General features: G+C 57.3%; 53 protein-coding genes and 2 pseudogenes (1 of these 55 only partly in view). 26 read left to right on the top strand and 29 right to left on the bottom strand.

Annotation, left to right across the window (positions count from 1 at the left end; all coding sequences use genetic code 11):
- The 4 genes from MEB48_RS12390 to MEB48_RS12375 form a co-directional block, all read left to right on the top strand.
- Positions 1-102, top strand: the 3' end of a protein-coding gene (locus MEB48_RS12390; RefSeq protein ID WP_237884523.1) for a DNA topoisomerase III. 1848 nt of this gene lie to the left of the window's left edge; only the last 102 of its 1950 coding nucleotides appear in the window; its start codon lies off the left edge, out of view; the stop codon is at positions 100-102.
- A 196-nt stretch (positions 103-298) separates the two neighbouring features.
- Entirely contained in the window at positions 299-835 is a 537-nt protein-coding gene (locus tag MEB48_RS12385; protein ID WP_237884522.1) for a GNAT family N-acetyltransferase, read from the top strand.
- 635 nt (positions 836-1470) lie between these two features.
- Positions 1471-1800, top strand: a complete 330-nt coding sequence (locus MEB48_RS12380; protein ID WP_237884521.1) for a hypothetical protein — start codon at positions 1471-1473, stop codon at positions 1798-1800.
- Between the two features lie 165 nt (positions 1801-1965).
- Positions 1966-2268, top strand: coding sequence for a hypothetical protein (locus tag MEB48_RS12375; protein ID WP_237884520.1), 303 nt, complete (start codon positions 1966-1968; stop codon positions 2266-2268).
- Positions 2269-2471: 203 nt separating this feature from the next.
- Here MEB48_RS12375 and MEB48_RS12370 read toward each other — a convergent pair whose 3' ends face one another.
- The 4 genes from MEB48_RS12370 to glsB form a co-directional block, all read right to left on the bottom strand.
- Complete coding sequence (locus MEB48_RS12370; protein WP_237884519.1) at positions 2472-2822, bottom strand: BON domain-containing protein; 351 nt, start codon at positions 2820-2822, stop codon at positions 2472-2474.
- Positions 2823-3207: 385 nt separating this feature from the next.
- A complete protein-coding gene (locus MEB48_RS12365) occupies positions 3208-4710 on the bottom strand; it encodes an aldehyde dehydrogenase family protein (RefSeq protein ID WP_237884518.1) in 1503 nt (500 codons plus the stop codon).
- A 59-nt stretch (positions 4711-4769) separates the two neighbouring features.
- Positions 4770-5912, bottom strand: a complete 1143-nt coding sequence (locus MEB48_RS12360) for a DUF3616 domain-containing protein (protein WP_237884517.1) — start codon at positions 5910-5912, stop codon at positions 4770-4772.
- Positions 5913-6000: 88 nt separating this feature from the next.
- Positions 6001-6909: a glutaminase B gene (gene glsB, locus MEB48_RS12355; RefSeq protein WP_237884516.1), complete on the bottom strand. Its 909-nt coding sequence runs from the start codon at positions 6907-6909 to the stop codon at positions 6001-6003.
- Positions 6910-7138: 229 nt separating this feature from the next.
- On the opposite strand from glsB, the gene MEB48_RS12350 reads away from it, so the two are divergent.
- The 5 genes from MEB48_RS12350 to MEB48_RS12330 all read left to right on the top strand — a co-directional run bounded on the left by MEB48_RS12350 (position 7139) and on the right by MEB48_RS12330 (position 11187).
- Positions 7139-7768 (top strand): ferric reductase-like transmembrane domain-containing protein, encoded by a 630-nt coding sequence (locus tag MEB48_RS12350; RefSeq protein ID WP_237884515.1) that lies wholly within the window; start codon positions 7139-7141, stop codon positions 7766-7768.
- Positions 7769-7842: 74 nt separating this feature from the next.
- On the top strand, positions 7843-8358 hold the full coding sequence (locus MEB48_RS12345) for an HvfX family Cu-binding RiPP maturation protein (RefSeq protein ID WP_237884514.1): 516 nt from the start codon (positions 7843-7845) through the stop codon (positions 8356-8358).
- A 47-nt stretch (positions 8359-8405) separates the two neighbouring features.
- Positions 8406-9104, top strand: a complete 699-nt coding sequence (locus MEB48_RS12340) for a dienelactone hydrolase family protein (protein ID WP_237884513.1) — start codon at positions 8406-8408, stop codon at positions 9102-9104.
- Between the two features lie 61 nt (positions 9105-9165).
- On the top strand, positions 9166-10353 hold the full coding sequence (locus MEB48_RS12335; protein WP_237884512.1) for an MFS transporter: 1188 nt from the start codon (positions 9166-9168) through the stop codon (positions 10351-10353).
- Positions 10354-10506: 153 nt separating this feature from the next.
- Entirely contained in the window at positions 10507-11187 is a 681-nt protein-coding gene (locus tag MEB48_RS12330; RefSeq protein ID WP_237884511.1) for an SOS response-associated peptidase family protein, read from the top strand.
- Positions 11188-11576: 389 nt separating this feature from the next.
- Here the strand turns inward: MEB48_RS12330 and MEB48_RS12325 are convergent, their stop codons facing one another.
- A complete protein-coding gene (locus tag MEB48_RS12325) occupies positions 11577-11735 on the bottom strand; it encodes a KGG domain-containing protein (RefSeq protein ID WP_237884510.1) in 159 nt (52 codons plus the stop codon).
- A 380-nt stretch (positions 11736-12115) separates the two neighbouring features.
- Here MEB48_RS12325 and MEB48_RS12320 point away from each other — a divergent pair, with 380 nt between their 5' ends.
- Positions 12116-12415, top strand: a complete 300-nt coding sequence (locus tag MEB48_RS12320; RefSeq protein WP_237884509.1) for a hypothetical protein — start codon at positions 12116-12118, stop codon at positions 12413-12415.
- 73 nt (positions 12416-12488) lie between these two features.
- Positions 12489-12638 carry a hypothetical protein gene (locus MEB48_RS12315; protein ID WP_237884508.1) on the top strand — a complete coding sequence of 50 codons (150 nt, stop codon included), beginning with the start codon at positions 12489-12491 and terminating at the stop codon, positions 12636-12638.
- A gap of 435 nt (positions 12639-13073) precedes the next feature.
- On the opposite strand, the gene MEB48_RS12310 is transcribed toward MEB48_RS12315, so the two are convergent.
- The 5 genes and pseudogenes from MEB48_RS12310 to MEB48_RS12290 form a co-directional block, all read right to left on the bottom strand.
- Complete coding sequence (locus MEB48_RS12310) at positions 13074-13487, bottom strand: CBS domain-containing protein (protein ID WP_237884507.1); 414 nt, start codon at positions 13485-13487, stop codon at positions 13074-13076.
- A gap of 263 nt (positions 13488-13750) precedes the next feature.
- Positions 13751-13981, bottom strand: a complete 231-nt coding sequence (locus MEB48_RS12305; RefSeq protein ID WP_237884506.1) for a hypothetical protein — start codon at positions 13979-13981, stop codon at positions 13751-13753.
- Positions 13982-14004: 23 nt separating this feature from the next.
- A pseudogene (locus MEB48_RS12300) lies at positions 14005-14292 on the bottom strand (DUF2252 family protein); the annotation flags it as partial.
- A 272-nt stretch (positions 14293-14564) separates the two neighbouring features.
- Complete coding sequence (locus tag MEB48_RS12295) at positions 14565-16688, bottom strand: TonB-dependent siderophore receptor (RefSeq protein WP_237884505.1); 2124 nt, start codon at positions 16686-16688, stop codon at positions 14565-14567.
- Between the two features lie 131 nt (positions 16689-16819).
- On the bottom strand, positions 16820-17281 hold the full coding sequence (locus MEB48_RS12290; RefSeq protein ID WP_237884504.1) for an Lrp/AsnC family transcriptional regulator: 462 nt from the start codon (positions 17279-17281) through the stop codon (positions 16820-16822).
- A gap of 108 nt (positions 17282-17389) precedes the next feature.
- Between MEB48_RS12290 and MEB48_RS12285 the strand changes: the two genes are divergently transcribed.
- Positions 17390-17983: a LysE family translocator gene (locus MEB48_RS12285; protein ID WP_237884503.1), complete on the top strand. Its 594-nt coding sequence runs from the start codon at positions 17390-17392 to the stop codon at positions 17981-17983.
- Between the two features lie 59 nt (positions 17984-18042).
- Here MEB48_RS12285 and MEB48_RS12280 read toward each other — a convergent pair whose 3' ends face one another.
- The 5 genes from MEB48_RS12280 to MEB48_RS12260 all read right to left on the bottom strand — a co-directional run bounded on the left by MEB48_RS12280 (position 18043) and on the right by MEB48_RS12260 (position 22549).
- A complete protein-coding gene (locus tag MEB48_RS12280) occupies positions 18043-19470 on the bottom strand; it encodes an amidase (protein ID WP_237884502.1) in 1428 nt (475 codons plus the stop codon).
- Positions 19471-19474: 4 nt separating this feature from the next.
- On the bottom strand, positions 19475-20158 hold the full coding sequence (locus MEB48_RS12275) for an amino acid ABC transporter permease (RefSeq protein WP_237884501.1): 684 nt from the start codon (positions 20156-20158) through the stop codon (positions 19475-19477).
- On the bottom strand, positions 20155-20811 hold the full coding sequence (locus MEB48_RS12270; RefSeq protein WP_237884500.1) for an amino acid ABC transporter permease: 657 nt from the start codon (positions 20809-20811) through the stop codon (positions 20155-20157). Before MEB48_RS12270 ends, MEB48_RS12275 begins: the two co-directional genes overlap by 4 nt.
- Complete coding sequence (locus tag MEB48_RS12265; RefSeq protein WP_086945812.1) at positions 20811-21599, bottom strand: amino acid ABC transporter ATP-binding protein; 789 nt, start codon at positions 21597-21599, stop codon at positions 20811-20813. The genes MEB48_RS12270 and MEB48_RS12265 overlap by 1 nt, the downstream gene beginning before the upstream one ends.
- Before the next feature lie 77 nt (positions 21600-21676).
- The gene (locus MEB48_RS12260; RefSeq protein ID WP_237884499.1) at positions 21677-22549 is read right to left on the bottom strand and encodes a substrate-binding periplasmic protein; all 873 of its coding nucleotides are present in this window, start codon (positions 22547-22549) and stop codon (positions 21677-21679) included.
- A gap of 98 nt (positions 22550-22647) precedes the next feature.
- Between MEB48_RS12260 and MEB48_RS12255 the strand changes: the two genes are divergently transcribed.
- Entirely contained in the window at positions 22648-23736 is a 1089-nt protein-coding gene (locus MEB48_RS12255; protein ID WP_237884498.1) for a GlxA family transcriptional regulator, read from the top strand.
- A gap of 170 nt (positions 23737-23906) precedes the next feature.
- On the opposite strand, the gene MEB48_RS12250 is transcribed toward MEB48_RS12255, so the two are convergent.
- The 3 genes from MEB48_RS12250 to MEB48_RS12240 all read right to left on the bottom strand — a co-directional run bounded on the left by MEB48_RS12250 (position 23907) and on the right by MEB48_RS12240 (position 28159).
- Complete coding sequence (locus MEB48_RS12250) at positions 23907-25133, bottom strand: maltoporin (RefSeq protein WP_237884497.1); 1227 nt, start codon at positions 25131-25133, stop codon at positions 23907-23909.
- A gap of 115 nt (positions 25134-25248) precedes the next feature.
- The gene (gene pgi, locus MEB48_RS12245) at positions 25249-26913 is read right to left on the bottom strand and encodes a glucose-6-phosphate isomerase (protein ID WP_237884496.1); all 1665 of its coding nucleotides are present in this window, start codon (positions 26911-26913) and stop codon (positions 25249-25251) included.
- 235 nt (positions 26914-27148) lie between these two features.
- Entirely contained in the window at positions 27149-28159 is a 1011-nt protein-coding gene (locus tag MEB48_RS12240; RefSeq protein ID WP_237884495.1) for a LacI family DNA-binding transcriptional regulator, read from the bottom strand.
- 518 nt (positions 28160-28677) lie between these two features.
- On the opposite strand from MEB48_RS12240, the gene MEB48_RS12235 reads away from it, so the two are divergent.
- The 5 genes from MEB48_RS12235 to MEB48_RS12215 all read left to right on the top strand — a co-directional run bounded on the left by MEB48_RS12235 (position 28678) and on the right by MEB48_RS12215 (position 34010).
- On the top strand, positions 28678-30237 hold the full coding sequence (locus MEB48_RS12235) for a sugar ABC transporter ATP-binding protein (protein ID WP_237884494.1): 1560 nt from the start codon (positions 28678-28680) through the stop codon (positions 30235-30237).
- A complete protein-coding gene (locus MEB48_RS12230; RefSeq protein ID WP_237884493.1) occupies positions 30234-31253 on the top strand; it encodes an ABC transporter permease subunit in 1020 nt (339 codons plus the stop codon). Before MEB48_RS12235 ends, MEB48_RS12230 begins: the two co-directional genes overlap by 4 nt.
- 43 nt (positions 31254-31296) lie before the next feature.
- Positions 31297-32223, top strand: a complete 927-nt coding sequence (locus tag MEB48_RS12225) for an ABC transporter substrate-binding protein (protein WP_237884492.1) — start codon at positions 31297-31299, stop codon at positions 32221-32223.
- 158 nt (positions 32224-32381) lie between these two features.
- Positions 32382-33020 carry a nucleoside/nucleotide kinase family protein gene (locus tag MEB48_RS12220; RefSeq protein WP_237884491.1) on the top strand — a complete coding sequence of 213 codons (639 nt, stop codon included), beginning with the start codon at positions 32382-32384 and terminating at the stop codon, positions 33018-33020.
- Positions 33021-33071: 51 nt separating this feature from the next.
- Positions 33072-34010 (top strand): carbohydrate kinase family protein, encoded by a 939-nt coding sequence (locus MEB48_RS12215; RefSeq protein ID WP_237884490.1) that lies wholly within the window; start codon positions 33072-33074, stop codon positions 34008-34010.
- 44 nt (positions 34011-34054) lie between these two features.
- On the opposite strand, the gene MEB48_RS12210 is transcribed toward MEB48_RS12215, so the two are convergent.
- On the bottom strand, positions 34055-34267 hold the full coding sequence (locus tag MEB48_RS12210; RefSeq protein WP_237884489.1) for a DUF3079 domain-containing protein: 213 nt from the start codon (positions 34265-34267) through the stop codon (positions 34055-34057).
- 180 nt (positions 34268-34447) lie between these two features.
- Between MEB48_RS12210 and MEB48_RS12205 the strand changes: the two genes are divergently transcribed.
- The 4 genes from MEB48_RS12205 to MEB48_RS12190 are packed head-to-tail and all read left to right on the top strand — an operon-like array spanning position 34448 to position 37548.
- Positions 34448-34972: an iron transporter gene (locus tag MEB48_RS12205; protein ID WP_237884488.1), complete on the top strand. Its 525-nt coding sequence runs from the start codon at positions 34448-34450 to the stop codon at positions 34970-34972.
- Entirely contained in the window at positions 34973-35305 is a 333-nt protein-coding gene (locus MEB48_RS12200) for a cupredoxin domain-containing protein (RefSeq protein WP_237884487.1), read from the top strand. It abuts the gene before it with no gap.
- Between the two features lie 21 nt (positions 35306-35326).
- Entirely contained in the window at positions 35327-36181 is an 855-nt protein-coding gene (locus MEB48_RS12195) for an FTR1 family iron permease (RefSeq protein WP_237884486.1), read from the top strand.
- Positions 36169-37548 carry a 4Fe-4S binding protein gene (locus MEB48_RS12190; RefSeq protein WP_237884485.1) on the top strand — a complete coding sequence of 460 codons (1380 nt, stop codon included), beginning with the start codon at positions 36169-36171 and terminating at the stop codon, positions 37546-37548. Before MEB48_RS12195 ends, MEB48_RS12190 begins: the two co-directional genes overlap by 13 nt.
- A gap of 90 nt (positions 37549-37638) precedes the next feature.
- On the opposite strand, the gene MEB48_RS12185 is transcribed toward MEB48_RS12190, so the two are convergent.
- The 10 genes and pseudogenes from MEB48_RS12185 to MEB48_RS12140 form a co-directional block, all read right to left on the bottom strand.
- Positions 37639-38343 carry an anaerobic ribonucleoside-triphosphate reductase activating protein gene (locus MEB48_RS12185; protein ID WP_237884484.1) on the bottom strand — a complete coding sequence of 235 codons (705 nt, stop codon included), beginning with the start codon at positions 38341-38343 and terminating at the stop codon, positions 37639-37641.
- Positions 38340-40556 (bottom strand): annotated as a pseudogene (locus MEB48_RS12180) (ribonucleoside triphosphate reductase). Before MEB48_RS12180 ends, MEB48_RS12185 begins: the two are co-directional and overlap by 4 nt.
- A gap of 262 nt (positions 40557-40818) precedes the next feature.
- Positions 40819-41811, bottom strand: a complete 993-nt coding sequence (gene moaA, locus MEB48_RS12175; protein ID WP_237884483.1) for a GTP 3',8-cyclase MoaA — start codon at positions 41809-41811, stop codon at positions 40819-40821.
- A 25-nt stretch (positions 41812-41836) separates the two neighbouring features.
- Positions 41837-42796, bottom strand: coding sequence for a peptidylprolyl isomerase (locus MEB48_RS12170; RefSeq protein ID WP_237884482.1), 960 nt, complete (start codon positions 42794-42796; stop codon positions 41837-41839).
- A 10-nt stretch (positions 42797-42806) separates the two neighbouring features.
- Positions 42807-43487, bottom strand: coding sequence for a respiratory nitrate reductase subunit gamma (narI, locus tag MEB48_RS12165; protein ID WP_237884481.1), 681 nt, complete (start codon positions 43485-43487; stop codon positions 42807-42809).
- Positions 43480-44235 (bottom strand): nitrate reductase molybdenum cofactor assembly chaperone, encoded by a 756-nt coding sequence (gene narJ, locus MEB48_RS12160; protein WP_237884480.1) that lies wholly within the window; start codon positions 44233-44235, stop codon positions 43480-43482. The genes narI and narJ overlap by 8 nt, the downstream gene beginning before the upstream one ends.
- Before the next feature lie 2 nt (positions 44236-44237).
- Positions 44238-45776, bottom strand: coding sequence for a nitrate reductase subunit beta (gene narH / locus MEB48_RS12155; protein ID WP_237884479.1), 1539 nt, complete (start codon positions 45774-45776; stop codon positions 44238-44240).
- 1 nt (position 45777) lies between these two features.
- Entirely contained in the window at positions 45778-49551 is a 3774-nt protein-coding gene (locus MEB48_RS12150; protein ID WP_237884478.1) for a nitrate reductase subunit alpha, read from the bottom strand.
- A 70-nt stretch (positions 49552-49621) separates the two neighbouring features.
- The gene (locus tag MEB48_RS12145; RefSeq protein ID WP_237884477.1) at positions 49622-51019 is read right to left on the bottom strand and encodes a NarK family nitrate/nitrite MFS transporter; all 1398 of its coding nucleotides are present in this window, start codon (positions 51017-51019) and stop codon (positions 49622-49624) included.
- The gene (locus MEB48_RS12140; protein WP_237884476.1) at positions 50997-52301 is read right to left on the bottom strand and encodes an MFS transporter; all 1305 of its coding nucleotides are present in this window, start codon (positions 52299-52301) and stop codon (positions 50997-50999) included. Before MEB48_RS12140 ends, MEB48_RS12145 begins: the two co-directional genes overlap by 23 nt.
- A 303-nt stretch (positions 52302-52604) precedes the next feature.
- Between MEB48_RS12140 and MEB48_RS12135 the strand changes: the two genes are divergently transcribed.
- The 4 genes from MEB48_RS12135 (at position 52605) to MEB48_RS12120 (ending at position 56285) form a co-directional block, all read left to right on the top strand.
- On the top strand, positions 52605-54407 hold the full coding sequence (locus MEB48_RS12135; RefSeq protein ID WP_237884475.1) for a HAMP domain-containing protein: 1803 nt from the start codon (positions 52605-52607) through the stop codon (positions 54405-54407).
- Positions 54404-55051, top strand: coding sequence for a two-component system response regulator NarL (gene narL, locus MEB48_RS12130; RefSeq protein WP_237884474.1), 648 nt, complete (start codon positions 54404-54406; stop codon positions 55049-55051). Before MEB48_RS12135 ends, narL begins: the two co-directional genes overlap by 4 nt.
- A gap of 86 nt (positions 55052-55137) precedes the next feature.
- The gene (locus MEB48_RS12125) at positions 55138-55812 is read left to right on the top strand and encodes a Crp/Fnr family transcriptional regulator (RefSeq protein ID WP_237884473.1); all 675 of its coding nucleotides are present in this window, start codon (positions 55138-55140) and stop codon (positions 55810-55812) included.
- A 74-nt stretch (positions 55813-55886) separates the two neighbouring features.
- Positions 55887-56285 (top strand): putative zinc-binding protein, encoded by a 399-nt coding sequence (locus MEB48_RS12120; protein WP_237884472.1) that lies wholly within the window; start codon positions 55887-55889, stop codon positions 56283-56285.
- The last annotated feature ends 856 nt before the right edge of the window (positions 56286-57141 follow it).

Here is a 57141-nt window from a genome sequence, read left to right as displayed (position 1 = left end):
GCCGGACGTGGCGCCACACCGTGGAAAAACAAACGGAAACCGGCCAAACGCAAGCCCTCGACCGGCACCAAACGCGTGGCGAAACCGGCGGGCAAGGTTTGAGGACAGTTCGAGCGAACCTGAATGGTCTAATGTTCTTCAAGCCCGGCAACACGCAATCCTTGTGGGAGCGGGCTTGCTCGCGAAAGCGGTGTGTCAGGCGACATCAATGTTAACTGACACACCGCTTTCGCGAGCAAGCCCGCTCCCACAGGGTCCGCGCCAGGCAGCAGCCCTGCTTTCTGAAAAGGTATCGACCATGACGACAATCAGAAGCCAGCCCTCCATCGAACTGCACGCCGCTCAGCGCGACGAACTGGAAACCATAGAAAACCTGATGCAGTTCTACATGTATGACTTCAGCGAATGGCTACCGCTGAAACTTGGTGAACAGGGCCTCTTCAATATCCAGCCCAAACTGGATTACTGGCGCAATCCCGCAACCAGGCCGTTTCTGATCAGGGTTGACGGGGAATTGGCAGGTTTCGTGACCGTGGATAACGAAACCCATATCCTCGGCGCCGAGCACAACATTGGCTACTTTTTTGTCAGTCGACGCTTTCGTGGCCAAGGCGTCGCGAAGTTGGTCGTCTCTGCCCTCTTGAACCGGTTCCCCGGTCAATGGCAGATTTTCCACATCGATGCCAACCAGCCTGCGCGGCTGTTTTGGGCCAAAGTGATGCCCAATCTCACGGGCGGTGAATTCACCCTGCATCACCTGCCGATCGACGGTTATCCATGCACCGTTTACCGCTTTAAAAGATCGCAGCCTTCGGCAGCCCCTACAGTCCCGTAGGAGCGAGGCTTGCCCGCGAAGGCCATCACGCGGACAAACTGCTGGACCGCGTTATCGTTCTTCGCGGGCAAGCCTCGCTCCTACGGGGCCGGGGTCGGAGCTTCCGAAGGCAAACCACAGCCAGCCACATCTGCCTTTTTAATTCCAAAACCACTTTGTCCGACAATATGTAGTGAATAAAAATAATCACTACATAATCATTGACGCCTCCGATTTGCCCTTGCATGATGCAGACGTCTCCCCGATCGGGAGTACAGGCAACACGTTTGAGCAAGCTCGTCTGACCGCCGAGCTGTTTTTCCCGGATACACGCTGCCCACAAGGCAGATTGAAGAAGCTGACCTGGCCTGAACGTCCAGTACAAGGGCGAGAAGCGCTGGCGATCAATCCTCATGAAGCTTGTGGCCGACCCTGAAAACGTCGGCAGTGGCCTCCAGGTTTTCGCTGCTTCTCTTCGTTGTGACGCTATTGCGTAGCAGTTATTCAACACGACTACATGCAACGACGCGGGACCCCGTCGTATTGACGGCCAACCGCTGACGTCCTGGTTTCGGTGCCAGGGATCAACTAACCGATGGGCTACCTGTATTAGCGAATCAACTTTGAAAGATCACCAAATGGTCAAGGGGCTTACAATGAATCTGAACAATCAACCTACTATCGATGAACTGGCTCGCTTGTTTGCTGTGCAAAAAGACAGCCAGGACAGCCATATTCTGTGGATCAGCAAATCGGGCCAGGTTCATATCGACTGCCTGTCGCCCCATGCCCATGAAGAAGAGTTCGACCAGAATAACCAGAACTTGCTGGCCCGACTGAAGATGTACCGTCGCGGCCAGGGTTATGTCGGCAAGAAAGCCGCAGCCGACAAGGACTTCATCGGTAATGTGCTGCAAACGCTGAAACAGGCATGGGCATCGATGCAGAACCAGAACGAAGTTCGGGTGATTGATCGGTTGTACTGATCCCTTTCAAAGGGTCACTCCCCCATAAACAAAAGGCCCCGCTCGTCTCATTGAGCGGGGCCTTTCTGTTTGTCGCATATGCACCTCTAACTTCGCACTGGGTCAAAAGAACAGAGCTATGGTTAACAGAGCGCTGGACATCGGTTTATCCACTGGAGGTCTGCGATGAAAAAAACCCTGACATTCATGCTACTGGCGTTGGCGGGTGCCGCTCAGGCGAACATCGTTCCCGGTGTTCCTGCCTTTGATGTGGACTGTCCCGGGAAAATCATGGTCCACGCCGACCAGGATGGTCCGGTCTTGATCAACAGCAAAGAAGCCCAGACCAAAATGATCAATGACCGCCTGTTCGAGGCCAAAGGGTCGGACGTAACGATCTCGATCAGCATCGCCGATGACGACTCAGTCGCCGTGACCTATACCAGCAAGAAAGGTGGCAATGGCATCTGCCAGTCCGTGGATGATTGATCTGACATCGAGACCGGCATCGGTCGATACTCTGGATGCCAGCCGTCGCCACTTCGTGTCGCTGGCCAAGCATCCGGATACCTGAAGGCTTTGACTGCCCGAGCAACGCCAGGCTTGGCGCAGCGTTACAAGGTGGACATGCGCGCTACTGCGCCGGTCCTTGGCTCCCGACCGGTAAGGTGACACTCACAAGATCGCCGTTGTCATTTGTCGTCCGTCTTTGCTGACGATTGTGGCCGACGTTCAGGCGTGTCTTCGGCATTGGGCGCTTCCGGGAAACTTCCTGGCGTGAACACGTGAGTGAGCAATTCGCTGGCATCGATGTCGACGACACCATGAACCGAACGGGCCACAGCAACAGCCTGCTCACACTGCCTGTGAGTATTGACGCGGCCGCTCAATGCCACCCTGCCCGCATGGGTTTTGACATGGACATGCAGGCCGAGGGTTGAATCGGCCAATGCCAGGGCCGACTTTACCCTGGTGGTAATCCACGCGTCGTGAACGACCATTTCCAGATCATGTGAGTAATGTCGAAAGGAATGAAGTTTCATGGCGCAACCCTCCCTCACGTAGTCAGATGAGCGCTGTCCGTCCCCACGCAGACACGGACACACATTAAGTATAGTGCGTGCCGTTGCCTGCGGTCAGGGGCTGTCCCTGATACCTGTAGGAGCGGGCTTGCCCGCGAAGACGGCAGTACAGTCAACATTGATGTCGCCTGACATCCCCCTTTCGCGGGCAAGCCCCAATGCCTGTCAGTTAAGCGAAATTCCTGTAGGAGCGAGCTTGCTCGCGAAAGCGATAGGTCAGGCGATATTAATGTTGACTGTACTGCCGCCTTCGCGAGCAAGCTCGCTCCTACAGGGTTTCGCGGCTTAACTGACTGGCATTGGGGCAAGCCCGCTCCTACAGGCATCAGGGGCTGTCCCCTCATCGTCAGCGTTTGACCGATAGATCCGTCTGGGTCATGCGGCTACGGATGGTGAACACACCATCCCCCGAGAGAATTGCGCTGCGTGCAAACAGGCGTCCACTCTCCCAGTTCGAAAGCCCCAATTCGGGCTTGTTCAACGCGTACTGCCCATCGACCCAACGGGTGATCCCGTTGCCGACAAAGGGCGCGTTGGCCGCGTTGTAGAAACGCTCCTGCGCCAGCGCATCCTCACTGATCAGCGACACGGTGAATTGCGGGCTGTAGCGGTTGAACAAAGCGATGGCCTGGTCCAGGTCTTCGACGATTTTCAGGCTGACTTCCGGGGTTTCTTCCCATTCCCACTCGCGCCCCAATTGATCTTCGGGCAGCGGTTCGGCCAGCGCTTCGGTCTGATAGCCTTCGGCGCGATACACCTCGACGCTCGCGGTTTGCCAATCGGCCGGCAAACAGGGCTCACTGCCCTCGACGATATGCAACTTGCAGCCCTGGCCCCGAGCGGTGCCGGCCTGTTGCAGTGCGTCGAGAAACAGCGGCACCAGTTCGGCGGCGCGGTCGCGGTGGATCAGGCAAACGTTCAGGGTGTTGCAGACTTTGCGGTCCAGCGAATTGCGCACCACGGCGGCAAAGCGCCGGGCATCGGCGTCCTTGTCGGCGATCAGCCACGCACCACCCGTGCCGTGCAGGTTGACGGCAGTGCCGGCCTGCTGCGCGATGCTGCCCAATTGGCTGACCGCCCGTCCCGAACCACGGGCCACGGCCAGCGACAAGCGTCGGTCGGCGAACATCGCCCAACCGGCGGCGTGATTGACGCTTTCCACCAGCGATACCGCACCGCTCGGCAACCCGGCGTCAGCCAGTGCCGGATTCAATGCATGGGTGACGATGGCCTGGGCGGTGCCCAACGCGTCACTGCCAATGCGCAGCACCGCCGTGTTACCGGTGCGCAATACACCGGCGGCGTCGGCAAAGACATTCGGCCGGCCTTCGAACACGAACGCGACGATGCCTAGCGGTGACACCACTTGCTCGACTTTCCAGCCGTCATGCTCGACGCAGCTTACGACCTTGCCGCGGGTGGCCGGGGCATCGCGCCAGGCCCTGAGGCCGGCGATCATGTCGCCGCGCATGCGCTCATCGGCGAGCAACCGCGTGATGGAACGCCCGCGCGCCTTGGCTCGCTCGATGTCGGTCAGGTTGGCGGCTGCAATCAAGGCCCAGCATTCCGGGGTTTCCAGACGTTGAGCAAAGTGATCGAAAAACTCGCTGATGGCGTGATCCGAGACGCTGGACATCGCAGCGAACGCGGCTTCGGCGCGCTCGATGGCGACCGCCGCCGCTTGTTGATCCGACACCGGGATCAGCAACAACTCGCCGCTGACCTGCTCCACCAGCAGATGGTCGCCGGGCTGAAAGCGCGCCGCCAATTCGGGGCTGACGACCGTGACACGATTACCGGCAAAAGGGATCGGCGTGCCAGCGACTAGACGTTCGAGCGCAAGAGACATGAAACGGTTTCACCATGCAGGGGAGCGGTCAGAAAATGTATAGGAAAATCCATGGAGCGTCATTCACCGGGGCGCGATGGCGGTGACTTTTTCGCAAGTCGAAATACATCTTGCTCCAGGCGATTGCTCCCCTGTTTGCGCCACTTGGCGTTCGCGTCATAGACCACCAGCAGCAAGGGATCTTCTACGCCCGCGGTGCTGATAAAGGTCAGTCCTTCGGCATGATCGCGGCCTTCATCCTCTCCTTGCCCGTAAGGAACCTCCAGGACCGGCGGCAATTGTTCGCTGAAGACAAAACTTTCGTCTGTTGGCCTGGCGCCGTCGAGCCAGCGAAATACGCTGACAGGACCGTCGAGGTTCATCGTCGGCCCGGCCAGGACCAACATGTCGTCGCCATCGATGCACAAGTCCCTGACGCCGAGTCCATCCAGCTGGAGAAAATGCTTTCGATATTTGCGCCCCTTGGGCCCGATTTTTTTCAGCGTCAGCGTGTGGGCGGTCTTGGGATGGTCCTCGGGTTCAATTTCCAGAACAATCGTCCAGCCCCGCAACACAGGCCCTCGCAACCCGATAAAAACACGCTTGCCGTTGATCTCGAGGCCTTCGGTATCGAACCCGTTGTCCTTGCCGGGAATGTGCAGAAATGCCCCCACATGCTCGTCGTCCTTGAGCTCATCGAGCAATTCGTTAACCAGGTGATTGCCGGCCAATTGGGCGGCGACTCGATCATCGCTGGCGGTGCTCTTCACCAAAGTGAACGTCCCGTTTTCTTCGACCACTGGAATCCGGGCCAGGAGAAAACGATTGCCATCGCTGCTGACAGTTGCCAGGCGCGCGGCGTTTTTCTTCAGGGACTTGGTGCTGTCGGGCTTTTTCCGTTTCAGGCTGTGAGAACCCACAACCCAGAGATACCCCGTGTCGCGGTCGTAGCTCATGCCTTCCAGGTCTGCCTCAACGAATTCTTCACCAATCGTCGGGATGACCGGCAGCGTCAACAGGGACGCCAACGGGAATTGTTTGTGCTGGTCAAACAGGAACTCGCCCGCACCGGCGCGCTCACTGAGGGTGAAACGCTCCAGGCTCAAGGATTCATCATTGGCGACCCACAGGGTGTCACCTATCTGGACCACGGCAGACAACCCTTTGCGCAAATGAGTGTCCGGGTCATTGAAGACTAGAAGCGCGGAACCGAATTTCACCATGAAGTCACCCGCCCCTTCACCCATTCGGGTGAGTCAAAGAATGCCTGCTTCACGGTAGCGGTCATCGGGCGCTAGTCAAGACAGGCCATCAGAACACCGACCAGCCAATTCGCTGACTCAACAATTCGAGCGCGGCCATGCCGGCGAGGGAGTTGCCGGCGGTGTTCAATTCCGGAGACCAGACGCACACCGTGAATTGCCCCGGCACCACCGCCACAATTCCCCCGCCTACGCCGCTCTTGCCCGGCAGACCGACGCGATAGGCGAAGTTGCCCGCTTCGTCATACAGCCCGCTGGTGGCCATGATCGAGTTGACTTGTTGGGTCTGGCGGGCGCTGAGGATCTGCGCGCCGCTGTGCTTGCAGAAACCGTCGTTGGCCAGGAAACAGAAAGTCCGGGCCAGATCCACGCAACTCATGCGCAGCGAGCAATGGCTGAAGTAGCTGCGCAGCACGGCTTCGACATCGTTATGAAAGTTGCCGAACGATTGCATCAGGTAGGCCATGGCCGCGTTGCGCGCGCGGTGCTGGTATTCGGACTCGGCGACCTTGCCGTCCACCATGACATTCGGGTTGCCCGACAAGCGCCGGACAAAATCGCGCATCGATAACGCCGGCGCGGCAAAACGTGACTGGTTGATGTCGCAGATCACCAGCGCACCGGCGTTGATGAAGGGATTGCGCGGGCGCCCGCGCTCGAACTCCAGCTGCACCAACGAGTTGAACGGCTGGCCGGACGGTTCGTGACCGAGGCGCTCCCAAATCGCTTCGCCGGAATGGTCGATGGCCTGCACCAGGCTGAATACCTTGGAAATACTCTGCACCGAGAACGGCGTGTCGGCGTCTCCGGCACAAAACAGCTCGCCGTCATTGCCATACACGGCAATGCCCAACTGATTAGCCGGCACCGTGCCGAGGGCGGGAATGTAGTCAGCCACTTTGCCCTGACCGATCAACGGTCGGACTGCGTCAAGGATCTCGTTCAACAGCGTTTGCATGCCGGGTTCCGAAGTCTCGCCCCATGGGATTGCGGGGACACTGTCGCTAGACGCTGCTGGTCGCGGCTGAATCACAGTTTTGTATGGGAATGTATCTGTCGTGGCCCGGGATACAAGAACTTGCGCTCGGCGATCTTGCGGACATACCGCCAACATACCCGGTTGAAATACTCCTGCCGTCCGCCGACCGCCGGTAAAAACGGGTCGGCACTTGCTCAGGAGTGTTGTCATGATGACCCAAGTTCCTCGTTACCACGGCTGGTCGCTGTTTGGCCTGCTGTCTTTGCTGGTGCTGTTGATGACCAGTCTGATTCTGCTGCTCAACCCGGATCTGGTGGAAGCCACGCGCAGCGCCATTCGCGCCACCGCACGCACTTCGTTTGTGCTGTTTCTGGCCGCCTTTACCGCCTCTGCCTTCGCCGCACTGGTGCCTTCGCCTTTCACCCGATCACTGGTACGCGAGCGACGCTTCATCGGCCTGGCCTTCGCGTTTTCCCATCTGGTGCATGCCATCCTGATCTACAGCTACGGCCAATTGAACCCCGAGTTCTGGCCCGGTCGCACCACGGTCGGCAACATCCCGGGATCGGTTGGTTATCTGTTTATTTTGTTAATGGCGCTGACTTCCTTCAAAACCACGGCGCGGCTGATTGGCCCAAAACCCTGGAAAGCCCTGCACGTCAGCGGCATGTGGGTGCTCGCAGCGGTGTTCACCTATTCCAACTTCAAGCGGATCCCCATGAGCGCCTGGTACGTCCTGCCATTCGGTTTGATGTTTTCGGCGATCGTCATTCGGCTGTTGGGCAAGATTGCGTTGAAGTACAAACGGTCGGCCAGGAATGCACCGTTGACTGAATAACATCTCAACAACACCAACATTTCCCCGGTAGGAGAAGCCTTTCTCCCACATTGGTTTTTCCAGAGATAAATCCTATGAACACCTCCCTCTCATCGGCCGTCAAAAACCTGCACCTGAATCTCAACCGCGCCGGCAGCTGGATCGCGCCCCTGACCTTGCGATTGTTTCTGGCCTGGGAGTTTTTCGAGTCAGGCCTGGAAAAATGGAACGGCCAGAACTGGTTTGCCGACATCCAGAACCGCTTCCCGTTTCCCTTCAACCACGTTCCGGCCACGCTGAACTGGGAACTGGCGATGTGGGCCGAACTGATTGGCGCCCTCGCCCTGCTGGTGGGCCTGGGGACGCGGGTCTCGGCGATTATTCTGATCGTGGTCACGATCGTTGCGACCGCTGCCGTTCACTGGCCAGCCGATTGGTCTACATTGAGTGAACTTGCCAAGGGTTATGCCATCAGCAATAAAGGCTACGGCAACTTCAAACTGCCGCTGATCTACCTTGCAGCCCTCATGCCGCTATTGCTCTCGGGAGCTGGCAAACTCAGCGTGGACGCGCTGTTGGCTCGATACTTCTGGCGGTGCAGTCACCGCTGATATGCCAGCACCTCGGTAATCCACCCAACTTATGTAAAGGAGCCATCATGAGCGTAACCACACAATGGATCGAGATCACCAGCGCCGAAGGCACATTCGGCGCTTACCTGGCCATCCCCCACACCCGTAAAGGGCCGGGGATTGTGCTGATTCAGGAAATCTTCGGCGTCAACGAACACATCCGCTCTGTTGTCGAGCAATACGCCGCCGATGGCTATCTGGTGATAGCGCCGGATCTGTTCTGGCGCCACGGCCACCGTATCGAACTGGGTTATGACGAAGCCGGCTGGAAACGCGCCGTCGAGCTGATGAACGCCACCGACACCACCAAGGCTCAAGCCGACATCAAACTGGCCATCGACGCCCTGAAAGCACAGCCAGGGCTGGACGGCAAAATCGCTTCGATCGGTTTCTGCTTCGGCGGCATGCTGTCGTACAACACCGCAGCCAACGGTTTCGTCGACGTGGCGATCGCCTACTACGGCGGCGGTATTCAGAACCAGCTGGATCGGGCCGGTGAAATCAAGGTGCCGGTGCTGATGCACTTCGGCGAACAGGACAGCCACATCCCCATCGACGCCGTGAAACAAATCGCCGAGCGTTTCGAGTTCAACGATGACGTCGATATCGAGGTTTATCCGGGGGCCGAACATGGCTTCAACTGCTCACACCGTGACAGCTATAACCAGCGGGCGGCGGTCGAAGCGCATGGCAATACGTTGCTGTTTTTGAGTCAGAATCTTTAAGGCCTGATCGCTGGGGTTGGCGACATAAACAATCGGTGAGCATTCAATCCCGGAAACCAGCATGGACAACCTCTCAAAACCCAGACCGGCTTCAGTGCGTATCCCCTCCACGGTCTGGGCCCTGGGTTTTGTCAGTCTGTTCATGGATCTTTCGTCAGAGCTGGTGCACAGCCTGTTGCCGGTGTTTCTCGTCACGACCTTAGGCGCGAGTGCATTGACCGTCGGGGTGATCGAGGGCATCGCCGAGGCCACCGCGATGCTGACCAAGATTTTCTCCGGGGCCATCAGCGACTTTATCGGCCGGCGCAAAGGCCTGCTGTTGATGGGCTACGGTCTGGCAGCCTTGTCGAAACCGCTGTTTCCCCTCGCGCACTCGGTGGATGTGGTGTTTACCGCGCGTTTTCTGGATCGCATCGGCAAAGGCATTCGTGGCGCGCCGCGAGATGCGCTGGTCGCCGATATCGCGCCCGCCGAAATCCGTGGTGCCTGTTTTGGTTTGCGCCAATCGATGGACACCGTGGGCGCCATTCTGGGTCCGGTCCTGGCGATCGTGCTGATGCTCTGGCTCGGGCAGATCCATCTGGTGTTGTGGTTTGCGGTGATCCCGGCAGTGATATCGGTGGCGCTGATTGTCGGCGGGGTAAAGGAGCCGACCGCTGTCGCTGGCGAAAGCGCCTTTCGCTCGCCCATCCACTGGAAGGTTCTGCGGGATTTTTCCCGTGATTATTGGTGGGTGGTGATCGTTGGCGGGCTCTTCACGCTGGCCCGTTTCAGCGAAGCCTTTCTGGTATTGAAAGCACAGCAAACAGGCCTGTCAGCCACTTGGGTGCCGATGGTGATGGTGGTCATGTCGTTGCTCTATGCGGTGTCCGCCTACCCCGCCGGCTGGTTGTCCGACCGGATCAGCCGCACCAAAGTGCTGTGTGTCGGCATCGTCCTGCTGATCCTGGCGGACCTGTTGTTGGCGCAAGCGGACTCGATCATGACCATGCTGGCCGGCGTTGCCCTGTGGGGCCTGCACATGGGCTTCAGCCAAGGGATTCTCGCGACACTGATCGCCGATACCGCGCCCGAACATCTAAGGGGCACGGCATTCGGCCTCTTCAATCTGATCAGCGGCGTATGCCTGTTGATCGCCAGTGTACTTGCCGGCGCGCTGTGGGAGACCTCGGGCTCGATCAGCACCTTCATCGTCGGGGCGGGGCTGGCGGCCGCAGCGCTGCTGTTGCTTGTGCTGCGTAAATCCTAATGTTCAATAGGTGGACGAAACTGACGGAGGCGGATTCCAAGGACTGGCGAAGGGACGACAAGATGATGGCCGAGCAGCAGAATTTGAAAGGTTTTGTGTCATCAGGCCCTCAGGTTCTGGTCTACGCTGAAAACACAACCAGAGGCTCCAACCATGTGCGGACGTCTTTCTCAATACCGAAGCATTCATGACTTTGTCGCGGCGCTCAGCATCCAAAACGCATTGATCAATTATGCAGGCGACCAACCTTTCGGGCTTTACGATGCCACGCCGTCCACTCAGCTCGCCCTCTTTCATATGGAAGGTCAGTTTCTGCGGGCCGACATGGTGCGCTGGGGATGGCGGCCGCACTGGGCAACGGATCGTGCCCCGCTGATCAACGCTTGGGTAGACCGAGTGGCCCGCAATCCATTCTTCAGCGCGATATGGCCGCACCGGGCGATCATCGCGATCGACAACTGGTTTGAATGGGTTGATGAAGGCGGACCAAAAAAGCAGCCCTACCTGATCCGTCGGAAGGATCGCGCACCAATCCTCTGCGCCGCAATCGGCCAGTATCCCAACGCAGAGCATGAACCGGACGAGAATGACGGCTTCGTGCTCATCACCGCCGACAGCACGGGCGGCATGGTGGATATTCACGACCGGCAGCCGGTGACGCTCAATGCTGAACTGGCCCGGGAATGGCTAAATCCAGCGACACCGAAAGAGCGCGCCGAGCAAATAATGCTGTTGCAGTGGGAACCAATCGAAGCTTTCGAATGGTTCAAGGTCGATCGCCCAGTGGGCAATGTGCAAAATCAGGGAGCCCATCTTATAACTCCGACAGGCTAAATCGCCCCATTATTACATCGATGGCTCTTGATGCCCGTTGGCGTACAACCCCCTCTAAAATTTTCACTCAGGCAATTGATCGGATCAGTAATTAGCTTGCGAACGCCGAAAACACACGATTTCCTCCACCCTGTCTTTCGACATTCTCAATGGTATATAGGGTTCAACGCCCGAACGAAGTCCGTCAATCGAAGACATCCGCGAGGAAGCATCGGCACACTTCACCGGCGTATTGATCCTGGCGAGGGATCTGCAGCCGCTATCACCTCGACCGGGACGGTCGGCTGAAAGTTATCATGGACCGCTTGTCGTCATAGTGATTCCAGGTGGGCGTTTTATGAGATCCCCGACCTGCTGGCACGAGCCTGTCAGCAGGTCGTGCAGGCGTATCACCGTTCTTCGCGTGCCTGTCCATGACTATGCTGCCCACCGATTCGGGCTTTTTCCGCCTTGTCAGTTGCGACATTGGCTTTTGCTTCACCTTTGCGTCCCGCCTCTTTGACTTTCTGAGGGTCATCAGAAAAGCCGTGATGCTGTCGTTTGGTCATGACTAATCTCCTTCGAGAAAATTAGTTACGTTCATTGGAGTGGTATCCGTAGATCATCGTCCCATCAGCATGACCAACGGAGCTTACCCGTCGCCTGCCGATGGCAAAAAACTGATCCCATTGGATGTACCTGCGAGAGTCGGTATCTGTCAGATCCTGGTAGCCCACCAGGATTGAAGCCATCAAAAAACAAGATTTTTCCCGGTCAACGACCCGACAATATCATCGACTTTTTGAACAGAAACTTTTTGATATTGAATTGTGACGGCGCGGTCACATCTCTGTCAGCGGATAAAAAATCTGCCGAAAAATGTGAGACCAGGTTCAGCTCCCCCTGTGGCACAGCCTGTTAAAAGGAGCTACAGAATAAGGAGCGCGCCATGCATCTTCAGTATACGAATGCTCAACTCCTGGCGTGTCGCTGCCTGGCGATAGAGCAGAACAAAAAACTGTTTGACGAGGCAAACGCTATCAGCCGCGCCGCGTTCGATCTACTGGAGCAACCGGACCTGGATAGCGAAAAATTTCAACGCTATCTCCAGCTAAGAAGAAAGGCCGAGGCTCTGTTTTTTGAGGCTTTGGATCATCTCACTTTACTGAACGAAAACTTTCCGCCACTTCCTGTCCACACATTGTTGGAATCCTCTAATAGCCATGTTCATCAGGAGGAAAACAACTGATAGATACGGCTGTCGCTGATCTTGTCAGAGATTGAGCATTAGAACGCTCACGCACAGGCCAGCAGGAGGCGTCATGAGTATCCAACCTCGTCATGGCGAGGCCCCGGGAAAAATTGATCGACAGACTTTTGCCAAGCGCTTTCGCGAGCGCTTCACCGATCCGGCTTATCGCGTCCGACTCACGGCCCAGAGTACTGCTGGTCACCGGCTCGGCACGCAATGATGGAAGCTGTCCTGGAGAGCTCTCCAAGAGTTGGCGTCTTGCGTTCACGGCGACGTGGCGGGCATCGAAAACGTGCGCCGTGCATTATGCGATTGGCTGGATTGGATGGGGTTGGTGAGCGCCGGAAAAATGGCTTGTCTGGATCGCTATATCGGCTATTAACATCCCTACGCCATTAGCCATGCCGACCTGGATGGCGACCAGGCACTTCAGGAAGAAGTACGCAATATGGCTCGGACACTGGTCAATGCGGTGCGTGAACTACGCACTGGCAGCCTCCCGCAATTCGATGCCATGTTGCGCAATCCACGACCGAAATAGTGGAAGGCTCATGGTCTCCTGCGAACGGACCCAGGTTGCCGGCATTTTCGCCGGCAACCGGTTTTTTTTTGTAAGAACGCAGAGTCGTTAACGAAGCCCTTGAACGGAATCTTATCAATGCGCTTGCGCCACGCCTCGTAATAGATTGGCGCTGAGCTTATCGACGTTGCACGTGGCGATATTGGCCAGCGATACCATACCAACCAGACGTTTATCCCGATTGACCACCGGCAAACGGCGCTTTTCGATCTGGGCCATGTTCTTGGCAACATGATCGATTTCTTCGTCGTCATAGCAATAGCAGACGTCGTCACTCATTACCGCGCTGACAGGCGAAGATAGATCAAGGCCCTCGGCCACTGCCCGAATAACGATATCCCGGTCGGTGATGACACCACTCATGCGATCATTATCATTGATGACCAAGGCACCTATATCGGCCTGACGCATCACTTCGGCCGCTTCACGCAAGGTGGTTGAAGGCGATACGGTTCGGACTTCGCGACTCATGATTTCGTTGATTTTCATGGCTGTCTCCATCGATTCAAAAATATTGATGGCTAGCCTCAATCGACAGGCCTAACGGACCGATGAGGTAGTCGCAGGCATCCGTTTTGCCAATTGAAGAAAACAGGCTGCCTTACTGGTTGAAGCGACCAGCCTTGAAGAGTTCGTATTTTATTTCGAATCAGCGATGAGTGCGTAGACAAGCCAGGTCTTCGTAGATCATTCGACTTGCGCAGGGGATGAGCACGCGACCAGTAAATGACAGACCTATTCGGATAAGCCCTCTAATCAATCGGGCCAATATTGATCGTTCGATCGTCGCCCAGCCCTTGAACCTTCGCTAGGACATCCGTTGGTGTGCGCTTGGAAAAGTGCACTACAAATCCCATGCCGCCTCCGTCTTCTTCGATCGAGGTAACCCAAAGCTCGACTTCGTCGGCAGTCATACCCAAGGCTTGCCCAACCTGGCGATTGCGGTGTTCCAAATCATGGTCATCCAGTGGGTAAGTTTTCATTGATCACCTCTCCTCTGCCCTGGCCTGACCAGATCATGTGCAGGATTGCCAATGACCGTTTGATCAAGGTCACGAATGTGGATATCAATTCGGCCTTTTAAATCGCCCGTTGGCCCAAGGTTTCCCGTATGGCAGTCGCCGCAGATCCAGACGGCGGGCCCACCAGGAAGACGCCTGCCCGATAGGCTGTGCAGCCATTCATAAAATTGATCCGTACTACCTCGAACATAAGCGTGAGCGGATCTCGCCATCTTGAGAGTTCTGAGTTGGGAAAGTGGTTCCAGGCGTGCGGATGGTTGAGGGGTTTTCATGAGAAATTCTTGGAGGGGCTGAAATCTGTCGACCTTGGCCCCGGCTCGAACGTTTCAAATATTAAGAGCTATTTCCCTGCCGGATATCAGAACAAATGCCACACGCTACTCACACACAAAAAAGGACCCTTGAAGGCAATGCCTGTAGGAGCGAGCTTGCTCGCGAAAGAACTATATCTGGCGACATCGATGTTCACTGTGCCGCCGTCTTCGCGAGCAAGCTCGGCTCCTACAGGGTTGCGTTTCTCATAGTAAGGGCGCTACCTGTCTACCTACAAAGTGTACGAGAAACCCATTTGCACGGTTCTCGGCGCGCCCGGATAAGCGTAAACGTTGCCAAACGCGCCTTCATCATAGTGGCTGTCGAACACATTCTTCAGGTCAAGGTTAAGCCGCAGGTGCTCGTTGACTTTGTAAAAGCTGAGCAGGTCGAACACTTTGTAGCTATCCATGGAGAAGGTATTGGCTGCAGTCTGGCCAGCGCGCTCGTCGACATACTTGGCGCCCAGCCCCAGGCCCAGTCCTTTGAGGCCACCGTCCTGAAACTCGTAGACGTTCAGCAGGCTGAAACTGTTGCGCGGAATGTTCATCAGGCGGGTGCCTGACTTCAGGTCGTTGTCCTGGGTGACTTCGGCATCCACATAGGCATAGCCACCGATCATGCGCCACTCTGGCGTCAGGTTGCCGGCCACATTCAGATCGAAGCCACGGCTGCGAACTTCACCCGCCGCAACTTTGAAGTTCGGGTCCACCGGGTCGTTGGTCTGGACGTTGCTTTTTTCAATCTGATACACCGCGGCGTCCACGCTTAACTGACGATCAAGGGCCTGCCACTTGACACCGACCTCGTAGGATTTGCCTTCTTCAGGTTTGAAGCCGCCGCCCGTTCGACTGGCACCGCTGTTGGGCTTGAAGGATCGCGCCGTGTCGGCATAGATCGCCACGGTCGGCGTCACGTCGTAGATCAACCCCAGGCGCGGGGTGACAGCGTTGTCGCTGTTGGTCCAGCTCACACCGTTGACGAGTTTGTTGTCGTAATCATGCTCGAAGCGTTCGAAACGCACGCCTGCCAAGACTTTCAAGCGCTCGGTCAGCGTTACCTGATCTTGCACGAAAGCGGCATAGGTCTTTAGGTTTTCCTGATCATGGGTGGTGGTGCGAGTCAGCGCCGGACGCGGCTGGCCGTAGACCGGATTGAAAATATCGATGGGGTAGGCACTCACCGCTCCACTGGAGCGACGGATGATCGACTTGTAATCGTAATCCTCATACTCGATGCCAGTGAGCAATGTGTGGTCGAATCCACCGATGGAAAAATGCCCGGTCAGATTCAACTGCACATCAAGGTCTTGCCACTCCAGCTTGCGATAGTTGAAGTTGCGTCCCAGCGTTCGGCCGTCGGCAGCGACACCATTGGCTTCGACGGCATTGCCTTGCAGGCTGCCGTCGAGAAATTGCGTACCGCCGCCCAAGGTCCAGTTGTCGTTCAGGAAATGCTCGAAACGCAGTTGCGCCATGTTGTTGTCGTTGTGCAGCTTGCCGACATCCTTCTCACCGAAAAAAGTATCCCGCGACGCGACGCCGAGCTGATTGCGATAGCGCGTCACGCCCCGATCGAGCGGCGCGTTGTTGCGCATGAAATCGCCTTCGAAGGTGATACGGGTAGTGTCGTTGACCTGCCAACCGAGGACCGGCGCCACACCGTAACGCTCGTTTTCGACGTGATCGCGGAAGGTGTCGCCACCCTCGCCTATCACGTTCAGCCGATAGGCCAGTCGTCCTTCATCATCTAGCGGTCCTGAGGCATCCAGCGTTCCGCGACGCATGCCCTGATCGTTGAGCTGACTGCCCAGGGTGACGGTGCGTTCGGCCAGGGGTTGTTTGGACACCACGTTGAAGGTGCCGCCCGGGTCGCCACGGCCATAGAGCGTCGTGGCCGGCCCACGCAGGACCTCCAGGCGCTCGATGGTATTGGCATCGGGCATGTTCGGATAACCGCGGTTGATCGGGAAACCGTTGCGGTAGAACTCACCGGTGGTAAAGCCACGCACGGTGAAGGTGGTCAGGCCCTGGCCGCCGAAATTGTTCGCACGGCCCACGCCACCGGCATAATCGAGAGCGTCTTGCAGGCGGGTGGCGCCGAGGTCTTCCACGACATCCCGGGTGACCACGCTGATGGATTGTGGGGTTTCATGAATCGGAGTGTCGGTGCGCGTCGCACTGGTCGAACGGGTCGCTCGATACCCTTGGACGGGGCCTTGGGCCGGCTCTTCGAATGTGCCGTTGATGTCGATCGCTTGTAACTCTATTGACGCAGGATCAGTCGGTGCCTGGTCAGCCCAGGTGGTCTGGGAAATGGCTTGGATCACACACAGAGAAACGAGAGTTCGACGCATCGACATACAACCTTGAGAAGATGCCGGGCACATCAGGAGCTCGGCGAGAATTAACGAATAATATCTATTCCCATTCTCAGTCGATACTTTTTTATCTCGCCAAAGTAGTGAAAGTTACGAAACTACCTCGCCTAATAGGGATTGATAGGTAGGCCACGGGTGGCCAGGCGAGTCGAAAGAACAACCGAAGTTTCGGTGCCGCCATATGAATCAAAGGAGGAGATTAACGTTTCCAGCGCAGCCAATGAGGCCGCAACAACTTTAAGTACGAATGAAGCATCGCCTGTTACGTGATGGGCCTCTCGCACCTCAGGCATGCCCTCAATGATCGACAATACCTTGGCATAGTGTTCCGTAGGGACGTATAGCCTGATGAATGCTGTCACCGGATAACCAATGGAATGGCTATCGAGTTCAGCACGATAGCCTCGTAGCACACCTCGCTCTTCAAGCTTGCGAACTCGTTCGGCCGCAGCGGGAGTCGAGAGCCCCACGCGCCTTCCCAGTTCAGCAAAGCTCAACCGAGCATCCACTTGAAGCTCTGCCAATAGGCGCTTGTCCAAGCGGTCGAGGGGTCTGTCGATCATCGGCATTGAAAACATCGTTTGTTAGGTGGAGAGGCCTGCAAACCATCAAATCGCAATGGGATTCGCAGAGTTGAGCCATTCAAAATGGAGGCCCCGAAAAAGGAGAATCCTGTCATGTTGATCAAGGGAATGCTACTGGGCTTGGCGATTGCTGCTCCCGTTGGGCCGATAGGCTTACTGTGTGTGCAAAATACTTTAAGAGGAGGATTCAAGGCAGGATTCACGACCGGGATGGGTGCGGCAACAGCTGATGCGGCCTATGCATTGACTGCGCTATTTGGACTGACTGGATTATTGACCCTGATCGGTGATACCCGATATTTGCGGATAGCGGGTGCAGCTTTCTTTCTTTACCTGGCCTGGAAAACCTGGCGAAAAAAAGGGGACGTCACCGCCATTTCATCAACAACCCGGGATCTATGGGGCATGTACTCGACAACATGCCTGCTGACACTGTCCAACCCAATGACCATCCTGGGCTTCGTGACGCTTTTTGCCGGGCTGGGAGTCAGTCAATCAGACATGACAACTGGCGCATGGCTTGTGCTGGGGGTATTTCTTGGGTCTTCACTATGGTGGGCGGGCCTCGCGGGAGCCTGCTCGTCAGTCGTGAAACGATTGAACGCCGCTTGGTTAAAGTGGATAGATTACGCCTCAGCCTTACTCTTGGTCGCCTTCGCGTTGACGCTGTTGTATCAAGGGCAGTGACCTGAGATTGTCACTGCCGAAAGTCGCTACTGCGTGAGCATGATCTCGACAGATATCCCTCACGCAACCGCGTTATCTGCCAGCTCCCAGCCCTCAGGCCGTAGCGTGTGCCAATCGCTGACCTGTTGATAGGCATGGCCGATGCGCAGAATCAGCGGTTCGGCGAATGCCCGACCCACAATCTGCATCGAGACTGGCATGCACTTTTCATCGAACCCGATGGGCAGCGCCACCGAACACAGGTTCAGCAAGTTGGCGAACCGCCCCAACAAGGCCAGTGGCGTGCCATATTCATCGACCTCATCCAACGGCACACTGCCAATAGCGTTAGTCGGGAAAGCGCAGGCGTCTATGTTGGTCATGGCCTGCTGCATGGCGTGGCGAGCGGCGCGGCGCTGATTGTGCAACTGGATATACGACGCTGCGTCGATGGCGCGACCACTGAGGACGCGACGTTGAACATGGGGATCGAAACGCAGATCGTCGCGCTCGAACAAGCTACCCAGACTGGCATAACCTTCGGCGCTCATCAGCCCACCCGCGATGCGCATGCACTGCTCCAACGACGTGGGTAGCGGTTGCTCGATCAGTTGCATGCCCAAGGCGGCCAGTTGCTCGAGCCCCAAATCGTAAGCCTTCAACACCCCGGGAGCGACATGCGCTCGTTCGGCCTGTGGCAACACCCAGATGCGCAAACCGGCTACCGACTGATTGAGACCGGCAGCGGCGCTGAATACAGGCGCCTGGGCCGAAACCGGATCCAGTGGGTCCGGGCCCAGCAGTGCATCCAGCATCCACGCGGCATCTTCAACGGTGTGGGTGATAGGCCCCACCGAATCCAGCGACGGACACAGTTCGATCAAGCCATGGCGACTGATAAGCCCACGCGTTGTTTTCAGCCCGACCAAGCCGCACATGCCCGCCGGAATTCGCACCGAGCCACCGGTGTCAGTGCCCAACGCAGCGCTTGCCAACCCACTGGCCACGGCCACTGCCGAGCCGCTGCTCGAGCCACCCGGAGCATGATGCACGTTGCGGTCCCATGGGTTCCACGGCGTGCCCATCACCGCGTTGGTGCCCCAGCCCCCGAAAGCGAATTCGACGGTGTGGGTCTTGCCAAGAATGATTGCTCCGGCACGCTCCAGGCGTTGCACTGCGGTGGCGGTCAACCTCGAAACACGCGGTGCCTGTGCCAATGACCCACCCGTGACGGCCTGGCCATCGATCTCGAACAAGTCCTTGATCGCCAGAGGAATGCCATGCAGCGGTCCCAGGCGTATGCCAGCCGCACGTTGACGATCCGCAGCGATGGCCGCATTGAGAGCTCGCGTGGGATAGGCCTCGACATAGGCATTGAGTTGTTCGTCAAAGTGTTCGATGCGCGCCAGTTGCGCACGAACCAGCGCTTCGCTAGTCAGCCACCCCGCATCCAGCGCCTGCTGCAACTGGGCAATACTGTAGGAAGTCACTCGATCTATGGTGCTCATGTATTCAACCTCGCAGGGTTTTGCGCCCGCGTGAAAAGTGCTTTTCAAGCACACGCGACAGCATTGAAAGAGGGAAAGCGATAACAAAATAGAACAGCCCTACCAGCAGAAAGACATGCATGGGCAGGAAGGTTTCCGAAGCGATGGCCCGCGCCGCCAGCATCAGCTCATCGGTAGCGATCAGGGCGCACAATGAGCTGTCCTTGAGGATCGATACATAGGCGTTGAGCAGTGGCGGCAACATGCCGCGAATCGCTTGCGGCAGGATGACTGACGTAAACGCTTTCAGCGGTGTCAGTCCGGTGGCGATGGCGGCCTCGCGCTGGCCACGATGCAGCGAATCCAGGCTGCCACGCAGGATTTCCGCGACGTAAGCGGCACCCTGCAAACCCAGACCAATGACCCCGGCCCAATAGCCGGACAACGTCAGCCCCAGGCTCGGCAACGCGAAATACAGGGCCAGCAACAACGCCAAAAGAGGTACGGCGCGCATGCCCTGAATAAAGTACGCGGCCGACCGTTTCAGGAGCACACTCGGGCTTCTCATTGCCCAGGCCAACAACGCACCCAATGTGACCGCCAGAGCGAACCCCATCAGGGACAATTCGGCGCTGATCCTTGCACCGAGCAACAGGCGAGCGATCCAGTCGCTCCAGTACTCTGGGTACTGCTGAAAAAAACTGATCATCGCGCGCTCCCAAAATGACGTTCGAGCCGAATGAATCCCACACCGATCGGCAAAATCATTGCGGCGTAGATGCACATCACAGCCAAATAGATCAGTGAAGTCTGGAAGGTGGAGGTCACTAGATTGCGCGCCAGGAACATGATTTCCGGTACGGCGATAGCCGAGGCGATGGACGTGTCCTTGACCAGTTGCGTGACGTAGTTGGCGAACGCTGGCAACGTAACGCGCAAGGCCTGGGGCAAGAGGATGCAGCGCAGAATCTGCATCCGGCTCAGGCCGACAGCCAGCCCGGCTTCATGCTGGCCTACATGCAGCGACTGCAAGCCGCTACGGAAAATATCGGCCAACACCGCGCTGCCCACCAGACTCAGGCCAACGATGGCGGCCAGCCACGCGGGCAAGTTGATGCCAAGATAGGAAAGACCGAAATAGATCAGGAACAGATGCGCCAGCGCGGGAACATTGCGCATCCATTCAATGAAACAGCCGATCGCCCCATGCAACACCCGTGACCGACCGAACGTCAGCAACACCGCCAGGACTATTCCGCCGGCACTCGCCAGCAGCAAGGAACACAGCGCGATTTCCAGGGCGGTGAGCGCGCCTTGCAACAACAGGGGCAATAGCCCGAGAAAGACCTCGAAGTTCGCCATCAAGCGCCCTCCATGGCCATGCGCCCAAGAAAACTGCGGGTGCGCTCATGGCTGGGGTTGTCGATAACCTGCGCCGATGGCCCTTGCTCGACAATGTGTCCACCGTCCATGAAGATCACCCGATCCGCCACATCCCGAGCGAATCGCACTTCGTGGGTCACCATGATCATGGTGCGGCCCTCTTGCGCCAGCTCACGAATCACGGCCAGTACTTCACCCACCAGTTCGGGGTCCAGCGCCGAAGTCGGTTCGTCGAACAGAATGACTTTAGGTTGTTGGGCCAACGCGCGGGCGATAGCGACACGCTGTTGCTGCCCGCCGGACAATTGCTCGGGATAGACCTCAGCCTTGTGTCGCAGATGGACTTTTTCCAACATCGCATCAGCCAGCTCATAGGCCTGCTTGCGCGGCATACCCTGTGCCTTGATCGGCCCCAGCGCGACGTTGTCGCGTACGCTCAAATGTGGCCAGAGGTAGAAGAGCTGGAACACCATCGCGATCTCGCGTCGCTGCGGAGCCATTTCCCGATCACTCATCAGACGTATGCGTTTACCGTCCTTGATCTGCCCGATCAACTCGTCGCCCAGCCAGATATCGCCTCGTGTGGGTTTTTCCAGGTAATTGATGCAACGCAGGCAAGTGGACTTTCCCGACCCGCTGGGGCCGATCAACGACAAGGTTTCACCGGCTTTCAATTCCAGGTTGATACCCTTGAGCACTTCCAGATCACCATAACTTTTGTGCAGGTCATGCACTCGCAGCAACGCAGGTTCGGACGGGGTCGACATCTTGGTTAACCTCTTTTTGTTATAGACATGGCGATGAATCGGCACGGGGCATCACGCCGATTCATCCGCTCAAGCGCTTACTGGCAGCCAGGCAGTTTCCAGTCCGCCGGGCGGTCGACACCCAGCCTCAGATCCTTGCCTTCCGGCACATACCAGACATCCTGAGTCAGACCGTAGCGGGCACCGATCTTGCGCATCTCACAGCTTTTCCACAGAGACTGGATCTGCTCGTTCACGGCCGCCACCAGCTGCGGGTTTGCCTCTTTATTGAAGCCGTACACCACCTGGCCCAGCCCCGTCAGCAGGGGGAAATTCGGATCGTTGTCGGTGAAAGCATTGAAGCGCAGGTGCCACTGCTCGTTGCGGAAAATGGCGTATTGCATGACCGGAGGATCGCCGATCACTGCATCGATGCGCCCGGCGAGGAGATCGCGCACGGCGGCATCGGAGGTGTCGTACAACGCCACTTGTAGCCCTTCGATCTTGCGCATCTCAGGGATGAATGAGAAACCCGTGATAGTGCCGACCTTCTTGCCCTGCAAATCTTTGAGGCTGCTCCAGTTGGTCTTGTCGGTCTGGGTGATGCCGTTCTTGAAATAGTGAATCGGGTCGCTCACGGTCATGATCTTCGCGCGCTGCTCGGTCCAGCCCATGGTGCCGGCCATGACATCCACGCGTTTAGCCTGCACCGAGGCGATGGTGCCGGCCCAGTCCATCAACGCTGGTTTAACTTTCAAACCCAGCTTCTCGGAAATTTGTTGAAGGATTTCACCGTCGTAGCCGACCATTCGACTGTCTTGATAACCGGTCCCCGGCATATCGCCACTGAACGCAATAGTCAGGCTTCCCGGCTCTACCGTTTCCAGTGCGAATGCCGGTACCGAGGCCAGCATGGATACCAGCAGACCCGCATAGATACCGGCAATACGTTGAACGTTGGGCTTCTTCATCACGTGCTCCTCGATTGTTTTTTTATGAACAGCATGGTGTTGGGCAGGCGCTCATCGTATGGTGATCGGCGGTATAACTGGTTGGATGGTTTGCATGAATGATTGAACATTTGCGACATTTCGGAGATGCACTGCCCAAGGCCTCCAGCGAAAGCCTCGTGGAAGAGCTTGATAATGGTCAGGCACGACATCCGCCAAGCCGACGCGGCGCTACCGAGTTGTCTATTGGCATAGTGTTGTGGCCGCGCTTCCCCTTGCTGTCTCTGTCAGGGTTGACCGATGCGCTGCGACATGCCGCCGATACGGGTGATCAGAGCCGTCCGATACGCTGCCAATGGAAAGTACTGGGTACCCTTGGGCAAAGGGTCATTTCCAGCTGCGGACTGGATGTGCCTATCGACACTGAGCTCACCAATCCTCATCAATTTGATTACATCGTGGTGATTGGCGGGCTGCTTGATTCTCTTGAGGCCGCACCAAAGACGTATCCGGCATTTCTGCATCAGGCAGCAGCCGCTAACGTGCCGTTGATCGGTCTATGCACGGGCAGCTTCGTGCTCGCTCGACATGGCTTGATGGAGGGACGTACCGCTTGCGTACATGCCTACCATTGCGACGACTGGAAACGTCTGTTCCCCAGACTGCGCTTTGTCAGCAACAGTGACTTCCTCATCGACAAGGATCGGATTACCTGCGCAGGCGGTATCTCGGTGATTGAGTTGGCCATTCATCTTATTGGGGTGCATTGCGGCCCGGATCGGGCCGGCAAAGTTGTTCATCAGATGACGGTCGCAAAAAGCAGTTCCGGCAGTTTCGTCGATCGGCGAAAGGCACTTGGCTACGCCAGCTCTTCGAACAGGCGTCTGCACGAAGCCGTGATGCTGATGGAAAAGCACATGACCGAACCCTTGGACATTGACTCAATCGCAAACCTTGTCGGTACCAGTAAACGGCAACTTGAGCGGCTGTTTGTCGCCGAAACCAGTAACACTCCAGCCCAATTCTATCGGCAGGTTCGACTCAGGTTTGGCCGATGGCTCCTCATCAGCTCGGATCGACATATAGGGGAAATCGCTTTCGAATGCGGGTTCGCCGATGCACCTCATTTCATTCGACATTTTCAGAACATGTTTGGCATGTCCCCCGGAAAATTGCGCAAAGAGTTGATGCGAAAAGTGACACAGTGATGCAATTACAAACTCGATCAACGGATAAAAGGAGGGTGATGTTGTCTCTCGCTCTGAGTGACTCGCCTGATAAAGCTTCAACAATATTCGATCAACGATGGCGCTGAACGTCACAACGTTCAGCGCCCTCTGACTTGGGGTTGATTGTCAGCCACTGTCATTTCAGGCGTTTATTTCCACCAATACTCGATCTGAAACCCTACGTTGGAACCATGCAGGTCTGTACCAAACGAACCGGTATCAGACAGAGCCGATCCCGGAGATTGCAAGCTGGCGGCACGTTGCGCAGCCTTGTTCCAGGTAGCGTAGGTGTAATACAGACGAAATTCCGGCCTGTCCCAGAATCCCGGGCCCTTCGGAGACCAGGTCGGCGCGATGGTGTACTTAGTGAGTTTGCGGGTACCGTCTGCGGCTTCAACCTGGTCGCGCCCAACTTCGGTGATCAACTTGAACTGATCCGTGAACGCATAAATTGGCCGAACACCAATGGATAACCAGTTCTGATCATCACCATCAGGGCGCGTGTCTTTTTGATAGACCAATTCAACTTGACCACTGAAAGCATGAGTCATTTGCCAGTCGAAAAACTCCACGACCCGCCAGCTCTTGTTGCTCTCATCCAGCGTGGTATCACCGGTGTAGCCCAATGCGGTGCCCGGCCCTCGGCCGTATTGAACAGCGAACTTGTTGACTCCGCCAAGAAACGCGACCTGCTTGTGCTGGGCAACCACCGACCAGCCCTGATGAGCATTCTCGCGGCTCGGCTTGTCCAGATAACTGACGCCCAGCTGAACCTCGCCCCCGGGATTTGTGTTGAATCCGCTGACGGTCACATCATGACGAGTGACAAAATCCTTTTGGAAGACGTTGTCCTTGCGTGAGAACACGTAGCTGTATTTCAGATCTCCCAATGCGACTTGATCGAACCCAAAGCCCGTTGAGCTTTGGTTCCAATAGAAGTAGTCACTCATCTCGATGCTGTTTCGATTGTAGTAACGGCGGCCAGCCCAAAAGGAGCCTCCATTAAGAGCGGGCATTTTGCTCCATTCCGCATAGAGCTGACTCATCCGCGTATAGCCGTGCTCGCCGTCAAATTTTGGTTCATGGCCATACTCGTTATAAAACTGTGCCATGCCTTCCACGCTGACCACCGAGCCGTCATCCAGTGAAAGCAGATCCTGACGCAAATCCAGCTCCAGATATTGCTCACATTCGTTGCCAAGACGGTATTTGGATTGCGCGCCCGGTAGCTGAAAACACGACTGCTTCCCTCCTTCAGTCGAATCTCCTACTCCGGTTCTGAAATATCCACTGAAGTCTGCTGAATACGCGTCAACAGGCAAAAAGCCGACAGCAAGGGACGCACCCAGAACTGCGCTGAGAGTTTTAACGTTCATTCATAACACCTTTTGTTTTTTATATTTATTGGACAAGGCCGATAACGCGAACAGCACGCTTTTAATCAAAGTACGCGGTTAACTCCCACGCACCGGTTTTCGAAAGAGAGAGGCTCTACCCCCGATGACGTCCTCGGAAGAAATCTATAAGACCCTGCGTCGAGGAATCATCAGCCGAATGCGCGTCATAGCGAGTCAGGAGGCTATGGACGCTGTTACTTAGTTCCTTGCCCAGTTCCACGCCCCATTGATCAAACGAATTGACTCCCCAAATTACGCCCTGGACAAAGACCTTGTGCTCATAAAGAGCGATCAGCGCACCAAGGCTATGTGGATTAATGATCTCAAGAGCAACTGTATTGCTTGGCCGGTTACCGGGGATCACTTTATGCGGCGCCAGTCGTTCAATCTCACTGGATGAAAGGCCTTTGGCTTTTAGCTCTGCCTCAGCTTCACCGCGGGTTTTGCCCCACATCAGCGCTTGGCTTTGAGACAAGCAATTGGCGTACAGCCATTCCTGATGGTCAGCCACTGGGTTGTGGCTGACCACAGGCACAATGAAGTCAGCTGGAATCAGCGGCGTTCCCTGATGCAGCAACTGGTGGTAAGCGTGCTGTCCATTACATCCCACGCCGCCCCAGATTACCGGGCCCGTGCTGCAGGATACTGACGTGCCGTCATGACGAACACTTTTGCCATTTGACTCCATGTCCATCTGCTGCAGATGCTTCACGAAGTTGCGCAGGTAATGGTCATAGGGCAAGAACGCATAGCTTTGCGCACCCCAAAAGTTGTGATACCAAACGCCGAGTACCGCTAAAAGAACAGGAAGGTTCTGTTCCAATGGTTCGTTGAGGAAGTGCTGATCCATAGCGTACGCGCCGGATAACAGTTCCTTGAAGTTGGCGATGCCAATGGCCAGAGCAATCGGCAGGCCAATGGCAGACCATAGTGAGTAACGGCCACCGACCCAGTCCCACATAGGAAAAATGTTGGCTTCACGGATGCCGAAATCCAGCGCTGCCTGGCGATTACTGGTCACGGCAATGAAATGGCGATATAGCTTCTCTTCCGTCCCGCCCTTAGCCAGGTACCAGCTACGAGCAGCTTGTGCATTCTTCAAGGTTTCAAGCGTACCGAAGGTTTTGCTGGAGATAATGAACAGCGTTGTTTCTACGTTCAGTCCGGCTGTAACCTCTCGGAATTCACTGCCATCGATGTTAGCCAGATAATGGCACCGCACCCCATGCCGAGCGAAAGGCGCGAGTGCCTCAGAGACAAGCTGCGGGCCCAGAAATGAGCCACCAATACCAATGTTTACGACATCGGTGATGACTTTGTCGTTGTAACCACGCCACAGATGGTTATGGATACGACTCACAACGTCAGTCATCTGCGCCAGGGCGCCATGCACATCGCGCATCAAGTTGCGACCATCGACCATCAAAGCGTCTCCCACTGGTCGCCGCAACGCGGTATGCAGCACTGGACGCCCCTCGGAACCGTTGATTTTCTCTCCACTGAACATGGCTCGCGCGGCCTGTTCAACGCCTGCCTCGCGAGCAAGGTTAACAAGCAATGAACGCGTCTCGTGAGTGATCAGGTTTTTGGAGTAATCCAAAAAAAGCCCGCAGCCCGCCAAGGAAAAGTCTTGAAAGCGTTTACTGTCATCTCGAAAGGCATCGCGCATACTAAAATTTTTCATGCTCTCCCGATGGTCGAGCAAATTGCGCCATGCCGGCAGTGCAGTTACATCATTCGTTTTGTTGTAGTTATTCATGCTCAGCCCTTTTTCGCCAATACGGCTTGTGCCGTCTCAATCAACTCTTTTCTTGCCATTCAAATATGGGCGTTTGGTAATTCTGCAAACGCAGACGCGCCATCACAGGAATAAGTTCCGCGTTTTGTAGTTACAACCAGTTATCGGAAAAGTTATCCAGACGGCGAGACGTGGACAAGCATCAAATAACTCACGTCTGCACCGCTAGATCATCAGGACGAAACCCTGAGCACAGTCATTTTGGAGCGCCGCAAGAATCTCGCTGGATTAAAGAGGGTTTTAATCTAATAGTCTGACGTTTGCCCTCAGGTTGCTTGATACGCTTCAATAAAAGCTTCACAGCCTGGGCTCCGAGTTCCTCAAGAGGTTGCGCTACAACTGTCAGTCTTGGGCTAAAAGCATCCGCCCAGTCGAAATCGTCAAAGCCAACCAGCGCGATATCCTTTGGCACCTCAAGCCCCGCTTCACGAAGGGCCTGCATTGCACCAATGGTCATCAAGTTGTTTGCAGTCATTATTGCGGTGGGCGGATGCTCTAGCGATAGCAAACGGCGAGTGGCTTCCATTGCCGGCGCAATCGCCGATTCACCACAGCAAACCAATTGATCGTCGTACTCAATTCCAGCGTCAGCTAAAGCCGCACGGTAGCCATCAATTCGCTCATGAGAAGAAGATTGAGTCAATCGCCCGGATACCATCCCGATGCGCCGATGACCCAGCTTAATCAAATGTGCAATCAACTCTTGAGAGGAGTGCTTATTCTCTACCCCCACTTGATCGAAAGACGTCGAGAGAAGTCGATCGATGAGCACCGTGGGTATCTTGTTTGCTTTTAAGTAATTAAATACTCGATTTTCCGGATCATATTCCGAGGCGAGTACAATCCCGTCAACACGTCGCTCATGCAGTGCCTTGACCGCTTTGAGTTCCTGTTCCGGATCTCTTTGCGTATTGACCAGTATCATCATCAAACCGCTTTTCGCGCATGCCGCTTCGATGGCACGTACTGTTTCACTGAAGTAATAGTTTGAAAGCGTAGCAATCGCCACACCGATGGCACCCGAACCCGAAGAGGAACGAGCCAGAGACCGAGCGAGTGAGTTTCGAATATAGCCTACGGACTCTACAGCCTGATTCACGCTACGGACCGTGTCAGGATGTACTTTACGAGTACCGTTGAGTACATGAGATACCGTAGACATTGATACGTTCGCGGCTCTCGCGACATCGCTCATCTTTGCGGCCACTTGTGCATCACTCCTTTCTCACGTGATTTGATGGATAGCGCTGAACTCATGTCCAGTTGCTACCTATTGTAAAGCTCACGGCGAGAAAATGCGTCGATGGCTCTCGGAATTGATACCGGGACGAACCCGCAATTTCGTGAAAGACCCAGCGAGGTGCGCAGCGCATCTGAAGTCTGTGAAGCGAGATGGTGGAATCCGCTATGCAGCATAGCCGGGCACTCCTTTTTATTATCGTAGCGATCATCCTGCGAACCAATTAAATGGACGCAGCAGCGCTTGTTGAAAAAAGCATAGCCGAGACGAAAGCGCTTGCGCAAGCGCTTTTCTAACAACCTGTTCGAGCTCTCATTGATCAGGGTTTCCTTGGGGAATGAACATGGAAGTGCTTTTTGGAGAATTCTTCGAACTCAAAGGAAAGCGCTTGCGCAAGCGCTTTCCTTTCGACTATGTTGCTCGAACAAGAACACCGATGAGAGGTTTCACTGCTTCTCGAATCGGAAGATAAGGAGTTAACAGCTATGCTGAGCACTGGATCTGAAAGCCCCCCTCCTGCCCTATTGGAAATGCATTCCATCTCGAAGTCATTCAATGGGGTGCGCGTCCTGCATGACATTGACCTCAGTATTTTCCCTGGACAAATCCACGCGCTAATGGGCGAAAACGGCGCCGGAAAATCCACGCTGATGAAAATACTATCGGGGGCCTATGTCGCCGACAGTGGCACCATACGAATCGACGGATGTGATATTCGAAACTATGGCGTGAACGATGCGAAGCGCCATGGCATATCCGTCATCTATCAAGAGCTCAGCTTGTGCGCGAATATGAGCGTGGTGGAGAACATCTACCTGGGTAGAGAGATTCGACGATGTGGGGTTATAAACCGTAAGGCAATGACCGAAGGTGCGCTCGTAGTATTAAAGCGACTTGGCGTCACATTTGATCCGCACGCACTGGTCGGTACTTTGTCGATTGCGGACCAACAACTTGTTGAAATCGCGCGTGCAATTCATGCCGATACGCGAATCCTGGTGATGGACGAGCCTACAACGCCGCTCTCCACAAAAGAGACTGAAAGTCTTTTTACATTGATTCGCCAGCTACGTGATGATGGCGTCGCGATCATTTATATCAGCCATCGAATGGCCGAGATATACGCATTGTCCGATTTTGTTTCGGTGCTTCGGGACGGTCATTACGTTGGTTCGCTGGATCGCGTCACGCTGTCGGCTGAAACCCTGGTCCGGATGATGGTTGGCCGCGATGTTTCCGGTTTTTATGCCCATGAGCGTTCTTTGTGCTCTTACGAGCAACCGATACTACGTGTTCGCAACCTTACAGATGACTTCAAAATTAAAGATTGCAGTTTCGATCTGTATGCCGGCGAAATTCTCGGGATTGCAGGACTGGTGGGTTCTGGAAGAACCGAACTTGCCCGATTAATCGCAGGCGTCGATGCGTACTCAGGTGGAAAGATTGAAATGGACGGCGAAGTTGTAGTCATACGCTCTCCTCGCGATGCAGGTAACGCAGGCATCGTCTATCTGACAGAAGACCGCAAAACACTGGGCCTTTTTCTCGACATGAGCGTCCACGACAATATCAATGTCTGTGTGGTGGGAAGTGATGCTCGATTGGCGGGGTTTGTGGGCCGAACGGCCGGAACTGGACGTACCGAACAAGCAATCCAGGCACTCAATATCAAAGCGTCTTCAGATATCAATGTGGGAGCGCTGTCCGGAGGCAACCAGCAAAAAGTTTTGCTGGCTCGCTTGCTGGAGATGAAGCCAAGAGTATTGTTCCTCGACGAGCCTACATCGGGTGTCGACATTGGGGCTAAATCAGAAATATATAAAATCATCAATGCATTAGCAGCATCCGGCGTTTGCGTAGTGGTCATTTCAAGTGAACTACCAGAGATCGTTGGAATTGCCGACCGTGTATTGGTCATGTGTGAAGGTAAACTTGTCACCGAACTCGGTGGCCACAGCGGTCTTGATATCACACCTGAAGCCATTATCGCGTTTGCCACAGGCAGCGACAGGTTGACTCTAGCCAACGGAGACTTAGTTCAATGACTTCCCCATTGCAAAGCAAAGTAGCAAGTGACTTTACACCTGGTGGACGAAGCATCGCCGGTGCTTCTCCGCAGGATAAAATGCGCCAAATGATGAGAGTGGCGGGCATGCTGCCCGTATTGTTACTCCTTTGTGTAGGTTTTGGCCTGATGAGCGAGAGCTTTTTCTCGGTCCAGAATTTCTCGATCATCAGTCAACAAGCCTCTATCAATGTGGTATTGGCGTCAGGTCTGACTTTCGTGATTTTGACAGGTGGCATCGATCTTTCGGTTGGTTCGATTCTGGCTGTTTCCGCAGTAGTGGCGCTATTGGTATCGCAAGTTCCGGGGTTTGCTCCCCTGGCCATCGCCGCGGGGCTTGGAGTCGGACTGCTGCTAGGGCTCGTCAATGGTGTATTGGTCGCTTTTGGAAAGCTACCGGCGTTTATCGTCACGCTAGGCGGGTTGACTGCGATGCGTGGAATCGCACGTCTTATCGGCGAAGACAAAACGGTTTTCAATCCCGACCTGTCCTTTGCTTACATTGGGAACGAAAGTTTGTTCGGGGTGCCATGGCTTGTTGTAATCGCGGTAGTAGTGGTTGCTCTTTCGTGGATTATTCTTCGACGTACGGTATTAGGCGTACAGATTTACGCAGTGGGCGGCAATCCTGAGGCCGCACGGTTGTCGGGAATCAAAGTCTGGAAAGTCCTGTTATTTGCTTATGCCCTATCCGGTTTGTTGGCGGGTGTGGGGGCTATCATGACTTCCGCTCGACTGATGGCGGCTAACGGACTGCAAATGGGACAGTCTTATGAACTCGACGCTATTGCCGCCGTTATTCTGGGAGGCACGCGCTTTACAGGAGGCGTCGGCACTATCATCGGCACGCTAATTGGTGCCCTGATTATCGCTACACTTTCCAATGGCCTGATATTGCTGGGCGTTTCGGATATCTGGCAATACATCATCAAAGGTGTTGTCATCATCGGAGCGGTAGCCCTCGATCGCTTTCGGCAGTCAGGTGCACGAACCTGAATCATATATAACCCCCACACCCCAATAACAAGAGACAGTTCTCATGAAAAAAATAATATTTACCGCTGTTTGTACACTATTGGCATTTAACAGCGCTCAAGCGCGAGAGTTGAAATCCGTCGGAATAACGGTTGGCTCGCTGGGTAATCCTTATTTTGTAGCGATGGTAGATGGCGCCAAAGCCGAGGCACTGCATATCAATCCAGCCGCAAAATTTATCTCAGTGTCGGCAGATTACGATTTGAATAAGCAGTTCACTCAGATCGATAACTTCATTTCTTCGGGCGTAGACTTGATTCTTGTCAATGCCGTCGACCCTGTAGCCATCGCGCCTGCGATTGCGAAAGCAAGGAAGGCAGGCATAGTGGTTGTGGGCGTAGATGTCATGGTGCAAGGTGCCAACGCCACGGTACAGACCGATAACGTCGAAGCCGGCAGGATTGTATGTCAGTACATCTCTGAGAAGCTGGGTGGCAAGGGTAACGTTATTATCCAGAATGGTACGCAGACTTCAGCAGTCCTGGACCGAGTCAATGGCTGTAAGAGTGTTTTCGCGCAGGCACCCGATATCAAGATACTGTCTGATAATCAGGATGCCAAAGGCTCGCGCGAAGGTGGTTACAGCGTGATGCAAGGCGACTTGACTCGCTTTGCAAAAGTCGACGCGGTGTTCGCGATCAATGATCCCCAGGCCATAGGTGCAGACCTGGCAGCAAAACAACTCAAGCGCAAAGGCATCATTATCGCATCGGTGGATGGGGCTCCCGATATAGAGACTGCGCTCAAAAGCGATACACAGATCCAGGCATCCGCCTCTCAATCCCCTTGGGGCCAGGCACAACAGGCCGTAACGATGGGTTATGACCTGTTGAATGGCAAATCTTTGGAAAGCACAACGGTACTGCTTCAACCTTCACTTGTAACCCGGGCTAATGTCATGGAGTACAAAGGCTGGCAAGCTGACCACTGACCGACCACTAAGCGGTTGAGTCATAGGGTCACTAGCCACCCTCTGTAATGCGGGGAATGGCTGCTGCGAGATGCTCGCAGCAGCCGAACGGCATGAAAATCCCTAGAGGGCGAACCTGGGGGGAAGCCTGAGTGACGGCTGCTGACGAGAGATTGGGCATGTCTATCAAAACAAACACAATAGTAAACACAGAGCTACTTAACTACGTTAAGGCTCTGTCTGGTAATCGAATTGTCGTTGCGCTAGCGGGGCCGCCTGGTGCCGGTAAGTCCACTGTTTCGGAGGCCTTGGTAGAGGCGCTTAATAGCGTTATACCGGGGAGCGTAGCTGTCGTTCCCGGGGATGGCTTTCATTACGATGACGCGGTTCTTGGAGCCCTGAACCTTTTAGATCGTAAAGGCTCACCTGATACATTCGATGTGGGTGGCTTCAGGAGTCTGCTGCTGCGGCTTCGTGCGAACAATGAACCAGCGGTTGCCGTTCCGGTATTCGATCGAGTCCTGGAGATATCCCGTGCTGCAGGACAATTGATTTCCTCTGACGTGAAATATCTCATCGTGGAAGGAAACTACCTTCTATTAGACCTCGCCCCATGGTCGTCCTTAATAGACTGTTTTGACGCCACCATCATGCTGCAGGCTGACCGCGAAACCCTGGAAGCGCGCTTGCTTGATCGATGGCGATCATTGGGTTTCGATGAGCCTGCTTCCTATGAAAAAGTTCATCGCAACGACCTTCCGAATGCCGACATTGTGGTGTCGGCCAGCACTATCGCTGATTTCACAATCACAAATTAAGATCCCGCCTACGATCACAACGTGTAGCGAACCTTTAAAGAGCGAATGACTATGTATCTGGTATGTGGTGAAGCGCTGTTCGATTTCTTCAGTGAAAACGATGTCAACGCTCAAGCTTCAAAAGTGAACTACAAAGCGATTGCCGGTGGTTCGCCGTTCAACGTCGCCGTCGGCTTGAGCCGTCTGGGCATCGACGTGGCGCTGTTCGCCGGACTGTCCAGCGACTACCTCGGCCGGCGTTTACAGCAAGTGCTGCAGGAGGAAGGCGTGCGCCCGGACTACCTGCAGGACTTCGACGCACCGACCACCCTGGCGATGGTCGCCGTCGGCGCCGACGGCTCGCCGCATTACAGCTTCCGAGGTGAAGGCTGTGCCGATCGCCAGCTGTTGCCGGGGCATTTACCAGAGTTAGGCGCTGAGGTGCGTGGGTTGCATATCGGCTCGTTCTCGCTGGTGGTGCAGCCGATTGCCGACACCCTGCTGGCCCTGGTTCGCCGGGAAAGCGGCAAACGCCTGATCAGCCTCGACCCTAACGTGCGACTCAATCCAGAACCGAATATCGAACTGTGGCGCGAACGCATCAGCACTCTGGTCGAGCATGCCGACCTGATCAAGGTCAGCGACGAGGATTTGAACCTGCTCTACCCCGAGCGTGATCCGCAGAGCGTGATCCATGGCTGGCTGGAACACCGCTGCCAGCTGGTATTTCTCACCCGGGGCGGCCAGGGAGCAATGGTATTCAGCCGCCGTCATGGCAGTTGGTCGGCGCCGGCCTGCGCGGTGGTGATGGCTGATACCGTGGGCGCCGGCGACACCTTCCAGGCGGCATTGATCGCCTGGCTGACCGAACAGCAGCTGGATTCGGTGGAGGGTTTGCAGCGCTTGAGTCGCGAACAAATCGACGCGATGCTCACCTTCGCCGTCAGCGCCGCCGCCCTGACCTGCAGCAAGACCGGGCCGGACTTGCCTTATCGGCATCAGTTGGATTGATATCTGGTCAGGATCTGTATCGCGGGGATGGCAGTTTTCACGAGCTAAACGCCATCATCCGCTGTCCTGTCTGTGACGATGAGGGGCTCGATGCCCCAGTCGCCAGGCAAACACCAATCTTCTCCGAACATCTCCGCCGGATGCATCGTACGCTCGGAGCCATTGCCGCACGCCAGGGACTTGGCCGGACAATACCGGTCGCATCCCCAGCAGATCCGCTCGGGGTGTTTGGGGTTGACGGGGAAGTTCTTGGCCATTGCGATCTCCGATCATTGAGAGACGTTCTTCCAACCTACAGCCTTTGTGCAAAACCATCCTTGATGGATATCAAGCCCGAGCCATCGGTTTAATTGCTCGAAACTTGATAACAATCATTATTGTTCGCAGCAAAGCTTCCTAGACTCGGGTTCCTACTCGTCAGTGCTCAGGAAAACATTATGCGTACCCACCTCTCACTCGCCCTGCTCTTGCTCGTACCGCTGGCTCACGCAAAGGAATACCCGATCGGGGAACCACAGCTGTGTCAGGGGCTGGAAGTCGGGGCGGTGTATTTACAGCCGATAGAAATGGCACCTGCGGGGATGATGCGCGCGACCGCGGATTCCGACGTCCACCTGGAAGCTGACATTCGGGCCACTTCGGACAATCGGCAGGGCTTTCAGGAAGGCAGTTTCGTGCCCTACCTGAACGTCTCTTTCAACCTGAAAAAACACGGCAGCGACCCCGAGATCAAAGGCGATTTCCACGCCATGGTGGCCAATGACGGTCCGCACTATGGCGACAATGTGAAGCTGCTGGGTCCCGGTAAATATCAGCTGACGTTCACCGTTCTGCCACCCGGCGGTCATGGTTCCCTCGGGCGCCACACCGATAAAGAAACCGGTGTAGCGCCCTGGTTCGAACGCTGCGAACTGCACTACGAGTTCATCTACGCTGGCATCGGTAAAAAAGGCGGCTATTGAATGAAGCGTCTGCATCTTGCCTGGCTGATCGTAGCCGGAACAGCTGCGCCGTTGACGGCCCATGCCGAGTTGCCGAGCTACGAACTGACCTTGCGCGATGGCCACTTCTCCCCTGCCTTGCTCGAGGTGCCGGCCGGACAGCGCTTCAAGATCGTCCTGAAAAATAGCGGTCAGGGGCCGGCCGAGTTCGAGAGCACGCCGTTGCGGGTTGAAAAAGTCCTGTCGCCGGGCGTGACGACCTTCGTCGTCATTCACCCGCTCAAGCCCGGCCGCTATCCCTTTTTCGACGAGTTCAATCCGCAATTGCCCGAGGGCGGCATCCTCGCGAAATAACTGTGAGCGCACGGAGTTTTCATGAATCAATCAATGTTCATCGTCTGGCGCGAAAGCGTCGAGGCGTTGCTGGTGATCGGCATTCTCCAGGCTTGGGCCAGCCAGCAAGGCCAAGGCAATCGTCTGGTCAACTACCTGTGGGCGGGTGTGGTGCTGGGGTTGCTGCTCTCGGGCCTGTTGGCGGTGTTGATTCTGTTTGCCGGTGAGGCCATGAGCGGGTCGGCCAGTGAATGGTTCCAGGCCGCACTCGCATTGTTTGCCAGCCTGTTAATGGTGCAAATGGTCGGCTGGATGCACCGCCACGGACGCACCCTCAACCACGATTTGCGACGGCACGCCGATAGCCACCTGGCCCGCCAAGGAGGCGCAGGTCTATTACTGCTGGCCATGCTCGCGATCAGCCGCGAAGGCAGCGAAACGGTGGTCTTTCTCTATGGCGCCGGCGCTCGGTTGCGAGGTCCGCAGCTTGGTTTGTTTGCCGTCGGCGGCGTGTTGGGGCTGGTGCTGTCCGCGCTGACCATGACGCTGCTGCACAGCAGTCGCCGCTTCATTTCATGGCAACGATTCTTTGCCATCAGCGAAGTCATCTTGCTCATGCTCGGCGCGGGGTTGCTGGTCAGCGGCACCGAACGAATCGGCGGCCAATTGCTTGCCCTGGAGGTGCCGGAGGTGGTTTACAGCCTCGTAGGCGAATCGCTTTGGAACAGTAGCGGGTTGCTGAGCGACAGCCATGGATTGGGTGGTTTTTTAGCCGGTTTGGTCGGTTATCGCGCAACGCCCAGCGGCATGACCTTACTGGTGTGGTTTGGTTACTGGCTGATTGTCAGTGCCTGGCTACGCCAACGTGCGCCGGAAAAAGTCCCATGCCTGAACTGAGCCGGCGCAATCGATGGCTCCAACGACTGGGCGACGGGATGCGTCGCCATGCGCCCGTCATCCGTACGGTGCAGTGGGCTGTCGTACTGTTTTACGCGGTGCTGTTGGTGACTCCGGCGTTGTTGCCGCTGCCGGACAGCCAGGCACGGATACTCGACAACCTGACTTTGCTAGCGCAGTTTTTGTTCTGGGGGATCTGGTGGCCGTTCGTGTTGCTGTCGATGGTGTTTTTCGGTCGACTCTGGTGCGGCGTTCTGTGCCCGGAAGGTTCGCTCAGCGAATGGGCCAGCCATTACGGTAAAGGTTTGGGTGTGCCGCGTTGGTTGCGTTGGGGCGGCTGGCCCACACTGGCGTTCTGCCTGACGACCCTCTACGGCCAGTTGATCAGCGTCTATGACTACGCCCAGGCCGCGCTGTTGATTCTGGGTGGCTCGACTGTCGCAGCGGTCATCGTCGGGTTGTTGTTCGCCCGGGGCAAGCGAGTCTGGTGTCGTTACCTATGCCCGGTCAGCGGCGTCTTCGCCCTGCTCGCCCGACTGGCCCCTGTGCACTTTCAGGTCGATGAACAACGTTGGCTAGAAAACGCCGCACCGCGCCTGCCGCCACCCAACTGCTCTCCCCTGCTCGATATCCGCCGCCTGCAAGGCGCCAGTGATTGCCACGCCTGCGGACGCTGCAGCGGGCAACGCGGCGCCGTTCAACTGATCGCCCGCTCCAGCAATCAGGAGATTCTTCATGCAACGGAGCAGACGCTGTCTCCTTGGGATACACGCTTGCTGCTGTTCGGTGTGATCGGCTTGGCCATGGGCGCGTTTCAGTGGACGGTCAGCCCATGGTTTATCGCCCTCAAACAACACCTGGCCCAGTGGCTGGTCGAACACAACCAGCTCTGGGCCCTGCAAGACAATGCTCCTTGGTGGCTGCTGACCCATTACCCGCGGCTCAACGACAGCTTCAGCTGGCTCGATGGCTTCAGCATTGTCGCTTACCTGAGTTTGAGTTCGATCGTGCTCGGCACAGCGCTGATGCTGCTCCTGCGACTGACGGCCCGACTGGCGCGGGATCGCGCACTGTATTGGCCTCTGGCGCTGACACTCACGCCTCTGGGGGGTGCCGGACTGTTTCTCGGGCTGTCGGCCACCACCGTCAAATTGCTGCGTTATGAAGGTCTGCTGCTGGAGTGGGTGCAACCGGCCAGGGCCTGTCTGTTATTGGTCGCGATGGGCTGGAGCCTGCTTCTGGGTTGGAAACGGCTGAGACTCGAAGGTATCTCCCTGGCTCGGCGTGTGTCGGGGGGCGTTTGCCTGTTCCTCGCCAACGGCCTGATCGGGTGTGGCTGGTGGTTGCAATTCTGGGGCTGGGTTTAAACCCCTGTAGGAGCGAGCTTGCTCGCGAAGACGGCAGTACAGTCAATATTGATGTCGCCTGACACTCCGCTTTCGCGAGCAAGCTCGCTCCTACAGGGTTCCATGTCTTAACACGAAGGCTGGGAACAACTCGCGCATGGCCTCCCACAACTCTGGCAGCAAGGCTTGCGCCGAAACACTCGGCAACAGCGGGTCGAACATCCGCTCGGTGCGAACCAACTGCACGGCAAAGCGTTTGACGCCGAGCGCACTCAAGCGTTTTGCCAAAATCAGAAGACGCGCCGGATCAAACAGATGCCAATGCACGGTAGTGCGACATTCGTAGTCCACACCACTGGCCAGCAGATGCTCAAGGCTGCGCCAGTTAGCCGTTCCACTGCCCTCGACCCGGGTGATGGCCTGGCAATCCTCGGGCAACGCCTTGACGTCGAAACCGACCCAATCCGCACCGGTCAATGCCTTGGCGAAGGCGGCAGGCTTGATGCCGGCGCTGTGCAAGCCGATGCGAAATCCCATGTCCCGCACTTCGTCCATCGCTCCAAGCAAGCCGTCCTGCAGAGTCGGCTCACCGCCGCTGAACACCACCGCATCGAGCAGGTCCTGACGACGTTGCAGAAACGCCAACACCCGCCGCCAATCCACTTCCTCACTGCCACGAGGCGGAATCAGCTGCGGGTTATGACAGTAACGACAACGCCAGGCGCAACCCTGGCAAAACAGCACGCAGGCGAGCTGTCCCGGATAGTCGATAGTGGTCAGGGGCACCATGCCCCCGACCCGAAGCATTCGACTCATTGGCGCCCGGCCAGTGCCGCGCTTTCAGTGAAGTGCACCCGCTCACGGTGCTCCGACTGTTTACCCGGATTGAACGCTGACACCGGACGGTGATAGCCCATTACGCGGGTCCAGACTTCGCAGCGTTGACGTTGAGCCTGAGGCAGTGGTTGCGATGCAGTCATGGTGAAGCTCCTTGCAGTTGAGTGGATCGAAAATCAATGAACAGCGCCGGTTTTCTGTTCTTGTAGCAACAGGGCCTCGTCGCATTTGGGGCAGAATTCATGCTCGCCATCGAGGTAGCCGTGCACCGGGCAGATGGAGAACGTCGGCGTTACGGTCAGGTACGGCAGGCGGAAACGTCCAAGGGCCTTGCGCACCAGTTGCTTGCAGGCCTGGATCGAGGAAATCCGCTCGGCCATGTACAGATGCAAGACCGTGCCGCCGGTGTATTTGCATTGCAGCTCGTCTTGAAGTTCCAGGGCCTCGAAGGGGTCTTCGGTGTAGCCCACGGGCAGTTGCGAAGAGTTGGTGTAATACGGCGCCTGCGTACTGCCCGCCTGGAGAATGTCCGGATAGCGCTTGAGGTCTTCCTTGGCGAAGCGGTAGGTGGTGCCCTCCGCCGGTGTTGCTTCCAGGTTGTAGAGATGACCGGTTTCCTCCTGAAAGCGCAGCAACGTGGCGCGCACATGGTCCAGCAGATTCAGGGCAAACTGGCGGCCGTGCTCGGTGTGCATGCCCTCCTCGTCGCCGCTGAAATTGCGCAGCATTTCATGCACGCCGTTCAGGCCGATGGTGGAGAAATGGTTGCGCAAGGTGCCCAGGTAACGCTTGGTGTAAGGGTACAAACCGGCATCCATGTGGTGCTGAATGACTTTGCGCTTGACCTCCAGACTCTCCATCGCCAGCTCCATCAGCGTGTCCAGGCGCTGCAACAAACCACTGGTGTTGCCCTTGAACACATACCCCAGACGCGCGCAGTTGATCGTCACCACGCCAAGCGATCCGGTCTGCTCCGCCGAACCGAACAAACCGCCGCCACGTTTGAGCAACTCGCGGACATCGAGCTGTAACCGGCAGCACATCGAACGCACCTGATTGGGCTGCATGTCCGAATTGAGAAAGTTCTGGAAGTACGGCAAACCGTAACGCGCCGTCATCTCGAACAGACGATCAGCGTTTTCACTGTCCCACGGAAAATCATGGGTGATGTTGTAGGTCGGGATTGGAAAAGTGAACACTCGCCCTTTGGCATCGCCAGCCTGCATCACCTCGATGTAGGCGCGGTTGAGCAGGTCCATTTCGACTTGCAGGTCGCCATAGGCGAATGGCATTTCCTCACCATCGATGACAGGTATCTGCTCACGCAAATCCTGCGGGCAAACCCAGTCGAAGGTCAGGTTGGTGAATGGCGTCTGAGTGCCCCAGCGTGACGGCACATTGAGGTTGTAGATGAACTCCTGGATCGCCTGGCGCACCTCCTGATAACTCAGTTGGTCCTTGCGTACATAGGGCGCCAGGTAGGTGTCGAACGAACTGAACGCCTGAGCGCCGGCCCATTCGTTTTGCAAGGTACCGAGGAAATTCACCATTTGCCCCAGGGCACTGCTCAAGTGCTTTGGCGGACCGGCTTCGACACGTCCCGGCACACCGTTAAGCCCCTCGTGCAACAGGGTGCGCAGCGACCACCCGGCGCAGTAACCGGCGAGCATGTCGAGGTCGTGCACATGCAAGTCCGCTTCGCGGTGGGCCTGGCCGATGGCCTCGCTGTACACCTCGTCCAGCCAATAATTGGCAGTGACCTTGCCCGATACGTTCAACACCAGCCCGCCCAGTGAGTAGCCCTGATTGGCGTTGGCCTGGACCCGCCAGTCTTCACGATCCAGGTACTCGTTCATCGAGGTCGCCACTTCGACCATGGTCCGGCGATCGCGGCGCAAACGCCCGTGTTGTTCGCGGTAGACAATGTAGGCGCGCATGGCGAAGAAGAAACCGGCGTCCATCAACACCCGTTCGACCCGATCCTGGATCTGCTCGACGTGCAGCCTTGGCAGACCTTCCAGTCGGGCGAGTACCGCCTGAAGCAAGCCTTCAACCTCAACCTCGGTGTACTCCCCGGTTGCCTTGCCGGCAGCGATCAACGCCTGACGGATCTTGTCCGCATCAAAGGCGACCAGACTGCCATCGCGTTTGTGCAAGCGGTTACATCCTACTGAGATCAGCGTGCTCTGCATTCGGCCTCCAGATACTACATATAGATGTTTATAGACAAACAAACACAACATGCAGTGAAGGCTACGGACAAAGGGCTGATCTGCAATTGATCGATATCAAGATTTGGCGGTGAAAAAAACTACCCAAAGACGGCGAGGATCTAATGTGGGAGCGGGCTTGCTCGCGAAGAGGCCATCACATTCAACATCATTGCTGACTGATAGACCGCCTTCGCGAGCAAGCCCGCTCCCACATTGGATTTGCTGTGTTTTACAGAACAGCTCAACCACCGCTCATGTTCATGAACCGCACAATTTGCACCTCCCCTTCCGGGCTGAAATCGTGGCGCAACGGCTTGCCGCGCAACGCCTTCTGCACCGCGTTGATTACGGGTTGATCATCCAACGGATATCGCCGCAACAATCCTCTTAAATCCAGCGCGTCCTCCTGCCCCAGACAAAGCAACAGCTTCCCTTCAACAGTCATCCTCACCCGGTTACAGCTGCCACAGAAGTTGTGGCTGTTGGGTGAAATGAAACCGATCCGGGTATCGGGATGGCGTTCCAGGCGCACGTAGCGCGCCGGTCCGCCGCTGTTTTCAGTGCTGTCGAGTAACCGATGCTGGCTGGCGATCAGCGTCCGTACCTCGTCACTGGAACAAAACGATTCGCCCCGGGAACGCCCGACCTCGCCCAAGGGCATTTCTTCGATGAAACTGATATCGATGCGCTGATCGATGGCGTATTGCACCAACGCTGGCACTTCATCGAAGTTGCGCCCTTTCATCACCACGCAGTTGAGCTTGATCCGCTCGAACCCCGCGTCCCGCGCCGCTTCAATGCCGTTGAGTACCTGATCGAGATCGCCGATGCGGGTGATCGCGCGAAACTTCTGCCCGTCCAGGCTATCGAGGCTGATGTTCATCCGCTTGACCCCCGCCTCTGCCAGTGGCCGGGCCAGACGGCTCAATTGCGAGCCATTGCTGGTCATCACCAGTTCGCGCAAACCGGGCAGCGCGGCGATGTTGCGGCACAGTTCGACAATGCCCGGACGAATCAGCGGTTCGCCGCCGGTGAGGCGAATCTTGCGTACGCCCAACCCGACGAACAGCGTTGCCAGACGCTGCAATTCTTCCAGCGTGAGCACCTGCTGGCGCGGCAGGAAGGTCATGTTTTTCGCCATGCAATACACACAGCGAAAATCACAACGGTCCGTCACCGACATCCGCAGATAATCGATCTGCCGTCCAAAGCCATCCTGCATCACAGCGTTCATCACATCTCCCGGATTGTCTCGATGCTCACTGCACCAGCGGTGAATCGGCGCCCTGCAAGTGGATGCCGCGAATATCCGCCGCACCGATCAGGGTTTGCAGGTACTGCACCAGCGCTTTTTGCCAGACGCCTTGCTGCAACTGCGTGCGAATCGCCGTCGACACCACTTCATAGGGCAACGGCATGCCTTCGATCCGCTGATCGACACTGACCACATGCCAGCCGTAGCGACTTTCCAGCGGTTTGCTGGCCAGGCCCGGCGCCAGAGTGAACAGCTGACGTTCCAGTTCGGGCACGGTCTGGCCCTTGCTGATCTGCCCCAGAGAACCGCCCTGAGCCTTCGACGGGCAGGCCGAATACTTCACGGCCAGCTCAGCGAAACTGCCGGGAAAATCTTCCAGACGTTGCAGCAAAACTTCCGCTTGTTCATGCGCAACGGCGCGCGCCTCGACATCATCCGGCGCGCATTCGAGCAGGATGTGCCGAACCGCCAGCAACGGCGCACTGTGAAAGCGCCCGCGATTGTTTTCGTAGTAGCGAAGGCTGGTCTCCTCGTCGCACTGGGGCACCTGCACTTCGCGTTCGAGCAACAAGCGCGTGGCGGCTTCTTCTGCGTTTTCACCCGCGCCGATCTCCAGCGCCACGCCGAGTTCGGCAATACGCTGCTGCAACAACTCGCGGATCACCAGCGCCCGGGCGGCCAGGTACACCGCCTCCTCGCGGCTCTCGGCCGGGTGATATTGCAGCTCTTGGGCCATTGCCTCCGGGGTGATCGACACCTCGTTGACGCTGATGATCGGCCACTCCTGTTCGCTGCTGGCGATCAGCTGCGCCGGGGCGTCACCGGCAACCGCTGGCTCAACCGGAAGTGCTTCGAACTGCGCCTCTGCGACGGGCGCGATGTCGAGAACGTCCTCGGCTTTTTTGGAAGAGCCGCAGCCACCGCTGCCGCCGTTACCACCACCACATCCACATCCACCTGACATGATTTTCTCCTCAGACTTTCTGCCGAACGATTTGATAACGGCGTCCCAGGTACCCGACCGGTGCACTGACGATGTGTACGAGACGGGTGAAGGGGAACAACACGAACAGGGTCAAACCGAGAAACACGTGCAGCTTGTAGATCAGCCCGACCGGCGCGATGGCCGCCGCCGCTTCCATCGGCCGCAACAGCACGGTGTTCTGCGCCCAATCGGCGAGCATCACCATTACCGAGCCATCCATATGCGCGGTAGACGCCGCAATTGTCAGCAGACCCAGCAGCAATTGCGCCAACAGCACCAGCAGAATCAGGATGTCCGAAGGGTTGGAGGTGGCCCGTACCCGAGGATCGGTCAGACGCCGCTTGACCAGCATCAGCAAGCCAATCAGGCACAACAGGCCGAAGAACCCACCGGAGACCATTGCCAGCAACTGCTTGTTCTCAGTGCTGATCACATGGTGATAAACCGACGCTGGCATCAGCAGCCCGACAAAGTGCCCGGCCAGCACGAACAGCACACCGATATGGAACAAGTTGCTCGCCACACGCATGCCGCGCTGATTGAGCATCTGGCTGGAGCCAGCCTTCCAGGTGTACTGCGACAGGTCGAAGCGTGCCCAACTGCCAATCAGGCAAATCATCAGGGCCACATAGGGATAGATCCCGAACAACAACAGGTTCCATTTAGACATTGCCTACCTCCTTGGCTGGCGCGGCGGCCAACCCTTCATGCTGAAAATCCACCCAGTGCAACGGCACCGCGCTTTCTTCCCGAGCCTTGCCCGGTGCGCTTGGCAGTCCACTGCAACGGTCCTGCTGTTCGGCCTGGAGAAAGTCCACGGCCTCCTCTTCCCAGACTTTGTCGAGGGCTTCGAGGGAGTCGTCGCGCGGTTCCGCCGCCACCTGCGCCCGCAGGTCGGCCACCGCCTGATGGGGCTCGGCCCCGGCAATTTGCAGCAGCGCGCGGAAGCAACTGGCATAGGCGCTTTCGCGCTCTTCCAGACGCGCCGCGAGCAAGGCCAGCAAGTGCGAAATATCCGCCAGGCCCTCGCGGGCCTCCAGGTCTTCGCGGGTGGACAGGAACTCCAGGTACAGCGGGATATAGTCCGGCAGCTCTTTGACGCCGATGGCAAAACCGGCTTCTTCGTATTGCGCCATCATGTCGACCATCGCCTGACCACGGTCGCGGGACTCGCCGTGCACATGTTCGAACAACAGCAATGACAGCGAGCGACCTCGGCCGAACAGCGCACCGTAGTGCTCCTGCCCGTCCATCAGGTCATTGGCGCAGATCAGCTCGAGCAATTCGAACAACGCGCCGCGTTGCTTGGGGCTGATTTCCCGTGACTGGATGATCGCCTGCTCCAGTTCGTCGCGCCCGCCAACCAGCGTCTCGGTCGGATAGTCGAGCAGCAGCGAAATCACTTTGAGAATTTGCATGCTCATTCCTCCCACAGCTGGACGGTTTTCAGGACGTCGCGGCGGTTGGCTTTCTTCGCACCAAACATGTTGGTGTCGGAACTGCCGCTGCAGCCGCTGCCGAAACTGAAGCCGCAACCGGAGCGCTCGGCAAAGGCGTCGCTCATGGCGTCTTCACGGTGTGCGCTCGGTACCACAAAGCGGTCTTCATAGTTGGCAATCGCCAGGTAGCGATACATTTCCTCGACCTGGGCCACGCTCAAACCGACATCCTTCAGTACTTGCAGATCCTGAACGCCATCGACTTGCTCGGAACGTTTGTAGGCGCGCATCGCCAGCAAGCGTTTAAGCGCGCGCTTGACCGGTTTTTCATTGCCGGCCGTCAGCAGGTTGGCCAGGTACTTGAGTGGAATACGCAGGCTGTCGACATCCGGGATCACCCCGTTCATACCGACGGTGCCGGCAGTGGCGGCGTTCTGGATCGGCGACAGCGGCGGTACGTACCAGACCATCGGCAAAGTGCGGTATTCCGGGTGCAGTGGCAGTGCGAGTTTCCAGTCCACGGCCATTTTGTAGACCGGCGAACGCTGGGCTGAATCAATCACCGACTGCGGCACACCATCGGCCAAAGCCTGGCGAATCACTGCCGGGTCATTCGGATCGAGGAAAATCTCCAGTTGTTTCTCGTACAGGTCTTGCTCATTGGCGGTGCTCGCCACCTCGCTGATGCGGTCGGCGTCATACAGCAGCACACCGAGGTAGCGAATGCGCCCGACACAGGTTTCGGCGCAAACAGTCGGCATCCCGGCTTCGATACGCGGGTAGCAGAAAATGCACTTCTCGGATTTCCCGCTCTTCCAGTTGAAGTAGATTTTCTTGTACGGGCAGCCGCTGATGCACATCCGCCAGCCACGGCATTTTTCCTGGTCGATCAGGACAATCCCGTCTTCTTCGCGCTTATAGATCGCCCCGCTCGGGCACGACGCCGCGCACGCCGGGTTGAGGCAGTGCTCGCACAGGCGCGGCAGATACATCATGAAAGTGTTTTCGTATTCGCCGTAAATGTCCGCCTGGATCTTGTCGAAGTTCTTGTCCTTGCGACGCTTGGCGAATTCGGTGCCGAGGATCTCTTCCCAGTTCGGGCCCCACTCGATTTTTTCCATGCGCTTGCCGGAGATCAGCGAACGCGGGCGCGCAGTGGGCTGATGCTCGCCCAACGGCGCGGTGTGCAGGTGCTGGTAATCGAAGTCGAAGGGCTCGTAGTAATCGTCGAGGCTCGGCAGGTCCGGGTTGGCGAAAATATTCGCCAACACGCGGAATTTACCGCCGATGCGCGGGTTGATCGTGCCATTGGCGTTGCGGATCCAGCCGCCCTTCCACTTGTCCTGGTTTTCCCATTCTTTCGGGTAACCGATACCGGGTTTCGATTCGACGTTGTTGAACCAGGCGTATTCCATGCCTTCACGGCTGGTCCAGACGTTCTTGCAAGTAATCGAACAGGTGTGGCAACCGATGCACTTGTCCAGGTTCAGCACCATGCCGATTTGTGAGCGAATCTTCATCTCAGTTCTCCTCGATATCGGTCGGCAGAGGACGCGGCAGGTCATCGCCGTTTGAGCCATCGAGCCAGTCGACCTTGGCCATCTTGCGTACCACGACGAATTCATCGCGGTTGCAACCGACCGTGCCGTAATAGTTGAAACCGTAGGCTTGCTGGGCATAGCCGCCGATCATGTGGGTCGGCTTGAGCACGACGCGGGTGACCGAGTTGTGGTGACCGCCACGGGTCTTGGTGGTTTCCGAACCAGGCACGTTCACGATCCGTTCCTGGGCGTGGTACATGATCACCATGCCGTCCTTGACCCGCTGGCTGACCACCGCCCGGGCGGTCAGTGCACCGTTGACGTTGAAGCATTCGATCCAGTCGTTGTCCTCGATGCCGGCGCGTTTCGCGTCGTTCTCCGAGAGCCAGACAATCGGCCCGCCGCGGCTGAGGGTCAGCATCAGCAGGTTGTCACTGTAGGTACTGTGAATGCCCCATTTCTGGTGCGGGGTGATCCAGTTCAGGACGATTTCGATTTCACCGTTGCTTCGCTTGCCTTTCACCCCTTCGATGGTGCGAGTGTTGACGGGCGGGCGATAACTCATCAGTTGCTCGCCGAACGCCTGCATCCACGGGTGATCCTGGTAGAACTGCTGGCGACCGGTGATGGTGCGCCATGGGATCCCTTCGTGAACGTTGGTGTAGCCGGCGTTGTAGCTGACGTGATCGTCTTCGAGACCCGACCAGGTAGGGCTCGAAATGATCTTGCGCGGCTGCGCCTGAATGTCGCGGAAGCGAATTGCCTCGTGTTCCTTGGATACCGCCAGGTGGCTGTGATCGATGCCGGTAAATTCCGACAACGCAGCCCAGGCCTTGACGGCGACATGGCCATTGGTTTCCGGCGCCAGGGACAGAATCACTTCAGCCGCATCAATCGCCGTGTCGATTTTCGGCCGACCATGGCTGATCCCGGCAGCGCCTTCGCGGTGATTGAGCGCACCGAGGAATTTCACTTCGGCGTCGGTGTTCCAGTTGATGCCCTTGCCACCGTTGCCGTGTTTTTCCAGCAATGGCCCGAGGGACGAGAACTGTTTGTAGATGTTCGGGTAGTCACGCTCCACCACGTGCAGGTTTGGCGCGTTCTTGCCTGGTTCCGGTGCCACGCCGGCGCTTTTCCAGTCGGTGCCGCCAAACGGTTGGGCCAGTTCGCCAACGCTGTCGTGCATCAGCGGGATGGTCACCAGGTCCTTCTCAACGCCCAGATGCCCTTCGGCCATGCTGGAAAAGGCCTTGGCGATGCCTTTGTAGATTTCCCAGTCGGAACGCGATTCCCACGCCGGGTCGATGGCGGCCGACAACGGGTGAATGAACGGGTGCATGTCCGAGGTGTTCATGTCATCTTTTTCATACCAGGTCGCGGTCGGCAAGACGATGTCGGAATAGACGCAGGTCGAGGACATGCGGAAATCCAGCGTGGTGACCAGATCGAGCTTGCCGATGGCGCCCTCGTCCACCCATTCGGCTTCTTCGGGTTTGCAATCGCCGACCTGGCCGATGTCTTCGTTCATCACCCCGTTCTTGGTGCCGAGCAGGTATTTGAGCATGTACTCGTGGCCCTTGCCCGAGGAGCCCAGCAGGTTGGAACGCCAGATGAACATGTTGCGCGGGAAATTGACCGGGCTGTCCGGCTGTTCGCAGGAGAAGCGCAGCGAACCGTCCTGCAGCGACTTGACCACGTAGTCTTTCGGGTCCATGCCGGCCGCAGCCGCGTCGCGGCAAATGTGCAAAGGGTTAGTGTTGAGTTGCGGTGCGCTGGGCAACCAGCCGGCACGTTCGGCGCGGATGTTGTAGTCCAGCGCATGCTCAGGGAATTGCGATTTGTCGGCCAACGGCGAGAGCACGTCGTGCATGCTCATTTTCTCGTGGCGCCACTGCGAACTGTGGGCGTAGAAGAAACTGGTGCCGTTCATTTGGCGAGGCGGACGGTTCCAGTCCAGGCCGAACGCCAGGGGCAGCCAGCCGCATTGCGGACGCAGTTTTTCCTGGCCGACATAGTGCGCCCAACCACCACCGGTCTGGCCGACACATCCGCAGAGCATGAGCATGTTGATCAGCCCGCGGTAGTTCATGTCCATGTGGTACCAGTGATTCATCGCCGCGCCGACGATGATCATCGAGCGACCCTTGGTCTTGTCGGCGTTATCGGCGAACTCACGGGCAATCTGGATGGCTTTCTCGCGGCTGACGCCGGTGATCTGCTCCTGCCACGCTGGGGTGCCAGGCACCGAGGCGTCGTCGTAATCCTTGGCTACGTTGGCGCCACCGAGGCCGCGATCGATCGCTAGGTTGGCAGCCGACAGGTCGAACACGGTGGCGACCTTGGCCACGCTGCCATCCGCCAGCACCACGTTATGCACTGGCACGCGGCGGTATTGCACAGCATCGCCGGCCACGTGCTGGAAATGCTCGTGGGACTCGCCGGCAAAATACGGGAACGCCACTTCGGCAACGTCATCACCGATCAGGCTCAGCTTCAGATCAATCTCACGGCCCTCGCCACCTTCACGAGGCAGAATGTTCCACTTACCCTTCTCGCCCCAGCGATAACCGATGGAGCCTTGAGGGGAAACCAGTTCGCCGCTGACATCCAGCGCGATGGTTTTCCATTCCGGGTTGTTTTCCTGGCCGAGGTTGTCGGTCAGATCGCTGGCGCGCAGGAAGCGGTCCGGCTGGTAACCGGCGCCCGGTGCCTTGTCGACCATTTGCTTGAGCAGCACCAGCACCGGCAAATCGGTGAAGCGCTTGGCGTAGTCAGTGAAATAAGCGCTCGGTTTGTCCAGGTGGAACTCTTTGAAGATCACATGGTTGAACGCCTGCGCCAGCGCCGCGTCGGTGCCCTGCTTGGGGTTCAGCCACAGGTCGGTGAGCTTGGCGACTTCCGAGTAGTCCGGGGTGATCGCCACAGTCTTGGTGCCCTTGTAGCGGACTTCGGTAAAGAAGTGCGCGTCCGGGGTACGGGTCTGCGGGACGTTAGAGCCCCAGGCAATGATGTAGTTGGAGTTGTACCAGTCGGCCGATTCCGGCACGTCGGTCTGCTCGCCCCAGACCATCGGCGAGGCCGGTGGCAAGTCGCAATACCAATCGTAGAAACTCAGGCACGCGCCGCCGATCAGCGACAGGTAACGCGAGCCTGCGGCGTAGCTGACCATCGACATGGCCGGAATCGGCGAGAAACCGACGATCCGGTCTGGGCCGTATTGCTTGATGGTGTAGACATTGGACGCGGCAATGATCTCGTTGACTTCCTCCCAGTTGGAACGAATGAAACCACCCATGCCGCGCTTGCTTTTATAGGAGTCGGCCTTGGCCTTGTCCTCGACGATGCTGGCCCAGGCTTCGACCGGCGCCATGGTCTGCCGCGCATCACGCCAGAGCTTGAGCAACGGCTTGCGGATCTTCGGGTACTTGAGCCGATTGGCGCTGTAGATGTACCAGCTGTAACTGGCGCCACGCGGGCAACCGCGCGGCTCGTGGTTGGGCAGATCATTGCGGGTGCGCGGGTAGTCGGTCTGCTGGGTTTCCCAGGTGATCAGGCCGTTTTTGACGTAGATTTTCCACGAGCACGAGCCGGTGCAGTTCACCCCATGGGTGGAGCGCACGATCTTGTCGTACTGCCAGCGCGAACGGTAGACGTTCTCCCAGTCGCGCGATTCTTTGCGGGTCTCTCCATGTCCATCGGAAAACTCGTTTTGCTTGCGATTGAGAAACCGCAATTGATCCAGTAAATGACTCACGGGGTAGTCCTCTCAGGCTTTGCTGCGGGGTTCTGTGCCCCGCCCACGCAATGGTTGGATTCGGGTCGGCTTAGCAGGGGGTTGCGGCGCCTTTGCGCGCGTACCACCACCACGTCACCACGATGCAGCTCAGGTAAAAGCCGACGAACATGTAGAAGGCCATCTCCGGGCCGCCGGTCAGGGCCATCGAAGAGCCAAATGATTTGGGAATGAAGAACGCACCGAAGGCGCCCATGGCCGAACTGAAGCCCAGGACGGCGGCAGATTCTTTGCCGGCGTTTTTCAATGCTTGTTCGCGTACGGCGGGTGGTTTTCCGGCCGAGGCTTTTTCATGTTGGGTGCGGAAGATCACCGGGATCATGCGGAAGGTGGAGCCGTTGCCGACACCAGTGGTGATGAAGAGCAACATGAACAGGCCGAGGAAGCCGTAGAAGTTGCCGCCGGTGCCGTTCTGCGGCAGGAAGTGCATGACGCCGAAGACCATCGCGATCATTGCCACGAAGTTCCACAAGGTCACTTTCGCGCCACCGAGCTTGTCCGCCAGCCAGCCACCCAATGGACGGACCAGCGCCCCCACCAACGGGCCGAGGAAGGCGAACTTCAAGGCGATGACGTCAGGAAAGGAGGTTTTGATCAGTAGCGGAAACGCCGCGGAAAAACCGATGAACGAACCAAAGGTCGCCAGGTACAACCAGCACATCAGCCAGTTGTGTTTGCGTTTGAAGATGACAGCCTGTTCGCTGAACGAGGCCCGGGCACTGGACAGGTCATTCATGCAGAACCAGGCCAGTACCGTCACCAGGACAATAAACGGCACCCAGATGAAACCGGCGTTCTGCAGCCACAACTGGCCACCGTCCGGCAACGCTTGCGACGAGCCGCCCACGAAGCCGAACACCCCGAAGGTAATCACCAGCGGCACACAGAACTGCATCACCGAGACGCCCAGATTACCCAACCCTGCGTTGAGGCCCAGGGCTGTGCCCTGCTGCGACTTGGGGTAGAAGAAGCTGATGTTGGACATGCTCGAGGCGAAGTTGCCGCCGCCAAAACCGCAGAGCAAGGCAATCAACACGAACACGCTGTAGGAGGTGCTCGGGTCCTGCACCGCGAAACCCATCCAGATCGATGGCAGCAACAGCGACGCGGTGCTCAGGGCAGTCCAGCGCCGGCCACCGAAAATCGGCACCATAAAGGAATAGAAGACCCGCAAGGTCGCGCCGGACAGGCCCGGCAACGCCGCCAGCCAGAACAGTTGGTCGGTGGTGAAGCTGAAGCCGATGGCGTTCAAACGCACAATCACCGTGCTCCAGACCATCCACACCGCAAAGGCCAACAACAGTGCAGGAATGGAAATCCACAAGTTGCGAGTGGCGGTCTGTTTGCCGCTACTTCCCCAGAACGCGGGGTCCTCGGGGCGCCAGTCATGAATGACCGGGCCTTTGTCAGGCTTTTGCAGAACGGACATGTTCTTCTCCTTGGGCAATGCTGGAAATCGGGGACGGGGTCAGCAGCGGCGCTTTACCCAGCACCGGGCTTTTGCGTATTTCGGTGAAGTACATCCAGGTGAGGGAGACCCAGACCACGCCGTACATCAACATGAAGCAGGACGAGCGCACGCCGGTGAGGTCCACCAGGGCGCCGAACAGAATCGGCAGCACAAAACCGCCCAGGCCACCCGCCAGACCGACGATGCCGGACACCGCTCCCATGTTTTTCGGGTAGTCATTGGCGATGTATTTGAAAACCGAGGCCTTGCCGAACGCGAAGGCGATGCCCATGACGAACAGCAACACGGTGAACAGCGCGGGGCTCAAACCGATGTGAAAATCCACCGGGCCGTTTATGGTCTGCACTTGCAGTTGGGTCTGGGGATACGAGAGCAGGAACAGGCAGATCCAGCTGACCCACAACACCCACCAGGTCACGCTTTGCGCACCCCAGCGATCCGACATCCAGCCGCCGACGGCGCGCAGAACGCCACCGGGCAGGGAAAAACAGGCTGCCAGCAGCGCTGCGCTTTGCAGGCTGAAACCGTATTCCTGCACGTAGTACTTGGTCATCCACAGGGCCAGGGCAACGTAGCCGCCGAAGACGATCGAGTAGTACTGGCAGTAGCGCCACACCGCAGGGTCTTTCAGCGAGCGCAGTTGCTCACGCAAACTGGCACCCGAGGCACTGCGGTGGTCCTTGTTTTCGGCACTGAGAAACCAGAATGAAAGCGCGGTGATAAAGAGAATCGCGCTGAAGACTTTCGGCACCAGTTGCCAACTGCCGGCCGCAATCAGTGCCGGGGCGAGAAACTTGGTCACCGCAGCCCCGGCGTTACCGGCGCCGAAGATGCCCATGGCGAAGCCTTGATTCTCTTTGTCGAACCATTTGGCGACGTAGGCAATCCCGACCGAGAACGAGCCACCGGCCAGACCAACGAACAAGCCCAGCACCAGGAACTGCCAGTAGGCGGTGGCATGGCTGATCAGATACAGCGGTGCGACGCAGGCCAGCATCAGCAAAAAGAACACACTGCGCCCGCCAAAACGGTCGGTCAGCAAACCCAGCGGCAAACGCACCAACGATCCGGTCAGCACCGGGGTTGCGGCCAGCAGGCCGAACTGGGTTTCGTTGAGCTGGAGCAGTTCCTTGATCGGCACCCCGAGCACGGCAAACATCATCCAGACCATGAAGCACACAGTGAAGGCCAGCGTGCTCATGCCCAGCACCAAGCCTTGTCGTACACGCGGTGGGTTCACAATGCTCTCCAGTCAGTTAGCCATGGCGGCAGACTAGAGAGGCGAACCCGGCAAAAACTTGATCCAGGTCAACGAAGCCCATGGGGGCTCAAGCCTATGCTTGCACTGCCTACCTCCAAGGAGGTAGTGCAAGAAAACCTTAAAAACCTTTATTTATCAGGTTGTTAATGGTTTTAACCCACGCTTTTGCTGCCAAGGAACAGTCGACAACTCTTTAGAGGTAGCGCGCCTGGATCGGCGGCAAAACCACACGCTGGAACTTTGCATGCTCTGTTTTCTTATTTATTGCCCGGACCTTCGCCGATGATGCGCTGGTTGCGCAGCTCCCTGCCCGCTCGCGCCGGGCTGGCGGTGATCCTGATCGCCGTGCTGGCACTCGCCAGTTCATTGAGCGCCGGGCTGATTGCCTGGTTCAGCCAGGGCGATGCCGCAGCCATCAACACCGCAGGCTCGGTGCGCATGGAGACCTATCACCTGAGCTGGAAACTCGCCGCTGGCGCCGCCGACGAAGAAATCGCCGCCATCATCGACAGCCTGCAAAACCGCTTGGACAGCCACTCTCTCAAAGCAGTACTGGAAGATGGCCCGACCGCCGCCCTGCAAGTCAGCTATGGGCAAATCCAGCAACAATGGAACGAAGATTTACTCCCGGCATTGCTGCGCGCAGATGCCGCCTATTTTCAGGTCCAGGCCCAATCCTTCGTTGAGCAACTGAACCAGTTCGTCGATCTGTTGCAGCGCCAAAGCGAACAAAAGCAAGGCTGGCAACAGGCGATCCAGGGTCTGGCCCTGTTCACCACCATGATTGTCCTGCTGATCGGGTTGTACGAGTTGCAGTACGGTGTCGTCACGCCTCTCAAGGAGTTGGTGGACGCAACCCAGCGCTTTCGTCGCGGCGACTTCAAGGTGCGGGTCAACCATCAGTCCCAGGACGAACTGGGCCAGTTGGCCACGAGTTTCAACACCATGGCCGAGACGATCGAAGAGTCACATCGCACCCTGGAAAGTCAGGTCCGGCAAAAAACCCTGAACCTGCAACAAGCCAACGCGGCCCTGGAATTGCTCTATCAAAGCAGCCGAAGCCTGGCCACACGCCTGGCCAATGCCGAGGGGCTGGATGAATTGATCCGCCGCTTCCAGCAACGCCTGCCCGGCTTGCGCCTGTCGCTGTGTCTGCAAGGCCAACTGCAGGCACCGGCCCAACAGTTACTGGCCCTGCACGGCGCGAATATCCGCGAAGTCTGCGCCAGTAGCGACTGCGCCACTTGCCAGAAGCACCACAAAGCCAATCCGCAAATCTTCAGCATCAGCAACCAGGGCAGTGAACTGGGTGAGCTCAAGGCGCACTTTGTCGACGGGCACCCCATGCAAGCCTGGGAAACCCGACTGATCCAGGCCCTGGCCAACCTGATTGGCACCTCGCTCTCGCTCAAGCGCCAACGGGAACAGGACCATCGCCTGCTGCTACTCGAAGAACGCACGATCATCGCCCGCGAGCTGCACGACTCGCTGGCCCAGGCCCTGTCCTACATGAAGCTGCAAGTCAGCCGCATGCAGACCCTGATGCGTCGCGGCGAACCGGTCCAGACCCTGGAAACCGTCACCGCCGAATTACGCGAGGGGCTGAACAATGCCTATCGCCAGTTACGCGAGTTACTCACGACTTTTCGCTTGCAGATTCACGACGCGGGACTGGTACAGGAACTCAAGGACACGGCCGAGGAATTTTCCCGTCGCGGAGAATTTCAGGTGCACCTGCACGTCGACTCGCTGGCCTTTGAGCTATCGGCCAGCGAACAAATCCACCTTTTGCAGATCACCCGCGAGGCGCTCTCCAACTGCCTGCGCCACGCTCATGCGCAAAACGCCTGGCTGCAATTGCGCCAGGACGGCGAGACGGTCAGGTTGTCGGTCGAAGACGACGGTCGCGGCTTCAGCGGCAACGTCGACCAACGCGAACACCATGGCCTGAACATCATGGATGAGCGCGCTCGCAGCTTGCGCGGCCAACTGCAGATATTTTCCAGGGAGCCCCAAGGCACCCGTGTCCAACTGGAATTCCACCCGGAGTTTCTCGGGCAGCAAACAGAAGGTAGCGCCACATGAACCCGTCCCCACGACACAAAATCCTGCTGGTAGACGATCACCCGATGATGCGTCACGGCATTCGCCAGATGCTCGAACTCGAAGATGATTTTCTGATCGTCGGCGAAGCCAGCCAGGGTGAAGAGGCACTCAGTCTGATCGCGCCGCTTCGACCGGATCTGGTCCTGCTCGACAACAACATGCCGCAAATGAATGGCATCGAAACCCTGCGCCGACTACGAGCGATGAACTACACGGGCAAAGTGCTGCTGTTTACGGTATCGGACGCCGAAGACGATATTCGCGATGCACTGCGCCTGGACGCCGACGGCTATCTGCTCAAGGACATGGAGCCCGAACTGTTGATTCAGTACATCCGGGATGCGCTGAACGGCGCGCTGGTGATCAGCCCGGGACTGACCCAGGTCATGGCGCAAGCGCTGCGCGCTCCTGCGCGTCAAGCCATGGTGGAACTGACCGAGCGTGAACGTCAGGTGCTGAAAACCATTGCCGGCGGCTTCAGCAACAAGGTCATCGGGCACAAGCTGGGCATCACCGAAGGGACGGTCAAAGTTCACGTCAAGAATCTGCTGCACAAACTCGGCTTGCGTTCGCGGGTCGAGGCGGCGGTGTGGGCCATGGAGCATCTGCGCAGTGCGGGCTGACGAGCCTTCCTCTTTGGAGGTAGGCCTGTAGAGGCATAGGTCATCGAGCCTGCGCTCTCTACTATGACGGTCAGCGGAGGTACGCCATGCTGACTCACCCTTCCATCGTTTTAACGTTGCGCCGTCATCATCTGTTCAGCCAACTGCCGGAGAAAGTCTTCGAGGAAGTCTGCGGCCTGGCCCTGCTCAAACGCCTGAGTTGTCATAGCACGCTCATGCACCAAGGGGATCCGGCCAGGCGTTTTTTCCTGCTGGTCAGCGGCCAGGTCAAGTTGTACCGGCTCACCGGTGAAGGTCAGGAGAACCTGGTGGAGATCATTCAGCCAGGCCAGACTTTTGCCGAAGCCTTGCTGTTCAGCCAGGCCCGGCTCTACCCGGTGAGTGCCACCGCGCTGAAGGACAGCGTGCTGGTGAGCATCGACGGCAACCATTACCGCAATGCCCTGGAGGACCAGCCAAAAGTCTGCCTGGCCATCCTGGCGAGCATGAGCGTTCACCTGCACCTGCGTCTGCGCGACATCGATACCTTGACCATGGCCAGTGCGACCCGTCGGGTGATCAATTTTCTGTTCCAGGAGCGCCACCCGGTGACCGGCCAGATTGTCTTGCAGGTGTCCAAACGTCTGGTGGCGTCGAAGCTGGGAATTCAGCCGGAAACCTTTTCGCGGATTTTGCATCGGCTGGTGGAAAGCGGCCTGATTGCCATGGAACGACGCCATATCAGCATCCTCGCTGAGGAGGAACTGGCCGCTTTCCAATAGTCAGAATTGACCGTCATCAAGGCGCCATGCCACACCTCTTGCACACTGACAGAGCCCATCCACGGAGAGTGCAAATGCCCCGTTCATCCCTGCCTTTGGTTTACTCCTGCTCAGGTTGCTCCAACGTCGCCCAACTGGCCAATACCCTGGCCGTGCGACTGGACCGCAGCGGCCTGGCTGAAATGTCCTGCATCGTTGGTGTCGGCGGGCATGTGGCGGCGTTGGTCAACAAGGCACGCTCGGGACGGCGGATTTTTGCGCTGGACGGCTGTCCGTTGCAATGCGTTGAAAACTGCCTCAAGCAACATGGGCTGCAGGCTGATGTGCATCTGATTCTCAGCCATTACGGGGTGCGCAAGCGCTATGGCGAGGACTGCACTGAGGCGCAGGGGGATGAGTTGTTTGAAGGGATCAAGCAGTTGATTGCCAGTGATGCTCGGCAGCATGAAAGTCGGCAGGAAACGATGGCCTGAAGAACAACAAAGACCCTGTGGGAGTGGGCTTGCTCGCGAAGGCTGTCTGCCCGTTGGCCTATAGTTTTGGTCGGAGTACATATCCATTCCTGCGGTAACGGCTTCTTTGGGTTCCGCCCTTACGGCGGGTCACTTTCGAAAAGCGCGAAAGTAACCAAAGCGCTCTTGCCCCTTTCGTTCGGTGCCTCGCCCAGGCTCGGCATGCCCTCGCTCCGGTCCTGCTCCGTGGGCCTCTCGAGGGGGCGAGTACCGCAAAAGCACCGCGAGGCGGCCTACCGGCCGGCCTGTCTCCTCAACACCTGTGCGTACTGATCGTTCCCACGCTCCGCGTGGGAATGCCGCCGGGGACGCTCCGCGTTCCGCTGTCGACGCAAGACTTGAGTCCTGCGCAATGGTGACGCAGAGCGTCACGGGATGCATTCCCACGCAGAGCGTGGGAACGATCAGTGTGGGGACGGCTCCTGTGGCTTTGCTTTGGCTTTGGCTTTGGCTTTTGATCTTGCTTTTGATCTTGATCTGCCCCGTCGGAAGGCCGAGCGCAGGTTCTGCGCAGTGGGCACCGCGGCAAGGATGCCGCGGTAGCCGCCCCCGGCCATGGATGGCCGATGGCGGCGGGCCCACGGAGCAGGACCGGAGCGAGGGTACCCTGAGCCTAGGCGAAGGGCCGTACGTCAGGGGCGAAAGCGCTTTGGTTACTTTGGCGCTTTTCCAAAGTGACCCGCCGTAAGGGCCAGCCCTTTCAAGGTGTTTTCCCTTTATGGGCCTTAAGCACCCGGTCGGTCGACACATGAGCATTGGCAGCCTTTCCCTCCAGCCATTCCTTGGGCTTGGCGATTTTGGGGCCGCGGATGCTTTT

This window comes from Pseudomonas sp. PGPR40 (assembly GCF_022014505.1).
In the GTDB taxonomy this organism is placed as follows: domain Bacteria; phylum Pseudomonadota; class Gammaproteobacteria; order Pseudomonadales; family Pseudomonadaceae; genus Aquipseudomonas.
Note: the sequence above shows the minus strand (reverse complement) of the source record. Positions and strands in the feature narration are given on the sequence as shown.

Excerpts from the sequence above, each read along its gene's own strand:
- MEB48_RS12385 (WP_237884522.1), top strand. The coding sequence starts at position 299 with ATGACGACAATCAGAAGCCAGCCCTCCATCGAACTGCACGCCGCTCAG.
- MEB48_RS12380 (WP_237884521.1), top strand. The coding sequence starts at position 1,471 with ATGAATCTGAACAATCAACCTACTATCGATGAACTGGCTCGCTTGTTT.
- MEB48_RS12375 (WP_237884520.1), top strand. The coding sequence starts at position 1,966 with ATGAAAAAAACCCTGACATTCATGCTACTGGCGTTGGCGGGTGCCGCT.
- MEB48_RS12370 (WP_237884519.1), bottom strand. The coding sequence starts at position 2,822 with ATGAAACTTCATTCCTTTCGACATTACTCACATGATCTGGAAATGGTC.
- MEB48_RS12365 (WP_237884518.1), bottom strand. The coding sequence starts at position 4,710 with ATGTCTCTTGCGCTCGAACGTCTAGTCGCTGGCACGCCGATCCCTTTT.
- MEB48_RS12360 (WP_237884517.1), bottom strand. The coding sequence starts at position 5,912 with ATGGTGAAATTCGGTTCCGCGCTTCTAGTCTTCAATGACCCGGACACT.
- glsB (WP_237884516.1), bottom strand. The coding sequence starts at position 6,909 with ATGCAAACGCTGTTGAACGAGATCCTTGACGCAGTCCGACCGTTGATC.
- MEB48_RS12350 (WP_237884515.1), top strand. The coding sequence starts at position 7,139 with ATGATGACCCAAGTTCCTCGTTACCACGGCTGGTCGCTGTTTGGCCTG.
- MEB48_RS12345 (WP_237884514.1), top strand. The coding sequence starts at position 7,843 with ATGAACACCTCCCTCTCATCGGCCGTCAAAAACCTGCACCTGAATCTC.
- MEB48_RS12340 (WP_237884513.1), top strand. The coding sequence starts at position 8,406 with ATGAGCGTAACCACACAATGGATCGAGATCACCAGCGCCGAAGGCACA.
- MEB48_RS12335 (WP_237884512.1), top strand. The coding sequence starts at position 9,166 with ATGGACAACCTCTCAAAACCCAGACCGGCTTCAGTGCGTATCCCCTCC.
- MEB48_RS12330 (WP_237884511.1), top strand. The coding sequence starts at position 10,507 with ATGTGCGGACGTCTTTCTCAATACCGAAGCATTCATGACTTTGTCGCG.
- MEB48_RS12325 (WP_237884510.1), bottom strand. The coding sequence starts at position 11,735 with ATGACCAAACGACAGCATCACGGCTTTTCTGATGACCCTCAGAAAGTC.
- MEB48_RS12320 (WP_237884509.1), top strand. The coding sequence starts at position 12,116 with ATGCATCTTCAGTATACGAATGCTCAACTCCTGGCGTGTCGCTGCCTG.
- MEB48_RS12315 (WP_237884508.1), top strand. The coding sequence starts at position 12,489 with ATGAGTATCCAACCTCGTCATGGCGAGGCCCCGGGAAAAATTGATCGA.
- MEB48_RS12310 (WP_237884507.1), bottom strand. The coding sequence starts at position 13,487 with ATGAAAATCAACGAAATCATGAGTCGCGAAGTCCGAACCGTATCGCCT.
- MEB48_RS12305 (WP_237884506.1), bottom strand. The coding sequence starts at position 13,981 with ATGAAAACTTACCCACTGGATGACCATGATTTGGAACACCGCAATCGC.
- MEB48_RS12295 (WP_237884505.1), bottom strand. The coding sequence starts at position 16,688 with ATGCGTCGAACTCTCGTTTCTCTGTGTGTGATCCAAGCCATTTCCCAG.
- MEB48_RS12290 (WP_237884504.1), bottom strand. The coding sequence starts at position 17,281 with ATGCCGATGATCGACAGACCCCTCGACCGCTTGGACAAGCGCCTATTG.
- MEB48_RS12285 (WP_237884503.1), top strand. The coding sequence starts at position 17,390 with ATGTTGATCAAGGGAATGCTACTGGGCTTGGCGATTGCTGCTCCCGTT.
- MEB48_RS12280 (WP_237884502.1), bottom strand. The coding sequence starts at position 19,470 with ATGAGCACCATAGATCGAGTGACTTCCTACAGTATTGCCCAGTTGCAG.
- MEB48_RS12275 (WP_237884501.1), bottom strand. The coding sequence starts at position 20,158 with ATGATCAGTTTTTTTCAGCAGTACCCAGAGTACTGGAGCGACTGGATC.
- MEB48_RS12270 (WP_237884500.1), bottom strand. The coding sequence starts at position 20,811 with ATGGCGAACTTCGAGGTCTTTCTCGGGCTATTGCCCCTGTTGTTGCAA.
- MEB48_RS12265 (WP_086945812.1), bottom strand. The coding sequence starts at position 21,599 with ATGTCGACCCCGTCCGAACCTGCGTTGCTGCGAGTGCATGACCTGCAC.
- MEB48_RS12260 (WP_237884499.1), bottom strand. The coding sequence starts at position 22,549 with ATGAAGAAGCCCAACGTTCAACGTATTGCCGGTATCTATGCGGGTCTG.
- MEB48_RS12255 (WP_237884498.1), top strand. The coding sequence starts at position 22,648 with ATGATTGAACATTTGCGACATTTCGGAGATGCACTGCCCAAGGCCTCC.
- MEB48_RS12250 (WP_237884497.1), bottom strand. The coding sequence starts at position 25,133 with ATGAACGTTAAAACTCTCAGCGCAGTTCTGGGTGCGTCCCTTGCTGTC.
- pgi (WP_237884496.1), bottom strand. The coding sequence starts at position 26,913 with ATGAATAACTACAACAAAACGAATGATGTAACTGCACTGCCGGCATGG.
- MEB48_RS12235 (WP_237884494.1), top strand. The coding sequence starts at position 28,678 with ATGCTGAGCACTGGATCTGAAAGCCCCCCTCCTGCCCTATTGGAAATG.
- MEB48_RS12230 (WP_237884493.1), top strand. The coding sequence starts at position 30,234 with ATGACTTCCCCATTGCAAAGCAAAGTAGCAAGTGACTTTACACCTGGT.
- MEB48_RS12225 (WP_237884492.1), top strand. The coding sequence starts at position 31,297 with ATGAAAAAAATAATATTTACCGCTGTTTGTACACTATTGGCATTTAAC.
- MEB48_RS12220 (WP_237884491.1), top strand. The coding sequence starts at position 32,382 with ATGTCTATCAAAACAAACACAATAGTAAACACAGAGCTACTTAACTAC.
- MEB48_RS12215 (WP_237884490.1), top strand. The coding sequence starts at position 33,072 with ATGTATCTGGTATGTGGTGAAGCGCTGTTCGATTTCTTCAGTGAAAAC.
- MEB48_RS12210 (WP_237884489.1), bottom strand. The coding sequence starts at position 34,267 with ATGGCCAAGAACTTCCCCGTCAACCCCAAACACCCCGAGCGGATCTGC.
- MEB48_RS12205 (WP_237884488.1), top strand. The coding sequence starts at position 34,448 with ATGCGTACCCACCTCTCACTCGCCCTGCTCTTGCTCGTACCGCTGGCT.
- MEB48_RS12200 (WP_237884487.1), top strand. The coding sequence starts at position 34,973 with ATGAAGCGTCTGCATCTTGCCTGGCTGATCGTAGCCGGAACAGCTGCG.
- MEB48_RS12195 (WP_237884486.1), top strand. The coding sequence starts at position 35,327 with ATGAATCAATCAATGTTCATCGTCTGGCGCGAAAGCGTCGAGGCGTTG.
- MEB48_RS12190 (WP_237884485.1), top strand. The coding sequence starts at position 36,169 with ATGCCTGAACTGAGCCGGCGCAATCGATGGCTCCAACGACTGGGCGAC.
- MEB48_RS12185 (WP_237884484.1), bottom strand. The coding sequence starts at position 38,343 with ATGAGTCGAATGCTTCGGGTCGGGGGCATGGTGCCCCTGACCACTATC.
- moaA (WP_237884483.1), bottom strand. The coding sequence starts at position 41,811 with ATGAACGCTGTGATGCAGGATGGCTTTGGACGGCAGATCGATTATCTG.
- MEB48_RS12170 (WP_237884482.1), bottom strand. The coding sequence starts at position 42,796 with ATGTCAGGTGGATGTGGATGTGGTGGTGGTAACGGCGGCAGCGGTGGC.
- narI (WP_237884481.1), bottom strand. The coding sequence starts at position 43,487 with ATGTCTAAATGGAACCTGTTGTTGTTCGGGATCTATCCCTATGTGGCC.
- narJ (WP_237884480.1), bottom strand. The coding sequence starts at position 44,235 with ATGCAAATTCTCAAAGTGATTTCGCTGCTGCTCGACTATCCGACCGAG.
- narH (WP_237884479.1), bottom strand. The coding sequence starts at position 45,776 with ATGAAGATTCGCTCACAAATCGGCATGGTGCTGAACCTGGACAAGTGC.
- MEB48_RS12145 (WP_237884477.1), bottom strand. The coding sequence starts at position 51,019 with ATGTCCGTTCTGCAAAAGCCTGACAAAGGCCCGGTCATTCATGACTGG.
- MEB48_RS12135 (WP_237884475.1), top strand. The coding sequence starts at position 52,605 with ATGATGCGCTGGTTGCGCAGCTCCCTGCCCGCTCGCGCCGGGCTGGCG.
- narL (WP_237884474.1), top strand. The coding sequence starts at position 54,404 with ATGAACCCGTCCCCACGACACAAAATCCTGCTGGTAGACGATCACCCG.
- MEB48_RS12125 (WP_237884473.1), top strand. The coding sequence starts at position 55,138 with ATGCTGACTCACCCTTCCATCGTTTTAACGTTGCGCCGTCATCATCTG.
- MEB48_RS12120 (WP_237884472.1), top strand. The coding sequence starts at position 55,887 with ATGCCCCGTTCATCCCTGCCTTTGGTTTACTCCTGCTCAGGTTGCTCC.